The 56,738-nt window shown below is 55.4% G+C and carries 52 protein-coding genes, 2 tRNA genes, 1 rRNA gene and 1 riboswitch (1 of these 56 running past the window's edge); of the genes, 24 read left to right on the top strand and 31 right to left on the bottom strand.

What is annotated here, in order from left to right:
* Nucleotides 1-1,576, top strand: partial view of an ABC transporter ATP-binding protein gene (locus ACPUC7_RS19275; protein WP_494924098.1) — the 3' portion only. The gene continues 257 nt to the left of window position 1, outside the view; the window shows 1,576 of its 1,833 coding nt (coding positions 258-1,833); the start codon falls outside the window, past its left edge; the stop codon is at nt 1,574-1,576.
* On the opposite strand, the gene ACPUC7_RS19270 is transcribed toward ACPUC7_RS19275, so the two are convergent.
* The gene (locus tag ACPUC7_RS19270; RefSeq protein WP_494924097.1) at nt 1,573-2,697 is read right to left on the bottom strand and encodes a GNAT family N-acetyltransferase; all 1,125 of its coding nucleotides are present in this window, start codon (nt 2,695-2,697) and stop codon (nt 1,573-1,575) included. The genes ACPUC7_RS19275 and ACPUC7_RS19270 overlap by 4 nt on opposite strands.
* Before the next feature lie 234 nt (nt 2,698-2,931).
* Between ACPUC7_RS19270 and ACPUC7_RS19265 the strand changes: the two genes are divergently transcribed.
* From ACPUC7_RS19265 to ACPUC7_RS19255, 3 genes are all read left to right on the top strand, one after another.
* On the top strand, nt 2,932-3,831 hold the full coding sequence (locus tag ACPUC7_RS19265; RefSeq protein WP_494924096.1) for a LysR family transcriptional regulator: 900 nt from the start codon (nt 2,932-2,934) through the stop codon (nt 3,829-3,831).
* Nucleotides 3,832-3,929: 98 nt separating this feature from the next.
* The gene (locus ACPUC7_RS19260) at nt 3,930-4,871 is read left to right on the top strand and encodes a glutathione S-transferase family protein (protein ID WP_494924095.1); all 942 of its coding nucleotides are present in this window, start codon (nt 3,930-3,932) and stop codon (nt 4,869-4,871) included.
* An 11-nt stretch (nt 4,872-4,882) separates the two neighbouring features.
* Nucleotides 4,883-5,488, top strand: coding sequence for an alpha/beta hydrolase (locus ACPUC7_RS19255; protein ID WP_494924094.1), 606 nt, complete (start codon nt 4,883-4,885; stop codon nt 5,486-5,488).
* Between the two features lie 10 nt (nt 5,489-5,498).
* On the opposite strand, the gene ACPUC7_RS19250 is transcribed toward ACPUC7_RS19255, so the two are convergent.
* From ACPUC7_RS19250 to ACPUC7_RS19240, 3 genes are all read right to left on the bottom strand, one after another.
* Nucleotides 5,499-6,296: a sugar phosphate isomerase/epimerase family protein gene (locus tag ACPUC7_RS19250; protein WP_494924093.1), complete on the bottom strand. Its 798-nt coding sequence runs from the start codon at nt 6,294-6,296 to the stop codon at nt 5,499-5,501.
* Between the two features lie 107 nt (nt 6,297-6,403).
* The gene (gene crcB, locus ACPUC7_RS19245; RefSeq protein WP_039333080.1) at nt 6,404-6,781 is read right to left on the bottom strand and encodes a fluoride efflux transporter CrcB; all 378 of its coding nucleotides are present in this window, start codon (nt 6,779-6,781) and stop codon (nt 6,404-6,406) included.
* A 90-nt stretch (nt 6,782-6,871) separates the two neighbouring features.
* A riboswitch (Fluoride riboswitch) is annotated at nt 6,872-6,947 on the bottom strand.
* 145 nt (nt 6,948-7,092) lie between these two features.
* On the bottom strand, nt 7,093-8,121 hold the full coding sequence (locus ACPUC7_RS19240; RefSeq protein ID WP_494924092.1) for a zinc-binding alcohol dehydrogenase family protein: 1,029 nt from the start codon (nt 8,119-8,121) through the stop codon (nt 7,093-7,095).
* A 135-nt stretch (nt 8,122-8,256) separates the two neighbouring features.
* On the opposite strand from ACPUC7_RS19240, the gene ACPUC7_RS19235 reads away from it, so the two are divergent.
* Both ACPUC7_RS19235 and ACPUC7_RS19230 read left to right on the top strand, forming a co-directional pair.
* Nucleotides 8,257-9,159, top strand: coding sequence for a GntR family transcriptional regulator (locus ACPUC7_RS19235; RefSeq protein WP_494924091.1), 903 nt, complete (start codon nt 8,257-8,259; stop codon nt 9,157-9,159).
* Between the two features lie 174 nt (nt 9,160-9,333).
* Entirely contained in the window at nt 9,334-10,686 is a 1,353-nt protein-coding gene (locus ACPUC7_RS19230; RefSeq protein ID WP_494924090.1) for an MFS transporter, read from the top strand.
* A gap of 812 nt (nt 10,687-11,498) precedes the next feature.
* Here ACPUC7_RS19230 and ACPUC7_RS19225 read toward each other — a convergent pair.
* Nucleotides 11,499-12,413 carry a LysR family transcriptional regulator gene (locus ACPUC7_RS19225; protein ID WP_343551700.1) on the bottom strand — a complete coding sequence of 305 codons (915 nt, stop codon included), beginning with the start codon at nt 12,411-12,413 and terminating at the stop codon, nt 11,499-11,501.
* Nucleotides 12,414-12,415: 2 nt separating this feature from the next.
* On the bottom strand, nt 12,416-13,471 hold the full coding sequence (locus ACPUC7_RS19220) for a dipeptidase (protein WP_494924089.1): 1,056 nt from the start codon (nt 13,469-13,471) through the stop codon (nt 12,416-12,418).
* Between the two features lie 198 nt (nt 13,472-13,669).
* Here ACPUC7_RS19220 and ACPUC7_RS19215 point away from each other — a divergent pair, with 198 nt between their 5' ends.
* The 6 genes from ACPUC7_RS19215 (at nt 13,670) to ACPUC7_RS19190 (ending at nt 20,347) form a co-directional block, all read left to right on the top strand.
* Nucleotides 13,670-15,265: an ABC transporter substrate-binding protein gene (locus tag ACPUC7_RS19215; RefSeq protein WP_494924088.1), complete on the top strand. Its 1,596-nt coding sequence runs from the start codon at nt 13,670-13,672 to the stop codon at nt 15,263-15,265.
* Nucleotides 15,265-16,275 (top strand): ABC transporter permease, encoded by a 1,011-nt coding sequence (locus ACPUC7_RS19210; protein ID WP_343551744.1) that lies wholly within the window; start codon nt 15,265-15,267, stop codon nt 16,273-16,275. Before ACPUC7_RS19215 ends, ACPUC7_RS19210 begins: the two co-directional genes overlap by 1 nt.
* Nucleotides 16,272-17,171: an ABC transporter permease gene (locus tag ACPUC7_RS19205; RefSeq protein ID WP_494924087.1), complete on the top strand. Its 900-nt coding sequence runs from the start codon at nt 16,272-16,274 to the stop codon at nt 17,169-17,171. The genes ACPUC7_RS19210 and ACPUC7_RS19205 overlap by 4 nt, the downstream gene beginning before the upstream one ends.
* Entirely contained in the window at nt 17,172-17,999 is an 828-nt protein-coding gene (locus ACPUC7_RS19200) for an ABC transporter ATP-binding protein (RefSeq protein WP_494924086.1), read from the top strand.
* Between the two features lie 99 nt (nt 18,000-18,098).
* The gene (locus tag ACPUC7_RS19195) at nt 18,099-18,839 is read left to right on the top strand and encodes an ABC transporter ATP-binding protein (protein ID WP_494924085.1); all 741 of its coding nucleotides are present in this window, start codon (nt 18,099-18,101) and stop codon (nt 18,837-18,839) included.
* Entirely contained in the window at nt 18,836-20,347 is a 1,512-nt protein-coding gene (locus ACPUC7_RS19190) for a serine hydrolase domain-containing protein (RefSeq protein WP_494924084.1), read from the top strand. The genes ACPUC7_RS19195 and ACPUC7_RS19190 overlap by 4 nt, the downstream gene beginning before the upstream one ends.
* Nucleotides 20,348-20,416: 69 nt before the next feature.
* Here ACPUC7_RS19190 and ACPUC7_RS19185 read toward each other — a convergent pair whose 3' ends face one another.
* The 11 genes from ACPUC7_RS19185 to mntP form a co-directional block, all read right to left on the bottom strand.
* Entirely contained in the window at nt 20,417-21,253 is an 837-nt protein-coding gene (locus ACPUC7_RS19185) for a fumarylacetoacetate hydrolase family protein (RefSeq protein WP_494924083.1), read from the bottom strand.
* Between the two features lie 160 nt (nt 21,254-21,413).
* A complete protein-coding gene (locus tag ACPUC7_RS19180) occupies nt 21,414-22,235 on the bottom strand; it encodes a M55 family metallopeptidase (RefSeq protein WP_494924082.1) in 822 nt (273 codons plus the stop codon).
* A gap of 51 nt (nt 22,236-22,286) precedes the next feature.
* Nucleotides 22,287-23,333 carry a DmpA family aminopeptidase gene (locus ACPUC7_RS19175; RefSeq protein ID WP_494924081.1) on the bottom strand — a complete coding sequence of 349 codons (1,047 nt, stop codon included), beginning with the start codon at nt 23,331-23,333 and terminating at the stop codon, nt 22,287-22,289.
* 2 nt (nt 23,334-23,335) lie between these two features.
* Nucleotides 23,336-24,220, bottom strand: coding sequence for an ABC transporter permease subunit (locus ACPUC7_RS19170; RefSeq protein ID WP_494924080.1), 885 nt, complete (start codon nt 24,218-24,220; stop codon nt 23,336-23,338).
* Entirely contained in the window at nt 24,220-25,149 is a 930-nt protein-coding gene (locus tag ACPUC7_RS19165) for an ABC transporter permease (protein WP_343551712.1), read from the bottom strand. The genes ACPUC7_RS19170 and ACPUC7_RS19165 overlap by 1 nt, the downstream gene beginning before the upstream one ends.
* 92 nt (nt 25,150-25,241) lie before the next feature.
* Entirely contained in the window at nt 25,242-26,783 is a 1,542-nt protein-coding gene (locus ACPUC7_RS19160; protein ID WP_494924079.1) for a glutathione ABC transporter substrate-binding protein, read from the bottom strand.
* 21 nt (nt 26,784-26,804) lie between these two features.
* Nucleotides 26,805-28,667 (bottom strand): ABC transporter ATP-binding protein, encoded by a 1,863-nt coding sequence (locus tag ACPUC7_RS19155; RefSeq protein ID WP_494924078.1) that lies wholly within the window; start codon nt 28,665-28,667, stop codon nt 26,805-26,807.
* Between the two features lie 18 nt (nt 28,668-28,685).
* Nucleotides 28,686-29,651, bottom strand: coding sequence for an N-acetyl-D-Glu racemase DgcA (gene dgcA, locus ACPUC7_RS19150; RefSeq protein ID WP_494924077.1), 966 nt, complete (start codon nt 29,649-29,651; stop codon nt 28,686-28,688).
* Nucleotide 29,652: 1 nt separating this feature from the next.
* A complete protein-coding gene (gene dgcN / locus ACPUC7_RS19145; RefSeq protein WP_494924076.1) occupies nt 29,653-30,660 on the bottom strand; it encodes an N-acetyltransferase DgcN in 1,008 nt (335 codons plus the stop codon).
* A gap of 251 nt (nt 30,661-30,911) precedes the next feature.
* Entirely contained in the window at nt 30,912-30,989 is a 78-nt protein-coding gene (azuC, locus tag ACPUC7_RS19140) for a stress response protein AzuC (RefSeq protein WP_494924153.1), read from the bottom strand.
* Nucleotides 30,990-31,145: 156 nt separating this feature from the next.
* Nucleotides 31,146-31,715, bottom strand: coding sequence for a manganese efflux pump MntP (mntP, locus tag ACPUC7_RS19135; RefSeq protein WP_494924075.1), 570 nt, complete (start codon nt 31,713-31,715; stop codon nt 31,146-31,148).
* A 284-nt stretch (nt 31,716-31,999) separates the two neighbouring features.
* Here mntP and ACPUC7_RS19130 point away from each other — a divergent pair, with 284 nt between their 5' ends.
* From ACPUC7_RS19130 to ACPUC7_RS19115, 4 genes are all read left to right on the top strand, one after another.
* Nucleotides 32,000-32,239 carry a DUF1158 domain-containing protein gene (locus ACPUC7_RS19130; RefSeq protein ID WP_343551718.1) on the top strand — a complete coding sequence of 80 codons (240 nt, stop codon included), beginning with the start codon at nt 32,000-32,002 and terminating at the stop codon, nt 32,237-32,239.
* 533 nt (nt 32,240-32,772) lie between these two features.
* On the top strand, nt 32,773-34,383 hold the full coding sequence (gene mqo, locus ACPUC7_RS19125) for a malate dehydrogenase (quinone) (protein WP_494924074.1): 1,611 nt from the start codon (nt 32,773-32,775) through the stop codon (nt 34,381-34,383).
* Between the two features lie 234 nt (nt 34,384-34,617).
* Nucleotides 34,618-35,055 (top strand): DUF417 family protein, encoded by a 438-nt coding sequence (locus ACPUC7_RS19120; protein WP_494924073.1) that lies wholly within the window; start codon nt 34,618-34,620, stop codon nt 35,053-35,055.
* A gap of 31 nt (nt 35,056-35,086) precedes the next feature.
* Nucleotides 35,087-35,386, top strand: a complete 300-nt coding sequence (locus ACPUC7_RS19115) for a hypothetical protein (protein ID WP_494924072.1) — start codon at nt 35,087-35,089, stop codon at nt 35,384-35,386.
* A 63-nt stretch (nt 35,387-35,449) separates the two neighbouring features.
* Here ACPUC7_RS19115 and ACPUC7_RS19110 read toward each other — a convergent pair whose 3' ends face one another.
* Complete coding sequence (locus ACPUC7_RS19110) at nt 35,450-36,037, bottom strand: LysE family translocator (protein WP_343551722.1); 588 nt, start codon at nt 36,035-36,037, stop codon at nt 35,450-35,452.
* A 136-nt stretch (nt 36,038-36,173) separates the two neighbouring features.
* On the opposite strand from ACPUC7_RS19110, the gene ACPUC7_RS19105 reads away from it, so the two are divergent.
* Nucleotides 36,174-37,664 carry an aminotransferase-like domain-containing protein gene (locus ACPUC7_RS19105; protein ID WP_494924071.1) on the top strand — a complete coding sequence of 497 codons (1,491 nt, stop codon included), beginning with the start codon at nt 36,174-36,176 and terminating at the stop codon, nt 37,662-37,664.
* Here ACPUC7_RS19105 and ACPUC7_RS19100 read toward each other — a convergent pair.
* Entirely contained in the window at nt 37,631-38,254 is a 624-nt protein-coding gene (locus ACPUC7_RS19100; RefSeq protein WP_343551724.1) for a glutathione S-transferase family protein, read from the bottom strand. The two genes, ACPUC7_RS19105 and ACPUC7_RS19100, sit on opposite strands and share 34 nt — an antisense overlap.
* Nucleotides 38,255-38,367: 113 nt before the next feature.
* On the opposite strand from ACPUC7_RS19100, the gene ACPUC7_RS19095 reads away from it, so the two are divergent.
* A complete protein-coding gene (locus tag ACPUC7_RS19095) occupies nt 38,368-39,216 on the top strand; it encodes a PhzF family phenazine biosynthesis protein (RefSeq protein WP_494924070.1) in 849 nt (282 codons plus the stop codon).
* An 84-nt stretch (nt 39,217-39,300) separates the two neighbouring features.
* Here ACPUC7_RS19095 and ACPUC7_RS19090 read toward each other — a convergent pair whose 3' ends face one another.
* Nucleotides 39,301-40,059, bottom strand: a complete 759-nt coding sequence (locus ACPUC7_RS19090) for an SDR family NAD(P)-dependent oxidoreductase (protein WP_343551726.1) — start codon at nt 40,057-40,059, stop codon at nt 39,301-39,303.
* Nucleotides 40,060-40,174: 115 nt separating this feature from the next.
* Here ACPUC7_RS19090 and ACPUC7_RS19085 point away from each other — a divergent pair, with 115 nt between their 5' ends.
* From ACPUC7_RS19085 to ACPUC7_RS19075, 3 genes are all read left to right on the top strand, one after another.
* Nucleotides 40,175-41,074 carry a LysR family transcriptional regulator gene (locus ACPUC7_RS19085; protein ID WP_494924069.1) on the top strand — a complete coding sequence of 300 codons (900 nt, stop codon included), beginning with the start codon at nt 40,175-40,177 and terminating at the stop codon, nt 41,072-41,074.
* Nucleotides 41,075-41,119: 45 nt separating this feature from the next.
* Nucleotides 41,120-42,121 carry an inner membrane protein YhjD gene (gene yhjD / locus ACPUC7_RS19080; protein ID WP_494924068.1) on the top strand — a complete coding sequence of 334 codons (1,002 nt, stop codon included), beginning with the start codon at nt 41,120-41,122 and terminating at the stop codon, nt 42,119-42,121.
* Between the two features lie 289 nt (nt 42,122-42,410).
* The gene (locus ACPUC7_RS19075; protein ID WP_494924067.1) at nt 42,411-43,745 is read left to right on the top strand and encodes an MFS transporter; all 1,335 of its coding nucleotides are present in this window, start codon (nt 42,411-42,413) and stop codon (nt 43,743-43,745) included.
* A 271-nt stretch (nt 43,746-44,016) separates the two neighbouring features.
* Here the strand turns inward: ACPUC7_RS19075 and ilvC are convergent, their stop codons facing one another.
* On the bottom strand, nt 44,017-45,492 hold the full coding sequence (gene ilvC / locus ACPUC7_RS19070; protein WP_343551730.1) for a ketol-acid reductoisomerase: 1,476 nt from the start codon (nt 45,490-45,492) through the stop codon (nt 44,017-44,019).
* Between the two features lie 161 nt (nt 45,493-45,653).
* On the opposite strand from ilvC, the gene ilvY reads away from it, so the two are divergent.
* Complete coding sequence (gene ilvY, locus ACPUC7_RS19065; protein ID WP_343551732.1) at nt 45,654-46,535, top strand: HTH-type transcriptional activator IlvY; 882 nt, start codon at nt 45,654-45,656, stop codon at nt 46,533-46,535.
* On the opposite strand, the gene ilvA is transcribed toward ilvY, so the two are convergent.
* The 6 genes from ilvA to ilvL all read right to left on the bottom strand — a co-directional run bounded on the left by ilvA (nt 46,536) and on the right by ilvL (nt 53,096).
* Nucleotides 46,536-48,083, bottom strand: a complete 1,548-nt coding sequence (gene ilvA, locus ACPUC7_RS19060) for a threonine ammonia-lyase, biosynthetic (protein ID WP_343551733.1) — start codon at nt 48,081-48,083, stop codon at nt 46,536-46,538.
* 3 nt (nt 48,084-48,086) lie between these two features.
* Nucleotides 48,087-49,937 carry a dihydroxy-acid dehydratase gene (gene ilvD / locus ACPUC7_RS19055; RefSeq protein WP_343551735.1) on the bottom strand — a complete coding sequence of 617 codons (1,851 nt, stop codon included), beginning with the start codon at nt 49,935-49,937 and terminating at the stop codon, nt 48,087-48,089.
* A 61-nt stretch (nt 49,938-49,998) separates the two neighbouring features.
* Nucleotides 49,999-50,928, bottom strand: coding sequence for a branched-chain amino acid transaminase (locus ACPUC7_RS19050; RefSeq protein ID WP_343551736.1), 930 nt, complete (start codon nt 50,926-50,928; stop codon nt 49,999-50,001).
* Between the two features lie 19 nt (nt 50,929-50,947).
* Complete coding sequence (gene ilvM / locus ACPUC7_RS19045; RefSeq protein ID WP_008106624.1) at nt 50,948-51,205, bottom strand: acetolactate synthase 2 small subunit; 258 nt, start codon at nt 51,203-51,205, stop codon at nt 50,948-50,950.
* A complete protein-coding gene (gene ilvG / locus ACPUC7_RS19040) occupies nt 51,202-52,848 on the bottom strand; it encodes an acetolactate synthase 2 catalytic subunit (RefSeq protein WP_494924066.1) in 1,647 nt (548 codons plus the stop codon). The genes ilvM and ilvG overlap by 4 nt, the downstream gene beginning before the upstream one ends.
* A gap of 149 nt (nt 52,849-52,997) precedes the next feature.
* Nucleotides 52,998-53,096: an ilv operon leader peptide gene (ilvL, locus tag ACPUC7_RS19035; RefSeq protein WP_071531048.1), complete on the bottom strand. Its 99-nt coding sequence runs from the start codon at nt 53,094-53,096 to the stop codon at nt 52,998-53,000.
* A gap of 328 nt (nt 53,097-53,424) precedes the next feature.
* Here ilvL and ACPUC7_RS19030 point away from each other — a divergent pair, with 328 nt between their 5' ends.
* Entirely contained in the window at nt 53,425-54,945 is a 1,521-nt protein-coding gene (locus tag ACPUC7_RS19030; protein ID WP_494924065.1) for a YifB family Mg chelatase-like AAA ATPase, read from the top strand.
* Nucleotides 54,946-54,975: 30 nt separating this feature from the next.
* On the opposite strand, the gene ACPUC7_RS19025 is transcribed toward ACPUC7_RS19030, so the two are convergent.
* A complete protein-coding gene (locus tag ACPUC7_RS19025) occupies nt 54,976-55,314 on the bottom strand; it encodes a MaoP family protein (RefSeq protein ID WP_494924064.1) in 339 nt (112 codons plus the stop codon).
* A gap of 121 nt (nt 55,315-55,435) precedes the next feature.
* Between ACPUC7_RS19025 and hdfR the strand changes: the two genes are divergently transcribed.
* Nucleotides 55,436-56,257 (top strand): HTH-type transcriptional regulator HdfR, encoded by an 822-nt coding sequence (gene hdfR / locus ACPUC7_RS19020; protein ID WP_343551740.1) that lies wholly within the window; start codon nt 55,436-55,438, stop codon nt 56,255-56,257.
* A 105-nt stretch (nt 56,258-56,362) separates the two neighbouring features.
* Here hdfR and ACPUC7_RS19015 read toward each other — a convergent pair.
* The 3 genes from ACPUC7_RS19015 to rrf form a co-directional block, all read right to left on the bottom strand.
* A tRNA-Trp gene (locus ACPUC7_RS19015) sits at nt 56,363-56,438 on the bottom strand.
* A gap of 8 nt (nt 56,439-56,446) precedes the next feature.
* Nucleotides 56,447-56,523, bottom strand: a tRNA-Asp gene (locus ACPUC7_RS19010).
* A 101-nt stretch (nt 56,524-56,624) separates the two neighbouring features.
* A 5S ribosomal RNA gene (gene rrf, locus ACPUC7_RS19005) occupies nt 56,625-56,738 on the bottom strand; the annotation flags it as partial.

Here is a 56,738-nt window from a genome sequence, read left to right as displayed (position 1 = left end):
GATGGCGTTTGTCGCGCTGATTCTGCGGCCGGTGGTGATCGCACTACATGATATGCTGGTGCATCAAAGCATTAACCCGAGCATGACCAGCATGATCCGCTGGCAGCATCACAACTACGTGCTGCGCCAAAGCCTGAACTTCTTCCAGAACGATTTTGCCGGGCGCATCGCGCAACGCATCATGCAAACCGGTAACTCGCTGCGCGATTCGGCGGTGCAACTGGTCGATGCGATTTGGCACGTGGTGATTTACGCCGTGACCTCGCTGGTGTTGTTCGCTGAAGCCGACTGGCGTTTGATGATTCCGCTGGTGATTTGGATTGTGGCGTACAGCGTGTCATTGAGCTTCTTTGTGCCGCGCGTTAAACAGCGTTCGGTGGTGTCATCGGAAGCGCGCTCCAAATTGATGGGCACTATCGTCGATGGCTACACCAACATCGCCACCATCAAACTGTTTGCACACAACGATTTAGAACGCAAGTACGCGCGTGAAGCGCTGCAAGAGCAAACCGACAAAACCCAGCATGCCAGCCGCATGGTGACCACCATGGACGTCACGCTCTCAACGCTGAATGGCTTGCTGATTGTCAGCACTTCGGCGCTGGCACTGTGGTTGTGGAGCCAGTCGCTGATCAGCGTAGGTGCGATTGCGCTGGCCACCGGTTTGGTGATCCGCTTAGTGAACATGTCCGGCTGGATCATGTGGGTGGTGAACGGCATCTTCGAAAATATCGGCATGGTGCAGGATGGCCTGAACACCATCGCGCAGCCGCTCAGCGTGCAGGACGCGCCGGATGCCAAACAGATGAAGGTGAAGCATGGCCAAATTCGTTTTGAGGATGTGCGCTTTGATTACGGCGGCAGCCGCCAGGTGATCAATCGCCTCAATCTCAACATCAAACCGGGCGAGAAAATCGGCTTAATTGGGCCATCTGGCGCCGGTAAATCAACGCTAGTGAACCTGCTGCTGCGACTGTACGACATCAACGGCGGGCGCATCCTGATTGACGATGACAACATCGCTGAAGTGACGCAAGAGAGCCTGCGCGGGCAAATCGGCATGATTACCCAAGATACCTCACTGCTGCACCGCTCGATTCGCGACAACCTGTTGTACGGTCGGCCGGATGCCACTGAAGAGGAGTTGCAGACGGCGATTATCCGTGCACGCGCCGATGAATTCATTCCGCTGCTGTCCGATCCGCAAGGCCGCACCGGCCTGGATGCACACGTTGGCGAACGCGGCGTGAAGCTGTCGGGCGGCCAACGTCAGCGTATCGCCATTGCGCGCGTGTTGTTGAAAGATGCGCCGATTCTGATCATGGATGAAGCCACTTCAGCGCTGGATTCTGAAGTAGAAGCGGCGATTCAGGAGAGCCTGGAAACGCTGATGCAGGGCAAAACGGTGATCGCCATCGCGCACCGTCTTTCGACTATCGCCAAGATGGATCGCCTGGTGGTGCTGGAGAAAGGCGAGATTGTCGAGATGGGCAACCACCGCGAACTGCTGGCGCACAATGGACTGTATGCGCGCCTGTGGCAGCATCAAACCGGCGGTTTTGTCGGCGCGGATTAATCGCCGCGTCGATATGGCAGGGCATCGCGCGCTTCCAATGCCCATGCGCGCATCCCTGCCCGTTCTTCCACTAAATACGCCGCCACTGCTTCACGTAAGCCTGGATGACACAAATAGTGCCAGGAGTGGGTGATTTGCGGTTCGAAACCGCGCACCAGCTTGTGTTCGCCTTGCGCACCGGCGTCAAAACGCTGCAAACCTTCCGCAATAGCAAAATCCATGCCCTGATAGAAACAGGTTTCAAAATGCAGGCGATCAAACTCCGCCAGGCAACCCCAATAGCGGCCATACAGCGTGTTGCCATCGACTAAACAGAACGCCATTGCCGCCGGTTGTCCTTGCAGCGTGGAGATCACCACGCGTATCGCATGCGGCATGCGTTCGGCCAATTGGCTGAAGAACTGGCGCGTCAGATATGGACGCTGACCGCGCACTCGATAGGTGTTGGCGTAGCAGGTGTAGACGAAATCCCACTGATCTTCGCGCAGTTCATCGCCGCGATACCAGATGAATTCGAAACCGTTGCTCATCACCTGCTCACGCTCTTTGCGCAGCTGTTTGCGTTTGCGCGACATCAGCGTATCGAGGAAATCCTGGAAGTCGCGATAGCCTTTGTTGTGCCAGTGATACTGAATGCCGAGCCGTTCCAGCCAATCGGGTTGTTGCGCCATCAAGGTGTTGGCAAACGGCGTGGTGAAATTGATGTGCGCACCGCTCAGGCCGTGTTGCAGCAATTCATCCGGCAATGCGCTGAGCAGTTTGGTCAGCGCTTCGTCATCGCCCAGCAGCCGTGCGCCGGTGACCGGGCTGAACGGGATCGCGCCCAGCCATTTGGGATAATAAGGAATACCGGCGCGCTCGCAGGCATCGGCCCATGCGTGATCGAACACGTATTCGCCGCGCGAATGGCGCTTGCGATAACCCGGTAGCGCCGCGCGCAAGACACCGTTTTCCCGCCACAGCAGATAATCAGTTTGCCAGCCATTTTCTGGCCGCACGCAGCCGCTCTCTTCCAGGGTTAAGAGAAAGGCGTGGCGTAAAAACGGTTGATCGTCAGGTAACAGCGCATCCCATTCGACAGCGGAGATTTCCGCCAGCGACGACAGATGAAGCAAGGACATTCACGGCTCCCGGCCAGGTGAAAGCAGGCGCTTAGTTCAACAGGTTTTGCCGCGCGGGAAAAGGTGCAGCGCACTGAATGTGTATTTGCTCCGCCAGGCATAAATTCGCACCCTACAGTTGATTAACATTCGGTCACCATAAATGGCGACCCTACGGAGAGTTACGGGCTGTTGTAGGGTCGCCATTTATGGTGACCTGGTTTATGTTAACCCTTTGAACTCACGGGATTCGCCATGGATCGACTCGATTGTGACCGCATGTTTGTCGCCGTGCTGGAAGTCGGCAGCTTTGCCGGTGGCGCTGAACGCCTTGGCACCAGCAGTGGCCAGGCTTCCAAGCTGGTATCGCGGCTGGAGCAGGAACTCGGCGTGCAGTTGTTCAAACGCAGCACGCGCGCGTTGTCGCCAACCGAAGTCGGTCGCGCCTATTACGAGCGGGTGAAAACCTTGCTGGAAGCGTTTGATACATTGGATGCCACCGTTCGAGACAGCGCCACCACGCCGTCCGGCCGCCTGAAAATCAGCGCGCCCGGCACCTTCGGCACCGCAATCCTCGCCAGCGTGTTGGTGGAGTTCGCGCGCCACTATCCCAACATCGAACTTGATGTGAATTTCTCCGATCGTGCGGTCAACATCGTGGATGAAGGGTTTGATATGGCGATCCGCATCGGCAAACTTGACGACAGCAGTTTGATCGCGCGTCGGCTCGGCGATGTACCGATTCGCGTGGCGGCGGCGCCCGGCTATTTGCTGCAACACGGCACGCCGCAGCACTGGCGCGATTTGGCGTCACATCAATGCATCAGCGACACCAATTTCCGCGATCCGTGGCATTGGCCGTTCGTCACGCCGTGTGGCGACAGCGTCAGCATGCCGATTCGCGGTCGCCTGTGCTTCTCCAATACCGAAGCCTGTTTACAGGCGGCGATTGCCGGATTAGGCATCGCGCGGCTGCCCGGTTTTATCGCCGCGCCCGCCTTGCAGCGCGGCGATATCGTCTCGTTGCTGGAGGAGTTCGCCACGCCGCCGCTTGGCCTGTTTGCGCTTTATCCACCGGCGCGCCACCTGGCGCAGAAAACGCGTTTGCTGATCGATTTCCTCGCCGACCATTTCCTGCATCATCCGCCCGGCTGATTCCTTCCAATTTGGAAGCAATGAAAGCCATTTTGCCCGGATTATCACCGATTCAGCAGCGCTGTATGCTCTGTTCATCACCACAGAGGAGAATTGCGATGCTGGTAAACGGTAAGTGGAGTGCAGAGTGGCACCCAGTGCAAGCCACCGATAAACAAGGCGGATTTGTCCGTCAAACGTCCAGTTTCCGCCACTGGATCACCGCCGATGGCTCCAGCGAATTTGCCGCTGAAGCAGATCGCTATCACCTGTATGTGGCGCTGATTTGTCCGTGGGCATCGCGCACGCTGCTGGCACGTAGCTTAAAAGGGCTGGAGAAAGTGATCAGCGTGTCAGTGGTCGAGCCGCAATTGGGCGCACAAGGCTGGCGTTTCGGCGATTATCCGGGTGCCGACCGCGACTGGCTCAATAAAGCCGAATACATTCACGAACTCTACACCCGCGCCGATGCCAATTTCACCGGCCGCGCCACCGTACCGGTGCTGTGGGACAAGAAAACGCAAACCATCGTCAACAACGAATCGGCCGATATCCTGCGCATGTTGAATAGCGGATTTGGTGATTTAGCTGACGATCGCATTGATCTGTATCCCGAAGATCTGCGTGAAGAGATCGACGCACTCAACGAAGCGATCTATCCGCGCCTGAATAACGGCGTGTACCGCACCGGTTTCGCCACCACGCAAGTCAGCTATCAACAGGCGTTTAACGATGTGTTTGGTCAGTTGGATGAACTGGAGCAGCGCTTGCAGGATGGTCGCACTTTCCTGCTCGGCGAGCGCTTAACCGAAGCCGATATCCGCTTGTTCGTTACGCTGGTGCGTTTTGACGCCGCGTATCACGGCCTGTTTAAATGCAACCTGCGCCGCCTGCGCGACTATCCGCTGCTCGATCGTTATCTGAAGAGTATGCTGTCGGTTTCTGGCGTGCGTCAGACAGTGAATATCGACCATATCAAACAGGGCTATTATTCGATTAAAGCGCTGAATCCCAACGGCATTGTGCCGGTTGGCCCGGATATGGCGGCTTACGGTTTATAAGGAGCGGTGCAATGGCGAAAGCCCTGGTGATTTTTTTACATGGTGTTGGCAGCAATGGCGACGATTTGGCGGTGCTTGGTCAACATTGGGCCAGCCTGCTACCAGATGTGGCGTTTGCCTCGCCGAATGCGCCCTTTCCCTTTGAGCATGCGATGGGATATCAGTGGTTTAGCTTAACCGGCATCACCACGGAAAATCGTCCTGCGCGGGTGCGTGCCGCGCGCGCGGCGTTCGATGACACGCTGCAACAGCTAATGGCGCAACACGGCATGGCGGATGCGTGGGACAAAGTGATTCTGGTTGGCTTCTCGCAAGGTTCGATCATGGCGCTGGATGCATTAGCATCGGGCCGTTATCCGCTGGCGGGTGTAGTGGCGTTTTCCGGACGCTTGTCGTTCGATGATGCCTTAACGCCGCTGCCACACATTCCTGCGCTGCTGATTCATGGCAAAGCAGATGATGTGATTCCCTTCAGCGAGAGCGAATCGGCGGCGCAGCGTTTGCAACAGGCCGGCGTGACGGTTGAAGCGCGTTATGAAGCGGCAACCGGCCACACCATTTCATCGCAGGGCGCGATGCAAGCGGCCGGTTTTATTGCTCAGTGTTTACAGGACTAGGTTGACAAAATCACGGCCAGAAGCGGTTTAACGCTTGCCACGCCTTGTTTGCAGCCACTTCCGGTGGCTGCGCTTTTAAGCCATCGTTGAACACTTCAATGCCGACTGGCCCGCTGTAACCGGCACTTTTCAACTTATCGACGAAACGATCAACATCAATGATGCCGTCGCCTGGCAACAAACGCTGATGGCGCGCGTACTCACTTAGTGGCTGTTTGTCCTGCGGTGGCATCTCGGCCATATCGCACAATTGTACTTCATAAATACGATCGGCAGGAATGCCATCCAACTGCGAAGCATCGCCACCTAACGCGCTGATGTGAAACAGATCGACCACCAAACCGATGTTCGGCTGATCGAGACGTTGCAAGCGTTCCCACGCCAGCGGCAAGGTGTTATCGACGCTGCACCACGCCATCGGTTCATACATGATGCGCATGTTGTAGCGCGCGGCTTCCGACGCCATCCATTGCAGATCTTCATCAATGCGCGCCGCCACGCAATCTTCTCGCGTGCTGGCCGGTGCCTGAATGGTATCGCAGCCGATGGATTGGGCGATTTGAATGAACTGACGCAGTTCTGCGCGTTTTTGCTGGCGTTCGCGATCCGGCGCACCGGTGAAATCGCGCAGCACCTGCAGATTAGTGAAGCCGAGCTGCAATTGCTCGGCGATGTGCGGCGTACTGGCTTGCACATCGTCGCGCCAGATTTCAACCTGATCAAAACCGGCTGCGCGCGCGGCACGCAGCTTGTGTTCAGGTTCACCGTTTAACAACACCAGGTTAAGGAATTTGGGGTTACTTCGCATCAACAGGCTCCTTAATCGTCCGGATAAATCGGTGACAGCGTCTGCGCGTCACGCGCGCAAACCGCCGTTTAGTATCTACCTCTTAATAGTTATTTCAAGCCTGACGGTTATCCCAGCAGATTCACCACGGCAAAACCGGCAAACGTCATCAACAGTGAACCGATGACATGCACCATCACACTCGACATTGCCCACAGATATTTGCCGGTTTGCAGCAGCCCGACGATTTCCGCCGAAAAGGTCGAAAAGGTGGTTAACCCGCCGCACAAACCAGTGACAATCAATAACTTCCAGAAGGGATCGATATGCGGATTGCGCACAAAAAACGCCAGCGCCGCGCCAATAATAAAGCCGCCCACCAGATTCACCATTAAGGTGCCCGGCGGCAGATTGGGAAACAACGCGTTAAAACGTAATGAAATTAACCAACGCAGCGAACAGCCGACCGCACCGCCAAGCACCACCGCCAGTAACGACTTCAACATAGTTTGGAGCTCCTGAAATAGATTACGCGCAGGGCCGCGGCAGGACAGAAAAACGCCTGACACACCGCCGTCTCCCGCGCAGGGATACCAGTGTTGTCAGGCGTCATCAGCCGTCTGTGACCAGAACGGCGGTTGGGAAAGGTGGCACGCCATCACCTTAGGCGGGTGATAATACGCTGGGTTGGGAAGTGAGACAATATGGGAACTCTGGCATTCATTGTCAGGCGCGCAAGAATGCGCACCCTACGAAAGCCACTCCGCTCAAACGTAGGGTCGCCATTCATGGTGACCGAATTTCATCGAAAGCAATATCAACGCTCGAAGTGAATCACGCCCTTAATCAGCTCGCGATTATTAATCACCTCGGGTTCAAACGTTTCTGCCAGCGTTGAGAAATCATAATGTCGGTTCAGCATGATATCGGCACGAAGCTGACCATTCGCCATCAACTCGCGTACTTTGGCGAAATCTTCCAATGTAGCGTTGCGGCTGCCCATCAAGGTGGTTTCACGTTTGTGGAACTCGATATCCGGGATCACCAGATCGCCTTTGTGCAGGCCGACGAACACGATGGTGCCGCCATGACGAATCAATTTCACCGCGCCGTTCATCGCCGCTGGGCTGCCGGTGGCATCGATCACTTTAGCGGCTAAACGTCCGCCAAACTCCGCGCGCAGTTTTACTTCAAAATCGGCGTCTAACGGATTCACAGTGGCTAAAGCCAGTTGCTGCGCCACATGCGCGCGGCGCTGCTCGCTGGTGTCAGCCACCACCACTTTCGCCCCTGCGGCTGCGGCAATCGCCGCCACGCCCAGCCCAATCGGGCCTGCGCCGACCACTAAAACATGTTCATCGGCTGCAACGGCTGCGCGTCGAACCGCATGGGCACTAATGGCAAACGGTTCGATCAGCGCCGCCGCTTCTGGATCAACATCATCCACCGCCAATAAATTGCCGGCCGGCACACTGAGAAATTCACAGAAACCGCCGTCCTGATGCACGCCAATCACCGAAATCTTTTCGCAGCAGTTGGTTTTTCCGCTTAAGCATGCATCGCACTGCTGGCAGGCAACATAAGGAATCAACGCCACGCGCTGACCGACAGAAAAGCCGCTCGCCTGGTTGCCGAGTGCTACCACTTCGCCGCACAGCTCATGGCCCAACACGCGCGGATAGCTAAAGAACGGTTGGTTGCCGGCCCATGCATGAATGTCGGTACCGCAAATCCCGGCGGCAATCGGTTTGATTAACACTTCCTGCGCGGCAGGTGTTGGCTTGGCACGCTGTTGCCACACCATGTGGCGTGGCTCGGCGACCACCAGAGTTTTCATCGTTGTCATCGGTTTCTCCTGTGCTGATGCCGAAGTTATGGCGAAAATCGCCGATGGCGGGTTTTTAGCGTGAATGAAGTGTGAAGCCAGACGCTTTTTTTGGGCTTTGTATGGTTTTTAATAAATAAAAAACCGGAGACCGCGATGAGCCGCAGCCAGAACCTACGTCAGAACGTGATTAACCAGATGCTGGATGGCATCGCCAGACGGCATATTCGTTCGCCGTTGCCACCGCAGGCGGCGCTGGCTGAGATGTTCAACATCAGTCGCACCACGGTGCGCCATACCTTGCAGCATTTACATCAACGCGGCGTGCTGGATAAAGTCGATGAAACTTACGTGATCGTGCGCGATCCCAGTGAAGAAGATGGTTTTAATGCGTTAACGCCGCCGATTGAGCAGCAAGCGTTGCAGTTTGAGCAGACTTTTTTCAACCTGATAAACCAGCGACAATTAATGCCCGGCGATACCTTCAGCGAGCTGCAACTGGCGCAGCAGGTCAAAGTCAGCCCAATCGTAGTACGTGAATTTTTGCTGCGTTTTATGCGTTACGACTTACTCGAACCGGTAAAGCGCGGCCAATGGCGCATGAAAAAGTTTGACCAGACGTACGCCGAGAACCTGTTTGAATTGCGTGAAATGCTGGAAACTCACGCCCTCACCCGCTTTCTTAATCTGCCTTCACAGGATGAACGCTGGATGCAGGCGCGTGATTTGTTAGATCGCCATCGCGCGATGCGTGACACCATCGCCAGCAATTATCGCCACTTCGCCGCGCTGGATAAGGAGATGCACACGCTGATTCTTTCCGCCGCCAACAATCCGTTTTTTAATCAATCGCTGGAGATTATTTCGGTGATTTTTCACTCGCATTATCAATGGGATGAAACCGACCTTAAGCAGCGCAATATTGTGGCGCTCGAGGAACACATGGCGATTCTCACCGCGCTGATCAGTCGTCAGGATGTGGAAGCGCTATTTGCCCTGCACAATCATCTCGATACCGCCAAGACCTCGATGATCCGTTCCATCCGCCAATACAATTAAAAACCGATTAAAAACCACAAAGCATTAGCTCCCGCACGAATCTGAAACATCTGCGCAACATCCCGTTCCAATCCCTTCTAGTCTCGAAGTCAATCCGTTGGGGCAGCACCGATTGGCTGCCGCAGGATCCCACACTGACACATAACGATAAGTACCCAGATCCGGGAGGTCGCAATGGAAAATACTTCGGCTCGTGGCCGCGAAAACGCGCCGCAACCCATCAACGACGGGCAAGCATTTATCCCGGCGCGCGGTGATGTGGTGAGATCAAAGCGCATCAAAAAGATTCAGGTCACTGCCATGTTGCTGCTGCTGTTTGCCGCGATGATCAACTATCTCGACCGCAGTTCGCTGTCGGTGGCCAATATGACCATTCGCGGCGAGCTGGGCTTATCCGCTACCGAAATTGGCTTGCTGCTGTCGGCGTTTTCGCTGGCTTACGGTCTGGCGCAATTGCCGTGTGGTGCGCTGCTGGATCGCAAAGGGCCGCGCATCATGCTGGCGATTGGCATGTTTTTCTGGTCGCTGTTCCAGGCGGCTGCCGGGTTGGTGCATAACTTCACGCAGTTTATTTTGGTGCGCATCGGTTTGGGGATTGGTGAAGCGCCAATGAACCCGTGCGGCGTGAAGGTGATCAACGACTGGTTCAACATCAAAGATCGCGGCATGCCGATGGGCATGTTCAACGCTGCATCGATGATTGGTTTGTCGATTGCGCCACCGATTCTGGCGGCGATGATGATGGTGATGGGCTGGCGCGGCATGTTCGTCACCATCGGTATTCTCGGCATGTTCCTCGCGGTGGGCTGGTATTTGATGTACCGCGATCGCGATAACAACAAACTGAGCGGTGAAGAGATTCACTATTTGCAGGCGGGCAGCGTCGCGTCACGCAAAGAGCCGCTGAGCTTTGCCGAGTGGCGCGGCCTGTTCAAGCAGCGCACCATGTGGGGCATGATGATTGGCTTCAGCGGCATCAATTACACCGCGTGGCTGTACATCGCCTGGCTGCCGGGTTACCTGCAATCCACCTATAACCTCGATCTGAAAAGCACCGGTTTACTGGCGGCGATTCCATTCCTGTTCGGCGCGGCGGGCATGCTGCTGAACGGTTACGTGGTCGATGCGCTGGTGCGTCGCGGCCACAATGCGGTGAAAGTGCGTAAGGTTTCAATTGTCACCGGCATGCTGTTCTCAGCAGCGTTCACTGCTTTCGTGACGCGTGCCACCGACACCACCAGCGCGGTAACGCTGATTGGTATGGCGCTGTTTTGCATCCACTTTGCCGGTACATCATGCTGGGGTTTGATCCACGCCAACGTCACGGCACGCATGACTGCATCGGTTGGCAGCATCCAGAACTTTGCCAGTTTTGTATTCGCCTCGTTCGCGCCGGTGATTACCGGTTGGGTGCTGGATACCACCAAATCGTTTAGCCTGGCATTGATGATTTGCGCCGGAGTGACGGTGGTGGGTGCGCTGGCGTATTTGTTGCTGGTGCGTAAGCCAATCACAGATGGGGTGTAGCGCCAGGCGGCTAGGTAGCACGCTGGCACTGAGAAGGTTCCGCCCGCTGAGCAGCTAAGCAGCATGCTTACACCGAGAAGGTTCCGCCCGCCAAACATTGGGCAGTTTCAGCATCCACGATGCGGCGTACGGGCAAAGGGCCAAATAGCGTGGCCCTTTGCAATCCGCGCCTTGCGCCGTCCTCGCTGTTCACTCGCTCATCTCTCCGGCCTAACGGACCGCGCGGATTCGCCATCCCTGGCTCATGCCGCGCTTTCGCCGACATCGTGTCGGCTCATCCTGGCCGTCACTCTTCACTCGGCGCTGCGGATGGCGCCCAGCAAACCTCGCCTGCAAGAATCTTTTTCTAATTAAAAACAGCGTGGTCTGGAGAGGCTTTGTCTGGAGAGGGATTTCGTAGGGTGCGCATTTTTGCGCACCTGGTCACCATGAATGGCGACCCTACAAGCCACTGTGAGTTTCGTAGGGTCGCCATTCATGGTGACCAAAGGCTGAAGCGATGGTGAGTTAATAAAACGCAGAGTGTTGCAGCGAGGGTGTTGAGCGACATCCCATCCCGCTGAACGAAAGAGTGATGCCAGGGCGAGCCGCATGGATGCGGTGAGAGGTGGCGCTGAGCAGGAGCGAATCGCCGCCGGTCCGTCAGGCAGCGCGAATGAGCGAAGGCACCGCGTAAGCGGCGGGATGGGCTGGCGCAAGGCGCGGAGTGCAGAGGCCCGCGCCTTCGGGCCTCTGCTCGGTCGCCGCTCGGCACAGCTGAAACTACCCAATCAGTGGCGAACGAAAGAAGCACAAGGTTGAAGCAAGCATCACTACGCCGGCCGCGTAAAAAACTGTGATTCACATTGTCGCGCGATTTCCCACAACTTCTGTCGAATCACCTGTTTTAACTGCAAAGTCGATTGCGATTGCGGCTGATCGCGACGACTGATCAACATCACTTCAAACGGCAGCGGCTGCGCCACTGGCAACAGCTTGAGCTGGTCGGCGTAACGGCAAGCGGTAAACAGATCAACAATCCCCACGCCGCCGCCCGCCAGCACCATATCGGCAATCACCGAATAAGTTTTGATCGACAGCGACACCGCCGGATTCAGCGCTTTGTCGCGCAGCGCGCGGTGCAACACGCGGCCAAGCGGGTCCTGATTTTGCATCATCAGCAAATTGTTGGCGCACAGCCACTCCAGCGTCACCGGCTCGTTGTGGGTGTGATCGCGCGGCAGCAGCGCCACCATCGACGATTGGAACAGCGGTTCCGCCAGTAAGTCGGCATCAACCTGCTGTCCAAACACCAGCGCGAAATCGAGCTGATTGTCCATCAGCATGCGACACAAAGTGCTGAAGTGTTCGGTCACCAATTCCACGCTCACTGAACTGGCTTGCTGACGCCAATTCACTAACGCCGGTGCCAGCACCATTTGACCAAACGCATGTGCCGCACCCACGCGCACCGTTTGTCCTTCGCCGCGCCGCAGTTGTTCGGTGAGTTGGGTAATTGATTGCAAACGTTGATAAATATCTTCGACTTCCGGCAACAAACGCCGCCCTTCAGCGGTGACGATCATGCCCTGCGCGCGCCGTTCAAACAGCGCAAAACCCAACTGTTGCTCGGCGTGATGCAGCACGCGGCTGACGTTGGGCTGCGAGACATTGAGCAGGCGCGCTGCCGCACTGATGCTGCCGGTCTGCACAATCGCCTGAAACACCTCAATGTGACGCAGCCGCATAATTATTCGCCCCAGGTCGCTTCGAGCACGCGCAGCCAGTTGCCGTAGCAAATTTTCTCCAGCAGCTCACGCGAGTAACCGCGCGCCGCCAGCGCCTGCACCAACAGCGGGAAACCCGCCACATCGTTCAGATCGCCCGGCATGGTGGCGCCGTCGAGATCCGAGCCAAAGCCAACGCCATCTTCGCCAACTTTTTCCAGCAGATATTCAACGTGACGCACAATGGCATCAACGCCGGTTGGCGCATTACGGTCGCCATCTTCGCGCAAGAACGGCACAGCGAAATTGACGCCAACAAAGCCGTTGGTTTCGGCAATCGCCGCCAGTTGGCGATCGGTGAGATTGCGCGACTGCGCGCTGATCACATGCGCATTAGAGTGGCTCGCCACCAGCGGCGCATCACTGATGGCAGCGGTGTGCCAGAAACCCTTCTCATCCATGTGCGACAAATCGACCATGATGCGACGGCGATTGCAGTCGCGTACCAGCTGTTTGCCCGCTTCGGTCAAGCCGTTGCCGATATCCGGCGATGAGGGATAGAGAAACGGCACGCCGTCGCCAAACTGATTCGGTCGGCTCCACAGCGGGCCAAGCGTACGTAAACCGCTGGCGTACAGCAGATCGAGCAATTCACCGTTGGTATCCAGCGCTTCCGCGCCTTCTACATGCATCACTACCGCCAGCACGTCACGCGCCATGCACTCACGGATCTCGCGCACGCTGCGGCAAATCTTCACCTGGCCGTTGGAAGCCTGCTCAATACGCAGCAGCAGCGCCAGCATGGAAAAGGTGGCGTCACGCGCAGAGCTGATAATTTCCTGAGGAAAATCTGAGAGGTCTGGCGCACTTCTTGCAATCAGAGGATGAGACGGCACCCAGGTGGCAAAAATTCCACCTACCATTTTTCCCTGGCGGATACGCGGAAAGTCCATTTGGCCGCGTTCGGTGCCGTTGAAAAAGGCCTCAACCGCGTTGGGTTGGTGGTGCTGCCACAGCTTGTTGAGGACGTCGTTGTGGCCGTCAAACACCGGAATGTCGAGGTGAAGAGAGTCAGACATGTTGTATCGGTTCCATATTCAGGGGAAAGCACGGCACTGCCAGTTGGCGGAGCAAGTTGCACCAGAAAGAGGCATGCGCGGGCGAGTGAAACAAACGATGTAATGTCGGTATTAATCCTCTCGCCGGTAACGAAAGTCAAGATAAAAAACAGCCAAATAACAAATTTTAATTTTAATAATCAATAACTTGGAGTTGTCATGGTAACCAGAAGACGTTTTCTTGCAGGATGCACCGCCGTGCCCGTTGTTTCCTATCTCAGCCTCAATTCCGCCTTTGCTGCCACGCCACCTAGCATGTTGGTGATCGCCATGCAGCTCGACAACATCACCAGCCTCGATCCACATGAAAGCTTTGAAGCCACTGGCGGCCAGATCTGCGGCAACCTGTATCAACGTCTGGTCACGCCCGATCCGCAACAAGCCGATAAAGTGATTGGGCAACTGGCGCAAAGCTGGGATGTCAGCAGTGATAACGGCACTTACACTTTCCATCTCGATCCGGCGGCTAAATTTGCCGATGGTTCGCCGCTCACCGCTGAAGATGTCGCGTTCTCGATTGAGCGTATTGTGAAGCTGGATAAAAGCCCGGCGTTTATCATCAACCAGTTTGGTTTTACCAAAGACAACGTGACGCAGCTGGTGACGGCGAAAGATGCGCACACCGTGGAGATGAAACTCGGCGCGCCAGCGGCAGAAACCTTCCTGCTGTATTGCTTATCGGCGACGGTTGGCAGCATCGTGTCGAAAAAAGCCTGTCTGGCAAATCAGCAAAACAACGATTTTGGCAACGGCTGGCTGAAGCAGCACAGCGCCGGTTCCGGTGCTTTCACCCTGCGCACCTGGAATGCCAGCGAAACGGTGATTCTGGAGATCAGCCCGCAATATAAAGGCGCGAGCAAAACCAAGCGCGTGCTGCTCAAGCACATTGCCGACCCAGCCGCGCAGGCGCTGATGCTGAAAAAAGGCGATGTCGATGCGGCGTACGACCTCACCACCGAGCAGCTGTTGCAGGTGAAAAACGACAGCAGCGTGGCGCTGGTGAATCAGTCGCTCTCCGCCATTATGTTGATGTCGTGCAACACCAATAATCAGTACCTGAAAAAGCCGCAAGTGTGGCAGGCGCTAAAGTGGGCGCTGGATTACGACAGCATCCAGAAAAACATCCTGTCGATGAGTTTTGTCACCCATCAAAGCTTCCTGCCGAGCGGTTTCCCGGCAGCGCTGGATGACACGCCATTCCACAAAGATCTCGCCAAAGCCAAAGCGTTGCTGGCTGAAGCCGGTTATCCGGATGGCTTTGAAATCACCCTTGATCACTACTCAGCGCAGCCGTATCCGGATATCGCTCAGGCGATTCAAACGCAGTTGGCCGCGATTGGCATCAAAGTGTCGTTGATTGCCGCCGAAAACCGTCAGGTATTGACCAAAATGCGTGCGCGTCAGCATCAGTTAGCCTTGACCGTCTGGGGCGCGGATTATTTCGATCCTAACTCCAACACCGAAGCGTTCTGCGTCAACACCGACAACAGTGATAACGCACGTGCGCGTACCCTGGCGTGGCGTTGCAGCTGGTCTGACGATGCGTTCAACAAGCTGACCGAACAGGCGCTGCACGAGCCGGATCCCGCCAAGCGTATTGCGCTGTATCAGCAGATTCAGCAGATGGGCCGCGAGAAGAGTCCGTTCATTTTCATGATGCAGAAGACCAAAAACGTGGCGACAGGCAAAGGCCTTTCTGACGTCCACATGACCGTGCTGGAACAATGGCCGTATGCGCAGGTGAAAAAAGCCTGATGCCGTTACTGAAGAAAATCGTCAGCACCTTGGGAAGCCTGGTGCTGACGCTGTTTGGCTTGTCGGTTTTGACCTTTTTCATCGGCCGCGTGATGCCCACCGATCCGGTGCTGGCAGCGGTCGGTGATAACGCGCCGCAATCTGTCGTCGAACGCGTGCGCGCGGAAATGGGGCTGGATCAGCCCCTTTACGTGCAGTTTGGTCACTATCTCAATCAACTGCTGCATGGCGATCTCGGCAAATCGATTCTTACCTCGAATCCGGTCAGCACTGATATCGCGCGCTTCTTCCCGGCGACCATGGAACTGGCCACTGCGGCAATCATTATCGCTGCGCTGGTTGGCATTCCGCTCGGCGTGTGGGCGGCGGTGCGCCAACGTTCGTGGATCGACCAAACCATTCGCGTGATTTGTCTCGCCGGACATTCATTGCCGGTATTTGTGCTGGCGCTGTTGAGCCTGCTGGTGTTCTACGCGGTGCTCGGCATTGCGCCCGGTCCCGGACGGCAGGACATCATCTGGCAAGATATGGTGCCGCAAGTCACTGGCTTCCTGACCATCGATTCGCTGCTGGCCGGGGAAACCGACGCCTTTTGGGATGCGCTGGCACACATGGCGCAACCGGTGCTGATCCTCGCCTATTTCAGCATGGCCTACATCACGCGTATGACGCGCACCTTCATGCTCAATGCGTTAGGCGGCGAGTTCGTGATTACCGCGCGCGCCAAAGGGTTGTCCTCACGCCGGGTGATTTGGCGTCATGCCTTTCCTACCGTGGCGGTGCAATTGGTGACGGTGCTGGCGCTGACCTATGCCGGATTGCTGGAGGGGGCGGTGGTGACGGAAAACGTCTTCGCCTGGCCGGGCCTCGGGCAATATCTCACCACTTCGCTGATGAACGCCGACATGAATCCGGTGGTCGGCGCAACCTTGCTGGTCGGCACCGTGTATGTGCTGCTCAATCAGCTGGCTGACCTTCTCTATCGACTTTGGGACCCGCGCGTAAAATGATCTTCTTCTCTCGAGAGTGGCTGCTGGACAATACGCCCGCCAATCGCCGTCAAGCGGTGTGGGGCCGACGCTATCGTCTGTGGCTCAGCCTGCGCAGCAACCCATTGGCGATGATTGGCTTGCTGGTGATTGCCGTGATGCTGTTTCTTGCGCTGTTTGCGCCGTTATTGACGCCCTTCGATCCCGGCGTGCAGCATCTGGAAAATCGCCTCGCCGCACCTTCTTTTGCCCATTGGCTCGGCACCGATGAGTTGGGCCGCGATGTCTGGACACGCATTATCTATGGCGGTCGCACTACCCTCGGCATGGTGATCGCTGTGGTGCTGCTGACGGCGCCACTCGGTTTGCTGATTGGCTGCATCGCCGGTTATGCCGGTGGCTTTATCGATAAGGCGCTGATGCGTCTCACCGATATCTTCCTCGCTTTCCCGCGTTTGATTCTGGCATTGGCGTTTGTCGCCGCGCTGAAACCGGGCGTTGAGAGCGCGATTCTGGCGATTGCACTGACTTCGTGGCCGCCGTATGCACGTCTGGCGCGCGCCGAAACCCTGCAATTCCGCCACAGCGATTTCATTGCTGCCAGCCGGTTGAGCGGTGCTTCGCCGCTGCGCATTATTCTGCGCCACATCATGCCGCTGTGCGTGCCGAGCCTGATTGTGCGCGTCACGCTGGATATGAGTTCCATCATTATTACCGCCGCCAGCCTCGGTTTCCTCGGCATGGGCGCGCAGCCGCCGTCACCGGAATGGGGCACGATGATCGCCACTGCGCGTCGTTTCCTGTTCAGCGAATGGTGGGTGCCGTTAATGCCGTGTATCGCGATTTTCCTGACGTCGTTGGCGTTTAACTTTCTCGGCGACGGTCTGCGCGACGTGCTGGATCCCAAGGAGCGCTAAATGTTGGTGGAAATCGAGAACCTGCGCATTGCATTCCGCTCGCGCAGCGAAGCCTTTGAAGCGGTGCGCGGCGTGAGTTTCAGCGTGGGCCGCGAGAAATTTGCCATCGTTGGCGAAAGCGGTTCAGGTAAGTCGCTGACCGCGCGCTGCCTGATGCAGTTGCTGCCGGGCAATGCGGAAGTCAGCGCTGACGTACTGCGTTTTGATGGCATCGATCTGCGCGGTGCCAGCGAAAAAGTGCTGCGTAAAATTCGCGGCAAGCGCGTCGGTTTTATCCTGCAAGACCCGAAATATTCACTCAATCCGGTGATGACCATCGGCCAGCAAATTGCCGAAGCCTGGCGCGAGCACAAAGGCGGCAGCAAGAAAGCAGCAATGCAGGCAGCGGTTGAGTTGCTGGAACAGGTGAAGATTCGCGATCCCGAAGCGGTTGCTAAACGCTATCCGCATGAAGTGTCTGGCGGCATGGGGCAGCGCGTGATGATTGCCATGATGCTGGCACCGGATCCGGAATTGCTGATCGCCGATGAACCGACCAGCGCGCTGGATGCCACGGTGCAAGCCGAGATCCTCAAGCTGATTGACGAGCTGGTGTCGGCGCGCGGCATGGGGCTGATTCTCATCAGTCACGATTTGCCGCTGGTGTCGCACTTCTGCGATCGCGTGGCGGTGATGTACGCCGGGCGCATTGTTGAGTTGCTCGACGCCGGACAATTGCAGCAGGCGCAGCATCCGTATACGCGCGGATTGTTGGCGTGTCTGCCATCGTTACGCCATCCGCGCGAACGTTTACCGGTTTTACAACGCGATGCCGCGTGGCGTGATTAATTAACCAGGTCGCCATGAATGGCGACCTTACGACCGTTCAGCGCGATTTGTAGGGTCGCCATTTATGGTGACCATTGCATGGTCCGCACGGAGCATCTCATGATTCAAATTGAAAACCTGCGCATCGCCTTCGGTGCGCACACGGTGGTGAAGGACGTCAGCTTTGCGGTTGGCAACGGCGAAAGCTTCGGCCTGGTCGGCGAAAGCGGCTCCGGCAAATCCACCATTCTACGCGCGCTGGCCGGGCTGAATGCCGACTGGCACGGCAGCATGCTGTTTGGCGGCATGCAACTCGGCGCGAAACGCAGCCGCGCCTTCTTCCGTCAGGTGCAAATGGTATTTCAAGACCCGTTTGGCTCGCTGCATCCGCGCCAAACCATCGACCGCATTCTGCATGAACCGCTTTTGGTGCATCAGATGGATCGCGCCGAACAACGCATCAGCCAGGCGCTCAGCGAAGTCGGTTTGCCCGCATCGGTGCGCTTCCGCTATCCGCATCAGCTTTCCGGCGGTCAACGTCAGCGTGTGGCGATTGCGCGCGCCCTGATTGCCGAACCGGAAGTGCTGCTGCTCGACGAACCCACCTCGGCGCTGGATGTCTCGGTACAGGCAGAAATCCTGAATTTACTCAGCGATCTACGCAGCGAGCGCAAACTCACCTACATTATGGTGACGCATAACCTCGCGGTGGTAACGCATCTGTGTCAGCGCATTGGCGTGATGCAGCATGGCGAGATGGTGGAGCAACTCAGCGCCGACGATCTGCGCGCCAGACGCATTCAGCATCCGCATACCGCCCAACTTTTCGATCTCAGCATGACGCTGGAGGAACCGGCATGACCGCAAACTGGCAACGCGCCGCGGATGTCGCACAACAGATTACCGACAGCTGGCAGCAGCCCGGCGCGCCGGGTGGCGCGATGATTCTGTTTGATGCGCAGCAGATTCACTCAACCCATTGCGCTGGCCTGGCCGATCTGGCGCAGCAAACGCCATTCAGCGCCGACAGCGTGGTACGTTTCGCCTCGATTACTAAGCATCTGTTTGCCGCGCTGGTCACCGGGCCGGGCCGCCGCTATCTGCAACTCGACGATACGCTGGCGCAACATCTGCCGCAGCTCACTGGCGCTAATGGGCAGATTACTGTCGGCCAGGCGCTGGATATGAGCAGCGGTTTACCGGATTTGCGTGAATCGTTGTCGCTGCTGGGATTGTCGGTGTACAACGCCACCAGCGCCGAAGATTTGCTGGATTTTATGGCGCGTGAAGATGAACTCAATTACCCGCCAGGCAGCGAGATTTCTTACACCAATACCGGTTATCGCCTGGTGGAAGAAGCGCTGAAAGCCAAAGGTGTTGGCTTCAACGATCTGTTGCAGCAGTACATCTGCGATCCACTGGATATCAACCTAATTGCGCCGGATAGCTGGTTCGACATCGTGCCGGGTTTGGTACCGGGATATTGGCAAAACGGCGAAAACTGGCAGCTTTCCAGCGCCGGATTGCATCTTTCGGCCTCAGGTAGCGTCACTGGCAGCCTCAATCATCTGACGCGCTGGCTGCAAAGTTTGCTGGCCGATAGCGGACCGGGCGCAGGCGTGTTGCAGCGCCTGAGCGCGCCGCGCAATCTCAACGACGGGCGCACCAGCGGTTACGGTTTGGGCCTCGCCAGCTCGACGCTGGGCAGCCAGACGCTGTTCGGTCACGGCGGTTCACATGCCGGTTATAAAAGCTATTTCCTGCTGCATCCGGAGTTAAAACTCGGCGTGGCGTTGGTGGCGAATCGCGAGGACGTCACCACCTCAGAAAGCGCATTACGCGTGATGGCGGCGCTGCTCAATCGTGAATTGCCAGAGAAAGGCCATGATTTGACGCCGGGACTGTACGTGGCGGAACACGATGCCGATTGGCTGGAGATCAAAGGCGTTACCGCCACCTGGCTGGGCGCGGGCGAAACGTTGTGGCGCGACGATACCCATGGCGATGCGGTGTCGCTTTCCAGCACCTTCCCGATGCAGCTACGTCACGCTGGCGCGGCGATTGTCGGTGAGATTGGTCATGCGGCGCGGCGTTTTGTGCCGGTGCAGCCCGATCAAGCCAGCCTCGATCATCTACAAGGACGTTGGTTCGCCGCAGAATGGCGCAGCGAGTTGGAGATTGAGGGCGATCGTTTAGTGATGGGCATCGGCCCGGCAGCGATTCGCGCAACCTTGCAGTCGCTGGGCGGCGATCGCCTATTAGCCACCGCGCAGGATGGCCCGTGGGAGAAGCGGTTCGTGATCGCGCGTGAAGGCGAGTCGCTGCGGCTGCTGCTCAACCGCAGCCGCGTGGTGAGATTTACGCGTTAAAAACCGCGCGATGAATCGCGCCGCTACGGGTATGCGCACGTATTAGTAGCGGCGCAATTTATTGCGCATTTAGGCAATTCGGTGGCTTAAACGCCCAATCTTCTCAATCTCTACTTCAATCACATCGCCGGGGAACATAAACAGCGGTGGCGTGCGTTTTTTCCCGACGCCGCCCGGTGAACCGGTGATGATCACATCGCCTGGCGACAGCGGGCTAAACGCAGAAATGTACTCGATGATCTTCGCCACCGGATGCACCATGCTGGCGGTGGTATCGTTCTGTACTTCGCGCTGATTGAGCCAGGTTTTGATCGCCAACTGCTGCGGATCGGGGATTTCATCGGCGGTGGTCATCCACGGCCCGAAACCGCCGGTTTGCTGCCAGTTTTTACCGGCTGTGAACCAGGTAAACTGCATGTCGCGCACCGTAGCATCCATAAAGCAGCTGTAACCGGCAACGTGTTGCAGCGCATCAGCCGCTTTCACCTGATAGGCCTCTTTACCGATGATCACTGCTAACTCGCCTTCGTAATCAAACTCTTGTGTGGTCGCCGGTTTCAGCAGCGGCTGTTGGTGCGCCGCCAGAGAATCAGCAAATCGCACAAATAAGGTTGGCGCTTCAATGGTCTCGGCGAACTCTTTGCGTTTGTCGGCGTAGTTCATGCCAACACAGAACACTTTGCCAGGATTTTCCACCACCGGCAGGAAGCGAATCGCGCTGAAAGGGTGATCAATCGGCTGCAAAGTGAAGGCATCCAGATCGCGTAAACCGCCGCGTTGCAGCAACGTTTTGAGATCCGGGCACTCCGCGCCGAGACGAGCGCCGATATCAATCACGCCTTCTTCCAGCACGATACCGTAACTTTTTCTTTCCTGGTCAATAAGATAAAAACTGCAGAGCTGCATGACTGCCTCGTTGTTATAACTAAATTGCGCGCAGGTTACCAAATACCAGCAGGAAATGCGGACCGACCTGCTGAATTAGCGGTCACCATAAATGGCGACCCTACGGGGTGCTTATTGTAGGGTCGCCATTTATGGTGACCATGTGAATAGCCGCACAGCACTAAGACTGCGTGCTCGCCAGATAGGAAAAGGCGCTCAGCAGGCTGATCAGCGTGTTCATGTTTTCGGCGCGATAGCCGACCGTCACCGCATCAATGCGCGTGACGCCGGGAATCAGGCTGAATAAATCAGCCAGCACCGGTTTGCTGGCTTGTAGCGCCATCTCGTACGGCGCGCTCAAACGCGTGGTGCTGACTTGTCGCGCACGTTTTACCGCAGCGATAGCGGCCGCGCGGATGGCGTTTTGCGCCGCTTGCGGACTGATCGATTCGGCACAGGTATGAGAAATCGCGTGCTTCACGCAGACGTAATCCACCGACGGATAATGCTCGGCAATCCAGCCTTGCAGCTGATCGTCACCGCTCACCAACCACAGCGGCGTGCCCTGTTCAGCTGCCGCCGCCGCGTAAATATCGCTTTCGCCCATCACTTTGCCGTTGATGTGGATTCGCCAGAAGGCGCGGCCATTAATGGTGTGCGCCAGCACGCCCGGTTCACCCGCTGCGCTGTGATAGCCGATAAAAAACAGGCCATCAAACGGCTGTTGTTCAATGCCTTCGACCATCGATAAACCGCGCGGTTTGCCTTGCACCATGCGCGCACGTGGATCGATATTTTCCGCGCGAAGATTGGTCATTTGCGCGTGGCTGTCGGCGACCACCACTTCAGTTGCGCCACCGGCAAACGCGCCATCGATGGCAGCATTGACTTCCTGTTCCATTAATCCGCGCGCTAACTGATACTCGGCGTGACCGGGAGAACACTGTTCAGGGCGCATCACGCCCGCGATACCTTCGATGTCGGCGGAGATGAAGATTTTCATGAGGTTGGGGTTCCGTGAGGTTATTGGCAGAGGTCGCCATGAATGGCGACCCTACGACGCGGTCAATCGATCTAATACTTCGGTCAGCGACGGGCGATGATGACCACGGAAACCGCTAACGGCTTCAGCGCTCAGCAAGGCATCCAGCACCGCGTGTTCGGTGGCATCGGCGGCGGCGGCGAGTAGCGGCTCCAGCGCTGATTCTTCTGGCGGTTGCGGCTGAGGCTGGGTGGAAAACGCCACTGCGATGTCGCCGGAACCGTGGCCCCAATAGCTGCCTAAACGCCCCAAGCCGGCACCGGCGCGTTTGGCGATGCGCTTGAGTTGACGGGCGTCGAGCGCTGCATCGGTGGCCATGATGATGATGATGGAACCGGCATCGCGCTGCGGCGTCAGTTCCGGTAGCAGCGGCGCGATCATTTCGCCAAGGCGCACGCCATCCAGCGTCAGCGCGGTTAACGCACCAAAGTTCGCCAGCACCAACACCCCGAGCGTAGCGTTCAGCGCGGGAATCACACGTGATGCGCTGCCAATGCCGCCTTTCAGGCTGAAACAACTCATGCCGCGCCCCGCACCGACGCTGCCGCGATCAAAATCTGGCGCGGCATTATCCAGCGCCTGTTGCGCCATCGCCTCGGTGATCGCCAGCGCCTGAATGTCGTTGAGCCAGCCGTCGTTGCACTCTAGCGCCAGCGGATTAACGGTGGGCAAGCTGCGACCCAATTCGCTGTTGCGGCTGATGGCGTCGCGCACCAGCGTGGTAAACAGCGTGCCGACCGCCAGCGTATTACTGAGTAAAATCGGCGTTTGCAGCACGCCCAACTCTTCGACCTGCACCAATCCGACCGGCTTGGCAAAACCGTTGAATACCGCAGCCGCACACGGCAACGGTTGGGTGAACAGGTTGTCGCCCGGCGGCACAATCGCGGTGACGCCGGTCTGGATGTCGCCCTGATCCAGCGTGTGATGGCCGACGCGCACGCCCGGCACATCGCTAATGCGATTAGTGGCACCGCAGGCGCTGCGCGGTTGTCCTAGCTGGCGCTCGCTGCGCCAGCGTTGCAGCAACAGATCGCGCTGCATTTGTTGAAAGTCCATGCTTAGCTCTTTAGTTTGGGATCGAGCGTGTCGCGCAGCGCATCACCCAGCAGGTTAAACGCCAGCACGGTAATAAAGATCGCCAGACCCGGGAACACGCTGACGTGCCATAAACCCGCCATCATCATGCTACGGCTCATCGCCAGAATATTGCCCCACTCCGGCACATCGGGTTCCGGGCCAAGGCCGATAAAACTCAGTCCAGCAGCGGTGAGAATACTGGTGCCGATACGCATAGTGAAATAGACAATCACGTTCGACAACGTGCCCGGAAGAATATGGCGCAGTAGAATCACGCGATCTGGAGCACCGGCACAGCGCACCGCTTCAACGTAAGCCGCTTGCTTCAACGATAAAGTGGAAGCGCGCACGATGCGGGCAAATACCGGCACGCTGAAGATCGCCACCGCAATGATGACGTTGTTCAAACCTGGGCCGAGAATCGCCACCACCGCAATCGCCAGCAGCATGCCAGGAAACGCGAACAGCACGTCGGAGCCGCGCATGATCAGCATATCCACCCAGCGGCCGTAATAACCCGCCAGCAGGCCGAGCAGCACGCCAACCACCATACCGAGCGTCACCGACAATACGCCGACATACAGTGAGATACGCGCGCCAAAGATGATACGGCTGAACAGGTCGCGACCGAGTTCGTCGGTGCCCATCCAGTGCGTGCTGGACGGCGGCGATGACAGCGCCATCCAGTCCGGCGCCATCGGATCCCACGGCGCCAGCCACGGGGCGAAAATCGCCACCAGCACCAGCAACAACACAAAGCCGCCGGAGATCAACGCCAGCGGATTGCGCACCAGCGCGTGCAGGAAATCGCGCCACGGCGAACGAATCGCCTCCTGCGTTTGGGCAGGCAAAGATTGCAGACTCATCACGGCTCCTGTCGCAAGCGGATCGCGGGATTAACCACCGCGTACAGCAGATCAACCAGCAAGTTGATCACGATAAATTCAAACACGAACAGCATCACCAGCGCCTGGATCACCGGCTGATCCTGCGCTTTGATCGACTCGATCAGCAGCCAACCCAATCCCGGCCAGTTGAAAACGCTTTCCACGACGATCGATCCGCCGAGCAGGAAACCAAACTGTAAACCGAGCATGGTGATCACCGGGATCAACGCGTTACGCATGACGTGTTTCCACGTCACCAACCGATTGCGCAGCCCCTTGGCTTTGGCGGTGCGCACGTAATCTTCCTGCGCCACTTCAAGAAACGCCGAGCGAGTGAAGCGCGCCATCACCGCCGCCACGGAAGAACCGAGCGTGATGGCGGGCAACACGATGTCGCTGGGTTGATTGAAACCACTGACTGAGAACAGGCCAAACGGCATGGCGACGAACTGGATCAGCAGCAGGCCGAGCCAGAAAGTTGGCATCGAGATGCCGCCGACGGCGACGCTCATCAATGTCCAATCCTGCCATTTGCCGCGTTTCAAGGCGGCAAATACGCCGAGGAATAAACCGAGCAGCACCGACCAGGCAAAACCGGCCAGCGCCAGCCACATCGTCGGCATAAAGCCTTGTTTGATCACCTCAAGCACCGGTTGCTGGGTGCGATAAGTGATGCCGAGATCGCCGCGCAGTAAGCCACCGATCCAGTTGATGTATTGCTGCGGCAGCGGATCGTTGAGACCAAGATGTTGACGCGCCGCTTCGACTGCGGCCAAAGGCGCATCCGGTCCGGCGTAGATGCGTGCCGGATCGCCGGGTAGCAATTTGATGAAGCCGAAGACCAGCAGCGAGACCACCAGCAGTACTGGGATCATCTCCAGCAATCGGCGAATGATGTATGCGAACATGCGGTTCCTTTGGATTGGGTGCGGATTGTGATAGGTGCGCATTAATGCGCACCCTACAACGTAGGGTCGCCATTCATGGCGACCGCCAACCCTTACTTAAACGACGCCTGATTAAACAAGAAGTTGCCATCTGGCAGCATCGACACGCCGCTTAAGGTGCTGCGTTTGCCGACCAGATTGTCTGGCGTGCCGAGGAACGCTACTGGCGCCTCTTGCCACAACACTTTCTGCGCGTCGGCATAAGCTGCACCGCGCTTGGCCGGATCGGCGGTGGCTAAACCTCCGGCGATGGCTTTGTCGGCATCGGCATTGCTGAAGTACGACACGTTATACGACGTCGGCACCCAGGATTCGGTGGCGTACAGCGGGCGCAGCGCCCAATCGGCATCACCGGTTGAGGTTGACCAGCCACCGTAATAGAGATCGAATTCCGCCTCTTTCGGGTCTTTTACGCCCCACAATTTGGCATTACGCGTGCCGGAATCCATTGGCGTAACGGTGGCGCGAATGCCGACGGTCGCCAATTGTGCTTTCAGCACCTGCGCCGCACGGACGCTGGCGGTGGCATTAGTCACCCACAATTTCAGGTCGAGGCCGTTCGGGTAACCAGCTTCTTTCAGCAACGCTTTGGCTTGATCCGGCGCGTAGTGATAGTTCGGCGCACTTTGCTTCTGGTAGAACTGCACGCCTTCTGGCATCGCCGAAGACGCCGGTTTGCCCATGCCGGCAAACGCCACTTTCAGCCACAGATCGCGATCGATGGCGTAGTTGATCGCCTGACGCACGCGCACATCATTCAGCGGTTTGTGCTGGGTGTTGATCGCCATGTAATAGAGATAAATACTCGGATCGCGCTGGATCGCTAATTTGCTGTCGCTCTGCACCGTGGCGATCAGATCCGACGGCAACGGCCAGATCGCATCCACCTGACCCGATTTCAGCGCGGCAACGCGCGTGGCATCTTCCGGGCTTGGCGAGAAGGTGACGTTATCCACCTTCGGCCACCCTTGCTGCCAGTAGCCGTCATATTTGGTCAAGCTGACCGCTTTGCCTGGCTGCCAGGATACAAACTTGAACGGGCCGGTGCCGACCGGATGCAGGCGCAACTGCGCTTCATCAGGATATTGCGCCAGAATTGCCGGGCTCCACATCACCGCCGACGGATGCGCCAGCGTGTTGATAAAAGCACCAAACGATTGGTTCAACTCGATTTTCACCTGATCCGGTGCCAGCACCGTCACCTTCTCAATCATCTTGTAAAGGCTGTTGCGCTTGAGGCCTTTTTTCTGATCGGCGAGGCGATCAAGGTTGGCTTTCACCGCGTTGGCATCGAATGGCGTGCCGTCCTGGAACGTCACACCTTTGCGCAGCGTTAAGGTGAATTCAGTGGCGCTGTCGTTGCTGGTGTAGCTGGTTGCTAGCCACGGCTGCAACTTCATCTGCGCATCGAACTGGAACAGACGCTCAAAGATGCCGCTCTGCACCGAATAGCTGACGTTATCTGAAGTATCGTGCGGATCGAGGCCGGTGATATCGGCATACATCGAAATGCGCAGATCCTGCGCCTGAGCGGCGGCGGCCAACGAAAGGGTCAATCCCAGCGCAAGCGCAGTACGGCGAAAAATCGGGTTCATGAAATCTCCTGGTATTGAGGGTTAGCGCGAAACAAAATCAGCGACCCAGTGTTGCGGAGCAACCTGGCGATAACGCGGTTTAACGACCGTTTCTCCCACCTTGCGCAGCGGCGAAGGAATCTCGCCCTCTTCGAAGATGCGGGGTTGACGGTTCTGAGGATCGGCTACCGGCACCGAGGCCAGCAGACGTTGGGTATACGGATGTTGCGGCTGGTTGAACACCGACTGGCGCGGCCCCAGCTCGACGATTTGGCCGAGATACATCACCGCTACGCGATTGGCGATGCGCTCAACCACTGCCATGTCATGGGAGATGAAAATCCATGCAACGCCAGTTTGCTGTTGCAGATCCATCATCAGGTTGACCACCTGCGCCTGAATCGACACATCGAGCGCAGAAACCGCTTCATCGGCGATAATCACTTTGGGTTTCAGCGCCATGGCGCGCGCAATGGCGATGCGCTGACGCTGGCCGCCAGAGAATTCGTGCGGATAGCGCTGCGCATGCTCTGGCAGTAATCCAACGCTTTTCAGCAATGCGTCAACCTGCGGCGAAGCTTCTTCCAGCGACTTGACCATGCCGTGCAGCAGCAGCGGCTCGGCAATGGTGAAACCAACGGTGAGACGCGGATTGAGCGAGGCGTACGGATCCTGAAACACCATCTGGATTTCACGACGCAGCGGCTGGAACTCGGCCTCTTTTAAATTGGCGATTTCGCTGCCCTGGAAATGAATGCTGTCGGCCTGGCTTTTGATCAGCCGCATCAACGCACGGCCAGTGGTGGATTTTCCGCAGCCGCTTTCGCCAACAATCGCCAGCGTTTCGCCCGGCCACAGGCTGAAATCGATCTGCTCCACCGCGTGGACTTGATGCGTCAGCGCCGAGAAGATGCCGCTGCGCACCGGGTAATAGACTTTCAGGCCGCGCACATCCAGCAGCGGCGTTTCGTCGTAACGCGCGGTGCGCTGTTCGCTGTCGTGGCTGGTTTGGCTGCCCAGCAGCGGAAAACGCTGCGGCCATGCGCGTTCACGCATGTCGCCAAGTTTCGGCACCGCCGCCAGTAATGCTTTGGTATAGGCATGCTGCGGCGCGTTGAAAATCTCGTTTACCGTGCCCTGCTCAACCACTTCGCCGCGCAGCATCACCACCACGCGATCGGCAATTTCCGCCACCACGCCCATGTCGTGGGTGATGAACAGCACCGCCATCTGCTTCTCACGTTGCAGGTCACGCAGGATATGTAGAATGCGCGCCTGCACCGTGACATCCAGCGCGGTGGTCGGTTCGTCGGCGATTAATAACTGTGGATCGCAGGCCAGCGCCTGAGCAATCATGACGCGCTGGCGCATGCCGCCGGAAAGAGAATGCGGGTAGCTTTTCATCACCCGATCAACATCGGCGATACGTACCTGACGCAACAACTCGCGCGCCCGCGCCTCGGCCTGATTTTTGTCGCAAATTTGGTGATCACGTAGCGCTTCAGTGAGCTGATCGCCGACGCGCAATACCGGATTGAGCGAGGTCATCGGCTCCTGGAAAATCATCGCCATTTCACGTCCACGCAGGGCACGGCGCTGATTTTCATTCAGGTTCGCCAATTGATGCGTGCTGCCCTGACGATCGCGGAACTGCATAGTGCCGCGATCGATGCGGCCAGATGCGGCCAGCAAGCCCATCACCGCCAATGAAGTAACCGATTTTCCTGAGCCACTTTCACCGACCACCGCGACGATTTCGCCCTGATTAATCGAGAAACTGATGCCTTTTAACGCCTGATTTTCGCCGCTGCGGCCACGAAAACTGACGCTAAGATCCTGAATCGCGAGCACCGGCGCTGAACCGGCAACGCTGGCGGCGTTGGGTGTAAGTAAAGTGTCCGTCATCGTTGCTCCGCGTGCGGGTTACAGCCAGATTCGGCCTTGAGCGTAAGAAAGGAAGGGCGAGCTATCGGCGGCCAACCAAATCGGGCCATCGAGATCGACATGTTCGGCGGCAATCGCCACGGGCAGCGCGGCTTCCATCGCCAGCGAAGAACCGAGCATGCAGCCCACCATCAAACGCATATCGAGCTTTTGCGCATCGATCACCATCGCCAGCGCCTCGGTTAAACCGCCGCATTTATCCAGCTTGATGTTGATCATCTCGTAGCGATTACGCAGCTGCGCGATATCCTCACGCGTGTGGCAGCTTTCATCGGCGCACACCGGAATCGGATGGGCAAAACGCTGCAACTCCTGATCCTGTCCGGCAGGCAATGGCTGCTCGACCATGGCGATGTTGTAACTGACCAGCGCGTTAAGCAGGCTCGGCAAATCCACGCCCGACCAGGCTTCATTGGCATCAATGATCAAGGTGGCGCGCGGTGCGGCGGCGCGGATCGCGGCGACTTTCTCCAGAATCTCGTCGCGATTGAGCTTGATTTTCAGCAGGATGGCACCGCGTGATACTGCGTCGGCAGCGGCGGCGGCCATGTTTTCGATGGAATCAAGGCTGAGCGTTTCGGCAGTGATCACCGATTCCGGCGCCACACGCTGGCTTTGCTGCCAAATGGTTTGCTTAGCCAGCGCGGCATCAAGACGCCACAGCGCGCAGTCCAGCGCATTACGCGCTGAACCGGCAGACAAACGGCTTTGCAGATCGAGACGGCTCAAACCCGCTTCGATGTCGGCGCGCAGCGCTTCCAGTTCGGCGTTGACGCTTTCCGGCGTTTCATCGTAACGCGGCGTGGGTGTGCATTCGCCGCGACCAATAAAACCGTTTTGCTCCAGCGTGACACGAATCACCGTCACCGCGGTGCGCGTGCCACGCGAAATGGCAAACGGACGCGCCAGCGGCAGCTCCAGCACTTCAATCTGCATGCGCCGCATATTAGCCGCGCTCCTGCAACAAAGCGGCGATATCAGCAATGCCGAAACGCACTGGATCGGTGGCAGGCACACCGAATTCAGCGCTGATTTCGGCGCAGTAAGCGCGTGCTTCGTCTTCGCTGTAATTCGAGGTGTTGATGGCGAAACCGGCCAGCTGCACGTTATCGCTGGTGACATGTGCGGCGCGCAGGTTGGCTTCGACGCAATCTTTCAGGCTGACCATTGGTTGATGCGGCAAGTGGCGCATATGTGGACGGCCCATTTCGTGGCACACCACCAGCCAATGTGGTTGCGCACCGTGAATCAGGCCCATGCTGACGCCGGCATAGGAAGGATGGAACAGCGAACCCTGGCCCTCAACGATATCCCAATGATCGGCATCGTTAGCTGGCGACAACGCTTCAGCAGCACCGGCAATGAAGTCGGCAATCACCGCATCAATCGCAATACCTTCGCCTGCCACCAAAATGCCGGTTTGGCCGGTGGCACGGAAATCGGCTTTCATGCCGCGTTCACGCATCGCTGCTTCCAGCGCCAGCGAGGTGTACATCTTGCCCACTGAGCAGTCGGTACCGACAGTAAGTACACGCTTACCTTCGCGCTTTTTACCGCTGCCGACGTTGAGTTTTGGACGCATGTGGCGCAGGTCGAACAGCTCAACGCCAAACTCTTTGGCTAATGCCACCAGCTCTGGCTCATCGACCAAGCGATGGTGCAAACCGCTGGCAACGTTCATACCCGCCGCAATGGCGCTTTTTACCGTATCGAGCCAATGGGTTGGTAGATAGCCACCGGCATTGGCGGTGCCGAGTACCAAGGTTTTGGCACCGCGCGCTTTGGCGGCGGCAATGTCGAGTTCATCTAAACCCAGGCTCACGGTGCAGCCCGGCAATTTGATTTCGCCGACGCACTGCTCTGGTCGCCAGACCTGAATACCGCGCGCGGTTTTCGCTGCCAGTGGATCGGTTACGTCGCCAAGAAAGAGTAAATAGGGTTGTGGGATCAGCATGATGTTTCTCGTTTCAGACAAGTTATAGGGCCTGAATCGACTATTTCACGCAGCAGAAAGGGTGACGAATGCTTGTTTGGTTATAGGGTATAACCGCAGGCTATAGTCAGATCGAAAAGTGATGGCTGGAGAGATAAATCAAGCGGTTAGGGGGATTTTTGTCACATTTGAGGCGGGAGGGATAAGAAAATGGTTGATAACCACCGGTCGATCCTTGACCGCGATTATCGAGGGTATTCTGTGGCGTTGAATTAATTCATCGCGCCTGGCGGTACGTGTTTGAAGGTTTCAACATAAGAACGGAACACGTAGCGGAAAAAGCGTTTCATAAGGCACCTGGTTCAAAAATTGTTGAAGAAATACGCAAAAAGTATAACGAATGTGCGTTTTTACCGCAATTATTTTTGAAGTAGATCACAAAATGGGGAGGTTTGGGGATGGGTGCACGAGTTAAATGTGGTCACCATAAATGGCGACCCTACAAATTAAAACCAGCCTAAATGCTCGCTGAGAATGGTGCAGCCGATGCTGATTAACACCACGCCGCCCAGCACTTCGGCCCATTTGCCCATTACCGGGCCGATGAAACGTCCAACCAATACGCCGGTGGTCGCCATAATGGTGGTGGCGGCACCGATGGTCACCGCGGTGAGAATGATATTGACCTGCAAGAAAGCCAGGCCGACACCGACGGCCAGCGCATCAAGGCTGGTCGCCACAGCGGTTAATGCCAGCACCATAAAACCGTGACGCTGCGGCGCTTCACACGGCTCATCTGCGGTTTGACGGAAACCTTCCATCACCATACGCACGCCCAGCACGGTTAACAGACCGAAAGCCACCCAATGATCCCACGCCATAATGTAGCGGCTGGCGGCGAGGCCAATCGCCCAACCAATCAATGGCGTCAGCATTTCGATGACACCAAAAATCAGGCCAGTACGCAGCGCTTCTTTTATGCCTGGGCGATGCAGTGACGCGCCTTTGCCCAGTGCGGCGGCGAAAGCGTCCATCGACATACCAAAGGCCAGAATCAGGGTTGCAATAAAAGTCATGGGTTTTCAATCAATGCTGCGGAACAGGCGGTTAAGCTGCTACTTCTCCGCATTTATTGTTCAGTAATGAAAAAGTGCGCGCAGTCTAACACGCAAAATCGCCAAAAAAAAGACAGTAAAATCAGGGATTTAAGTATAGCAAAGGCTATAACTCTTAACTTCCGCTATTTTCGACGCTAAGTGAATGGAATAGAAGAATTTTCTGAGACTGGTCTGGTACGGGGATTGCACCGCAGCGGCGTTTTATGCGCTAATGCCCGCGCTTACTGATAGGAAATTTGATAATGAATAATCCGTTTGAAACGCTGATCATTCCAGGCGGCATCCTGCTGCTGGGCTTTCTTTCTGCCCTGCTGCTGCCTGCGCCCTCATTTGGTATCGAGCTGGCCAAAAAACTGCAAGAAAGTCTGCATCTGATGGATGTTAATCAGCTGTATACCATTGTCTTCAGTTTGTGGTTTTTGCTGCTGGGCGCGATTGAATTCTTCGTTATTCGCTTTCTCTGGCGTCGCCGCTCGCGCTAATCCTCTTCCATGCGGTGATGCATTTTTCCTCTGAAGGGCACGCCGCGTCTCGGCCAAATTCTTAACCACAAAAATGTAACATTAGTTTTACACAAACGGGTGAAATATCAGGCAACATAAAATCCGCATCAATTATCAATTTTGATAAAAACCTTTAATATCATTATATTATTTTGTGACACAGCTCACTAGCTCAATTATTAACCAGCCATATCACTCACAATCTCGCAACAACTGCATTACCATAAGCGTCTGATTAAGAGATAAAAATCCCTTATGGCAGCAAGGTTGAGCTGATTAATTCTTATGCTGAATCATTTCCGCCTTTAAAAAATAAACAAACGTTTAATTCCGATACGAGAATGTTATATTCGGATGCATATGCATAACGTGCAGTTAACCGTTATCGTCCCCATGACTTATACCTGAGTCTTAACCTTTGAGAGATAGCGCCACGCGCTCGAAAGAAGCGCGGCTATTTCGCCTGCGAACCTGTTGAGCTTCAGGTCAACAGAGAGAGGAGATGTCGCCTCATGAGTACTACTGCGGTAAATCTGGCGCTGGCCGCCGCTGGCAAGGAAAGCGCAAACCTTCAGGAACGAAAAGACGTCGACGTACTGCTGATTGGCGCAGGCGTGATGAGTGCGACCCTGGGCGCATGGCTGCAAGATCTTGAGCCGGACTGGTCAATTGAGATGGTTGAACGCCTCGATGAAGTGGCGGTGGAATCCTCTAATGGCTGGAACAATGCCGGAACCGGTCACGCCGCGCTGGCTGAGCTCAACTACACGCCGCAAAAAGCGGACGGCAGCATCGATATCGCCAAAGCGGTAGCGATTAACGAATCGTTCCAGATTTCTCGCCAGTTCTGGGCTTATCACGTTCAGAAAGGCAACCTGCGCAATCCTAAAAGCTTTATCCACAGTACGCCGCACATGAGTTTCGTCTGGGGCGACGATAACGTTGAATTCCTGCGCAAGCGTTTCCAGGCATTGCAGAAAAGTACGCTGTTCCGCGGCATGAACTATTCCGAAGATCGCCAGCAAATCACCCAGTGGATTCCGCTGGTGATGAATGGTCGTGACAGCAAACAGAAAGTCGCCGCCACCTGGACCGAAATGGGCACCGACGTGAACTTCGGTGAAGTGACGCGTCAGCTGATCGCCTCATTAGAGAAGAAAGCCAATTTCCGCCTGCGTCTGCGTCAGGAAGTGCGTGATATCAAACGCCTGAACGATGGTCGTTGGCAGGTCACGTTACACAATCTGGCCAGCGGTGAAAATCGCCAGCTGACCACACGCCAGCTGTTTATTGGTGCCGGCGGCGCGGCGTTGCCATTGCTGCAAAAATCCGGCATTCCAGAAGTGAAAGGCTACGCCGGTTTCCCGGTTGGCGGTTCATTCCTGGTGACGGAAAATCCAGAAATCGTACAGCAGCACATGGCGAAGGTGTATGGCAAAGCCAGCGTGGGCGCGCCGCCGATGTCGGTGCCACACGTTGATACCCGCGTGCTGGATGGTAAACAAGTGCTGCTGTTTGGCCCGTTCGCCACCTTCTCCACCAAATTCCTCAAGCAAGGTTCGCTGCTGGATATGTTCGGCGCGATGAATGGCAGCAACCTGAAGCCAATGGTGCAAGTTGGCCTGAAGAGTTTTGACCTGGTGAAATATCTGGTTGATCAGGTGCTGCAAAGTGATGACGACCGTATGGAAGCGTTGCGCGCCTATGTTCCGCAGGCGCAGCAAGAAGATTGGCGTTTAGTCACCGCGGGCCAGCGTGTGCAGATCATCAAAAACGACGCTAAAGAAGGCGGCGTACTGCGTCTGGGCACCGAAGTGGTGACCTCGGAAGATGGCACCATTTCCGCGCTGCTGGGCGCATCACCGGGCGCATCGACTGCCGCACCGATTATGCTCGAACTGATGGCTAAAGCCTTCCCAGAGCAGATGCGTTCACCAGAATGGCAAACCAAAATCCGCATGGTGATCCCATCGTGGGGCCGTAAGCTGAATGGCGACGTCGCACTGACCGAAAAAGTGTTGGCCGATACCAGTCGCGTGTTGCAGCTCGACTATGAGCCAGTGATTACGCCAGATGCCGCCAACGATGAAGCGCGCGAAACGGCGCACGTGGTGGGAAAGTAAAAACGTAATTCCAATCCGGGTCGCCATTATTGGCGACCCAACTCATCACTTAGTTCCCTTCTTTATCAGCCGATTATTAATCACATCATTGATTATATTTTGTGATTTTGTTAATTGAATGCTAATTCCGTATAAAAATGATTTAACTGGCTTCGCGTACTCTTGGTTAGGCGAATTGATGCCATCGTATTTATCAGCATCAAATATTTCCTAATAAATAATGAGGTCATTGCGATGACAGCTAAATACAGTTATTTATCTTGCGCCATTAAGTTCCTCAATAAAAAAGACATTATTGCCCTGCGTTTATCTCTGATTGTTATTTTTCTGTTTTTTGGTATTGCGAAATGGTTTGAATTTGAAGTGCAAGCCTTGACGCCAATTATCACCGCCACCTGGCTCAATATCTTTAATCAGGTGCTGGGACTGCATGGCACCAGCTATTTTCTCGGCGTAGTCGAATTAACCACCGTGGTGCTTCTGCTACTGGGATTCAAAAACCCGATGGCGGGCACTGCGGGTGCTGCGATGATCATCCTAACAGGCTTGGTGACGTTAAGTTTGTTGCCACAGTTAGGCACGATCGACAGTTTTATCCTTAAAGATATTATGGTGGTGGCGATCGGCTTAACCTTGCTTAAACAAGATTTGATTCGCTGGCATCAAGAATAAAACCTTCATCATTAAAACAGTGAGCATGACGATGGAACCAAAACTTTCCGAAATCGACCAAGCTTATATTAAGAAAAAAATCCCGCGCTATATTAATGCATTAGTCGAGAGAGTTGATGAAGTCATTGTGGAGACAGAAACGACTGCCAGTTGGGACTTTGTTTCACGCGGAATGGTATTTAACGGACAATTCCCAGCCAATGCTGATTTTTTGACAATTAGCGTGGTTGAGAAACTGTTCCATAAAATCCATGCTGGAGATAAAGAATTAGCCGCGTTAATGCTGACAATGATGGGTAAACAAGCTGGGATTGTTTTGCAACGGCTTTAATCATTCTATTTAAGCTGCGCCCCACGTTGCCACTTAATATAGAGCAACGTGGGTTATTCCCTATTAGCTTAATAACACCGCGTCATACAACATCCAGCCGGTGGTCGCCACCAGCGACAGCGCCATCAAGCTATTAAACGCCTGGCGTTTCCACGCGATTTGCAGATGGTTGCGCAAGCGATCGCCGAGCGCGGCCCAAATCAAAATGCACGGCAGGTTCAAGGCGGCAAAGCCGAGCAACACGGTGATAACGCCATTGCTGTTGGCGTACATCAGCGCCACGTTGGTGACCATCAACCACGCTTTTGGGTTGACCGCCTGGAACAGAATGCCCCCCACCAGCGTCATTGGGCGCGGGCGTTCACGCAGTTGCGGCGCACCGGCGCGGAAAATCTTCCACGACAGCCACAGCAAATAGCTGCACCCGACGATGGTCAGCGGCAAGCGAATCGCCCCCATCCAATGCAGTAACGCATCCAGCGCCACGCTCGCCAGCAACATCTGCACCGCACAACCCACTAAGATGCCAAACAGCATCGGCAGTGTGCGTTTAAAACCAAAGTTCACGCCGGATGTCGCCAGCAGCAGGTTGTTCGGGCCAGGCGTGATCGACATAACGGTGACGTAGCTGAAGAATGAGGGATCGAGCATGATGCGTTTCCTGATGAACCAATAATGACTCTATGCTAATGCGCACATCGCAATGGAAACAGAGACACAAAACTACTATTGTAATGGTTACAGTTGTCTTAATTTCTGATTGTACCCATCGCGCGCGGAGGCTTTTGTGTCCCTTCCACTTTCATCCGGTCAAACGCTGTATCAGCAGTTGGTCGATAGCTTTGCCGAGTCGATCCATCAAGGCACATTAAAGCCCGGTAAGCGGCTGCCGGCGATTCGTCGCGTGGCGCAATCGCATCAGGTCAGCATTAATACGGTGCTGAATGCCTGGCAAGTGCTGGAAGATCGCGGCCTGATTGAGTCGCGCCCGCAATCCGGTTACTACGTGCGTGGCGTGCTGCCGGCGGTCACGCGCCAGGTGAAACCGCTTGCGGCCAAAATCAACGATCCCAGCACGCAAAAGCGCGAGCTGATCGAGCAAGTATTTGCCGCGCAGAATAATCCCGATTACACCAATATCTCGCTGGCTTGCCCGCAAGATGCCACATTTTATCCGGCGGCGCGTTTGGCGCGTATTACTGCGTCAATTCTGCGGCAGAATCCTGACATCATCGGTCGCTACGCGCTTCCGCCCGGTAGTGAGCGCTTACGGGAGGAGATTGCGCGCCGTAGCTTGCACAACGGCATTAGCCTACCGCCGAATGAGATCACCCTGACGCACGGTTGCCTCGAAGCGTTACAACTGGCGCTGCGCGCGGTGACCAAACCCGGCGATTGCGTGGGTTTAGAATCGCCAACTTACTTCTTCCTGTTCCCAATGCTGGCATCATTGGGGCTAAAAGCGCTGGAAATTCCGACCGATCCGCAACACGGCTTGTCGCTGGATGCGCTGGAAATGCTGTTGCAGGAAAAACGCATTCAGGCGCTGATCGCCATGCCTAGCGCGCAAAATCCGCTGGGTTATGTGATGCCGTTAGAGAGTAAGAAGCGGCTGGCGAAGTTAGTGAATACTTACCACATTCCATTAATTGAAGATGGTTTGTACGACGAATTGCAGTTCGACTGGCCGCTTTCGCCGCCGGTAAAAGCCTTTGATAGCGATGGTTGGGTGATTTACTGCACCAGCTTTACCAAAACTGTGGCACCCGATTTTCGTGTTGGCTGGACCGCCGCCGGGCGTTTCCATGAAGACGTGGCGCGGCTTAAAGCGGTGTCATCGATGGCGGAATCGCGCTTGCTGAGCGAAACGCTGGCCGAATTTCTGGCGAGTGGCGGCTACGATCACCACTTGCGCTCACTGCGCCGCCGCTATGCCAGCAATCTGGATGCGGCACGCGGTTTGCTGGCACGTCATTTCCCACAAGGTACGCGCGCTACCCTGCCGCGTGGCGGCTTTGTGTTTTGGGTCGAACTGCCGGGGAAAGTGGATACCGTGGAGATGTTTCATCGACTGTTGCAGGAGCAGATTTGCGTCACGCCGGGCGCGCTCTACTCGATGAGTGAGCGCTATAACCACGCGCTGCGCCTCTCCTGCTGCTATCCATTCGATGAACGTTATACGTGGGCATTGAAACGCACCGGCGCATTAGCCTGCGAAATAGCGGGCCTCGCGCCGGGACAGGATCAAGGTTTACCGTTGCGGCCCCAGGTGGTGTAAGGCTCGCGTTCGGTCAGGCGTTCGTAATATGTTTGTACTGCCGGGAAGTTTGGATGCTCAAGCGGGGTTTCAAACCAGCGATTCACCGCCAATCCCACCGGAATATCCGCCAGTGAGAAATTACGGCCTGCGACGTAGCGCCCGGTTTTTTCCAGATGCTGGTTAAGAATGTTCATGGTGTGCGTCCAGCCTTTCACCGCCGCAGCCAGCAAACGCGGATCCTGATGCGCCGGCGAATTGCGCACCAGCGACATAAACGCATAGCGCCATGAGGTATTGAGTTCGGTGGCTTGCCAATCCATCCATTGATCGACCGGCGCACGGGCGCGCGGATTTTCGGGATAAAGCCATTCGCCGCCATTGCTGTTCGCCAGATAACGCAGAATGGTGTTGGATTCCCACAGCACAAAATCGTCCTCGATAATCACCGGGACCAGCGCATTGGGATTGAGCGCCATAAATTCTTTCGAGTGCAGCGATTGGGGATCTTCGCCCCACGGCTCTAATTCGTAGGCGATATCCAGTTCAGCGCACAGCCACAGAACTTTGCGCACGTTGATTGAAGAAGTACGGCCAAGCACTTTTAACATTGCGGACTCCGATTCCAGAATTCTTAATCTATTCATAGCCCTGTTGCTGGCCTTTCGCAATCAGCAGGATGTAAATCCGGATTTCAGACAATCCTAATTAGCAAGGAGTGACAATGAAGGTCGCATTTAAACAAGTGGATGTGTTTACCTCAGCAGCGTTCAAAGGTAATCCGCTGGCGGTGATCATGGATGCGCAAGGCTTGAGTGATGCGCAGTTGGCGGCGATTGCGCGCTGGACCAATCTGTCGGAAACCACCTTCGTGCTGCCGCCGCAAGATAGCGCCGCCGATTATCGCGTGCGCATTTTCACCGTGGAAGGCGAGCTGCCATTTGCCGGACATCCAACGCTCGGCACCGCGCACGCGCTGCTTGAAGCCGGCTGGCCGCTGAAAACGCCGGGCAAAATCGTGCAGGAGTGCGGCGTCGGCTTGGTTGATGTGAAGATCAGCGACGACGGTGCGCTGGCGTTTGCAGCACCGGCGGCGACGTTGACGCCGTTCAGTGATGCGCTGATGAGTAGCGCATTGAACAGCGAAGCCTTCGATCTCAGCCAATCGCCCACCATCGTTGATATGGGGATTCGCTGGCTGTTGATTCCAATGAGTAGCGCGCAGGCGGTGCTGGATGTGCAGGCTTCAGCAGCCGATTTACAGCGCTTACAGAAACATGCCGACGTAAACGGCACGATGATTTTTGGCGCATTGCCTGCGGGTGAACACGAACAGTACGAAGTGCGCGCATTGCTGGTTGAGAACGGCAGTTTGACCGAAGATCCAGTGACCGGCAGCGCCAATGCTTGTCTGGCACGTTACTTCGCCGCGCAGGGACAAACACAAAATTATCGTGCCCGTCAGGGCAGCGCTATTCAGCGTGAAGGACGTATTCAAGTGAGTTTTAGCGATGACGCGATTTGGATTGGCGGCCAAACCGTAACGGTGATTGACGGGACAATTCAGCTGTAAATGAAATGTAGGGTTGCCATTTATGGCAACCTGGAGACATGCATCGTTAGCCAGGTCGCCATAAATGGCGACCCTACAAAAACATTATAGTGCCTGACCGCCAGACGCTTCGATGCGTTGGGCGTTGATCCAACCACTTTCATCGCTGAGAATCGCGCTGATCGCATCGCCAATATCATCCGGCAAACCAACGCGGCCCAGGGCGGTGACAGCGGCGATATGATCGTTGAGATCTTTGGTATCGCGCACGCGCCCACCGCCGAAGTCAGTTTCAATCGCGCCCGGCGCCAGAATGTTGACGCGAATACGACGCTCACCCAACTCTTTGGCCTGATAGCGCGTTAACACTTCCATCGCACCTTTGATTGAGGCGTAAGTGCCTGAACCCGGCAGCGTCATGCGCGTTAAGCCGCTGGAGATATTCAGAATGCGTCCACCATCAATGATCAGCGGCAGCAGTTTTTGCGTCAGGAAGAACGGCCCTTTGAAGTGCACATTCACCAGTGCGTCGAACTCTTCTTCGGTGGTTTCGGCAAACGGTTTGTAGTGACCGTGACCAGCGTTGTTCACTAAATAATCAAAATTGTCACGCTGCCAGGTTTTTTGCAGCGCTTCTTTCACCTGCGCCACAAAACTTTCGAAGCTGCTGGAATCGCCGACATCCAGCTGAAGCGCCACCGCACGTGCGCCCAGCGCTTCGATCTCTTTAATCACTGCTTGCGCCTCTTCCGCATGACCGCGATAGGTAAACAGGATATCGGTGCCTTTAGCGGCCAGTTTCAGCGCGCCATTCTTGCCTAAACCGCGGTTTCCGCCGGTAATCAATGCAATTTTATGACTCATGTTTCGCTCCAGTTGGAAAATTGAACACGAGTTAAGGATATTCGCGAATAATTGATCTATAAACGCAGAGGAATACGCAGCACTGTTTCACTAACAACAACAATCGGTGAACAACATGGATAAAATTCACGCAATGCAGGTTTTTGTGCGGGTGGCAGAAATGGGCAGTTTTACCCGTGCGGCAGAAAGTTTGGGTTTACCGAAAGGCAGCGTATCGCGTCAGTTGCAGGCGCTGGAAAATCAAATGGGTACGCGTTTGCTGCATCGCACTACGCGGCGCGTGCATCTGACGCAAGATGGCTTGGTTTATTACGATCGTTGCCTCGATTTGCTCTCAATGCTGGATGATATGGACAGCCTGTTCCAACACGATCCCGGCACCTTAAGCGGCAAGCTGCGCGTCGATATGTCGGTGGCGATGGCAACCGGTTTTGTCTTGCCGCGCCTGCCGGAGTTTTTGCAGCATTATCCCGGTTTGGAGATTGAGCTCAGCAGCAGCGATCGCCAGGTTGATGTGATTCGTGAAGGCTTTGACTGCGTGGTGCGCGTGGGTGAGCTGAAAGATTCCGGCCTGATCGCGCGAAAAATCGGATCACATGCCTTGATCAACTGCGCCAGCGCCGATTACCTTGCCCGCTTCGGCATGCCGGTGCGGCTGGAAGATCTGTCGCAACATGCAATGGTGCATTACAGCCAGCAACTGGGGCAGCCTTCGTTGGGCTTCGAGTATTTCGATGGCAATCAGTGCCATTACATCCAAACCGGTGGCGTGGTGACGGTGAACAGCACCGAAACTTATCGCGCGGCCTGTATGGCCGGATTGGGGATTATTCAGGTGCCGGCGATTGGCGTCCAGCCGCTGCTGGAATCGGGCAAGTTGGTGGAAGTGCTGCATCATTTCCCGGCTAAACCGATGCCAATCTCGCTGCTGTATCCGCATCGCCGTAACGTGGCACGGCGCGTGCGGGTGTTTATGGAGTGGCTCAGCCAGGTCCTACAGGAATATGTAACCTAGCAGACTATAATTGTAATTTCGCAGTGAACAGGATGACTATCGTCTATGACGGACAAAAACATTAAAGAGACGGCGGCTGAACCTAAGCCGCTGATTGATATTAAAACCGGCAATAAAACCGTGGATGGCTCGATCCAGCATGTGTCGCGCTTCGCGGCCTGGTTTCAGGCGATTCCAGCGGTGGCGCACTTTATGCGCGCGCTGGAACGCTTTAACGATCGCCTCGGTAGCCAGTTTGGTGCCGCCATCACCTATTTCTCGTTTCTTTCGCTGATACCGATTTTGATGGTCTCCTTTGCGGCGGTCGGCTTTGTGCTGGCGTCGAATCAGGATCTGTTGAGTGAGTTGATCAACAAAATCGTGAGCAGTATCAGCGATCCGACGCTGGCAACCACCTTAAAAAACACGGTGAATACTGCGATTCAACAGCGTGCCACGGTGGGGTTGACCGGTTTGCTGTTGGCGCTCTATTCCGGCATCAACTGGATGGGCAACCTGCGTGAAGCGGTGCGCGCCCAGTCACGCGATGTGTGGGAACGCACGCCGGATGACAAGGAAAAATTCTGGAAGAAATACGCGCGCGATTTGTTGTCGCTGCTGGGATTGATGCTGGCGCTGGTGATTACGCTGTCGCTAACGTCAATTGCCGGTGCCGCGCAGGCGGCGATCGTCAACGCCTTGGGCTTGGGCGATATTGAATGGCTGCGTCCGGCGATGACGGTGATTGCGCTGTCGATCTCCATCCTCGCCAACTATCTGTTGTTCCTGTGGATTTTCTGGATTCTCCCGCGTCATAAACCGCGCAAAAAAGCGCTGTTCCGCGGCACGCTGCTGGCGGCGATAGGCTTTGAGGTGATCAAGTTTGTGATGACGCTGACGCTGCCGAAACTGGCGACCTCGCCTTCTGGCGCGGCGTTTGGTTCGGTGCTGGGATTGATGGCTTTCTTCTATTTCTTTGCGCGCTTGACGCTGTTCTGCGCGGCGTGGATTGCCACCGCCAAATACAAAGACGATAAAGAGATGCCGCAGCCGCATCAGGCAAAATAATCCAACCAGATTGTTACAATTGCCAAACTAGCTAAAAATGTTTCCTGCTGGCTATTTTTTCCGCAAAAACCAGCAGGAAACGCTGGAGGGTCACTTTTATTTGGCCCTTTTGCAGAGATTCCCGCCAAAAAAAGCACGCTTCGCGTTCCCATCCGCCGCCGATTGCAGCAACTCACAAATTATCCACTTTTTCGCCGAAAAAGCCCGGTGCGACGCGGTTTTTCGCCATTGAATGCCGCAATACAGGTGCGTAAGATTCTCTGTCTACATTTACAATTAAGAAACACTTATGCAAGCCTCCATCACAGAAACACTCGACAAAAAACACGACGACGCGCCGGTGAATTCACGCGGCAAAGTGGTTGTGGCATCGCTTGTCGGCACCGCTATTGAATTCTTTGATTTCTATATCTATGCCACCGCCGCGGTGATTATCTTCCCGCACATTTTCTTCCCGCAGGGCGATCCGACTGTCGCAACGCTGCAATCGCTGGCCACCTTCGCCATCGCTTTCGTCGCGCGTCCAATCGGTTCTGCGGTATTCGGCCACTTTGGTGACCGCGTCGGCCGTAAAGCCACTCTGGTGGCATCGCTGCTAACCATGGGCGTATCCACCGTGCTGATCGGCCTGCTGCCGAGCTATCAAACCATTGGCGTTGCCGCTCCGCTGCTGCTGGCGTTGGCTCGTTTTGGTCAAGGTTTGGGCCTGGGTGGCGAATGGGGCGGCGCGGCGCTGCTGGCAACCGAAAATGCGCCAGCCAAAAAACGCGCGCTGTACGGTTCGTTCCCACAATTGGGCGCGCCGATTGGCTTCTTCTTCGCTAACGGCACCTTCCTGTTGCTGTCTTGGCTGCTGACTGATGAGCAGTTTATGAATTGGGGCTGGCGCGTACCGTTTATCCTTTCTGCGGTGCTGGTGCTGATCGGCCTGTATGTGCGCGTGTCGCTGCATGAAAGCCCGGTGTTTGCCAAAGTGCAGAAAGAGAACAAGCAAGTGCGCATGCCGATTGGCACACTGCTGAGCAAGCATTTGACTGCGACCATTCTTGGCACCTTCATCATGCTCGCCACCTATACGCTGTTCTACATTATGACCGTTTATTCCATGAGCTACGGCACCGCGCCTGCACCGGTTGGACTCGGTTATTCACGTAACAGCTTCCTGTGGATGCTGATGGTGGCGGTGATTGGTTTTGGTGTGATGGTGCCGATTGCTGGCCTGCTGGCGGACCGCTTTGGTCGCCGCAGAACCATGATCACCATTACGTTGATGATTATTGCTTTTGCGCTGATGTTCCCACTGCTGCTGGGTTCCGGTTCACAGGTGCTGGTGATGGGCTTCCTAATCCTCGGCTTGAGCATTATGGGCCTGACCTTCGGCCCGATGGGCGCGCTGCTGCCGGAACTGTTCCCGACTGAAGTGCGTTATACCGGCGCATCGTTCTCGTACAATCTGTCGTCGATTCTCGGTGCTTCGGTTGCGCCGTATATCGCTACCTGGTTGAACGCGAATTACGGTTTGCAGGCAGTGGGCTTCTATCTGGCTTCGATGGCGGTGCTGACGCTGATTGCACTGATTGCCTGTAAAGAGACACGCCATCAGACGTTGTATGAAGCGGTGTGATGTTGATTATGCGCTAAAGGAAACCCGGCTTAGGCCGGGTTTTTTATTGGGTGGTGGTTAAGATGGTGCGCGTTGTCCCTCACCCTAGCCCTCTCCCGCAAGCGGGCGAGGGGACAATTAGGTGGTGTTCAATGCCACATCTCCGCTCGATCTGCCCCTTCTCCCGCTTGCGGGAGAAGGTTGGGATGAGGGACAGCAAGCACCCTTCAAGCAATAAAAAACCCCGGCAAGCCGGGGTTTTTTGTGTGCTGAAAACTGTGTTGCGCGAGGCTTAGCCTGCTACTGCGATACGCTTCATATCGGTCATGTAGCCACGCAGTTTGCGGCCAACAGATTCGATTGGGTGCTGGCGAACCGCTTCGTTCACATCACGCAGCTGCGCGTTATCAACCTGAGTACCTTCAATCGCTTTGCCCAGATCGCCCGGTTGCAGCGTGGTCATGAACTCTTTCAGCAGCGGAACCGCCGCGAAGGAGAACAGATAGTTACCGTATTCTGCGGTATCAGAGATAACCACGTTCATTTCATACAGACGCTTACGTGCGATGGTGTTAGCAATCAGCGGCAGCTCGTGCAGTGATTCGTAGTAAGCAGACTCTTCGATGATGCCGGCATCAACCATGGTTTCGAACGCCAGCTCAACGCCTGCTTTCACCATCGCGACCATCACGACACCTTTGTCGTAGTATTCTTGCTCTTCGATTTTGCCTTCAAACTGCGGCGCGTTTTCGAATGCGGTTGCGCCGGTCTCTTCACGCCAGGTCAGCAGGTTTTTGTCGTCGTTGGCCCAGTCAGCCATCATGCCTGAAGAGAATTCGCCAGAGATGATGTCATCCATGTGCTTCTGGAACAGTGGAGCCATGATGGTTTTCAGCTGCTCAGACAGCGCGTAAGCACGGATTTTCGCTGGGTTAGACAAGCGATCCATCATCAGCGTGATGCCGCCGAATTTCAGTGATTCGGTGATGGTTTCCCAGCCGAACTGAATCAGTTTTTCGGTGTAAGCCGCGTCGTGACCTTCAGCCACCAGCTTGTCGAAGCACAGCAGTGAACCGGCTTGCAGCATACCGCACAGAATGGTCTGTTCGCCCATCAGGTCAGATTTCACTTCCGCAACGAAGGAAGATTCCAGCACGCCCGCACGGTCACCGCCGGTGGCTGCAGCCCAGGCTTTAGCAATCGCCATGCCTTCGCCTTTTGGATCGTTTTCTGGGTGAACAGCGATCAGCGTCGGCACACCGAAACCACGCTTGTACTCTTCACGCACTTCGGTGCCTGGGCACTTCGGTGCAACCATTACTACGGTCAGATCTTTACGGATGGTTTCGCCAGATTCGACGATGTTGAAACCGTGTGAGTAGCCCAGAGCAGCGCCATCTTTCATCAGCGGCTGAACAGCCTGAACTACCGCTGAGTGCTGCTTGTCTGGCGTCAGGTTAACCACCAGATCAGCCTGCGGGATCAGCTCTTCGTAAGTACCCACTTTGAAGCCGTTTTCGGTTGCTTTGCGGAAAGAGGCACGCTTCTCAGCAATCGCTTCGGCACGCAGGGCGTAAGCGATATCCAGGCCGGAATCGCGCATGTTCAGGCCCTGGTTCAGACCCTGAGCGCCACAGCCAACGATGACCACTTTTTTGCCTTTCAGGAAGCTGGCGCCATCCGCGAATTCATCGCGTGACATGAAACGACATTTGCCTAACTGCGCTAACTGGTTGCGCAGATTCAAAGTGTTAAAGTAATTAGCCATGGGTACTCCGGTTAGATGTTGTGTTTGTTTTTGTTCAGTAACGACGCTGAAATTAGCGCCGCGAATGACCCCATCATATGACAGGAAATCCGTTGCTTAAATTGATATATTAGCAAGGTTACATTGCATAATTTGCAACATCACGTTGAGGCGACAAACGCATGGATTTACGAGACCTGAAACTCTTCCTTCATCTGGCTGAAAGCTGCCACTTTGGTCGTACCGCGCGCGCCATGCATGTCAGTCCTTCGACCTTATCGCGCCAGATTCAGCGCCTTGAAGAGGATGTCGGCCACGCGCTGTTCCTGCGTGATAACCGCACCGTGACGCTGACCGAAGCCGGTGAACGCCTGCGCCAGTTTGCTCAACAAACCTTGCTGCAATATCAGCAACTGCGTCATGTGATGGATCTGAACGGACCTTCACTGAGCGGCGAGTTGCGCCTGTTCTGTTCGGTAACCGCGGCTTACAGCCATCTGCCGCCGATTCTTGACCGCTTCCGCGCCGAGCATCCGCAAGTGGAAATCAAACTCACCACCGGCGATGCCGCCGACGCCATCGAAATGGTGCAATCGGGTGATGCCGATTTAGCCATTGCCGGTCGTCCCGAGTCGCTGCCCGCGAGTATAGATTTTACGCCACTTGGCCTGATCCCGCTGGTGCTGATCGCGCCAGCGTTGCCTTGCCCGGTGCGCAGCCAGGCGACGCAAGAGCAACCGGATTGGTCGCAGATTCCGTTTATCCTGCCGGAACAAGGGCCTGCGCGACGCGGCATCGATTTGTGGTTCCGTCGCCAGCGCATTCCCAATCCGCAAATTTATGCCACGGTTTCAGGTCATGAAGCGATTGTGTCGATGGTGGCGCTGGGATGCGGCATTGCGCTGCTGCCGGATGTGGTGCTGGAAAACAGCCCGGAACCGGTGCGCAATCGCGTGTTAACGCTAGAGAGTGTGGAATCGGTCGCGCCGCTGGAACTCGGCGTGTGCGTACAAAAAAAGCGGCTCGGTGAGCCGCTTATCAATGCATTTTGGAGTCAGCTGTAATTACTGCCCGGCGAGGAAGAAGCGGAACGCCGGATTGTTCGCTTCATCATGCCATTCGTAGCCTAACGCGTTGAGATGGCTTTCAAATTCCGGCTCATGATCGTTGGCTTCGAACGCCGCCAGCACGCGACCGTAATCGGTGCCGTGGCTGCGATAGTGGAACAGCGAGATATTCCAGTGCGCGCCAAGCGTTTGCAGGAACTTCAGCAACGCGCCCGGTGCTTCCGGGAATTCAAAGCTGAACAGACGTTCACGCAGCGGCTTCGATGGACGTCCGCCAACCATGTAACGCACATGCAGCTTGGCCATCTCGTCATCCGACAGATCCACCACATGATAGCCACCTTCGCTGAGCTGGCTGATGATTTCACTGCGCTCCTCCAGCCCGCGCGTTAAACGTACGCCAACGAAGATGCAGGCGTTATCCGCATCCGCATAGCGATAGTTGAACTCAGTGATCGAGCGACCGCCGATGGTCTGACAAAACTTCAGGAAGCTGCCCTGCTGTTCTGGAATCGTCACCGCCAGCAGCGCTTCACGTTGTTCACCCAGTTCACAACGCTCGGAAACGTAGCGCAAGCCGTGGAAGTTGACGTTAGCCCCCGACAACACGTGCGCCAGACGCTCGCCTTTGATGTCGTGCAGCTGGATGTATTTCTTCATGCCCGCCAGCGCTAACGCGCCAGAAGGTTCCGCCACCGCACGCACATCTTCGAACAAATCTTTAACCGCCGCGCAAATTGCATCGCTATCCACCGTGATGATGTCGTCGAGATACTCTTTGCACAGACGGAAAGTTTCGCTGCCGATGCGCTTCACCGCCACACCTTCGGCAAACAAGCCGACACGCGCCAAATCCACCGGTTCGCCCGCATCCAGCGCCGCTTTCAGGCAGGCTGAATCTTCCGATTCCACCGCAATCACTTTGATTTGCGGCATCAACTGTTTGATCAGCACCGCAACTCCAGCGGCTAAACCACCGCCACCAACCGGCACAAAGACGCGATCGAGATGTGCATCCTGCTGCAACAGCTCCATCGCCAACGTGCCTTGCCCGGCAATCACCGCCGGATGATCAAACGGCGGGACGAAGGTGTAACCTTGCTGCTCCGCCAACTCAATCGCCTTGGCTTTCGCCTCATCGAAGTTGGCACCAAACAGATAAGCCTCACCGCCAAATGCGCGTACTGCATCAACCTTGATGTCTGCCGTGGCCAACGGCATCACAATCAGTGATTTGATGCCCAGCGTGCTGGCCGAGAGCGCCACGCCCTGCGCATGGTTTCCGGCCGAAGCCGTCACCACGCCGCGCGCTTTTTGCTCTTCATTCAGCCCGGCAATCATCGCGTAGGCCCCGCGCAGCTTGAAGCTGTGCACCGGCTGACGATCTTCTCGCTTCACCAGAATGGTGTTGCCAAGACGCGATGAAATTTTTTCCATTTTTTGCAGCGGCGTCACCTGAGCAATTTCATACACCGGTGAACGCAGCACTGCGCGCAAATATTCCGCACCGTTTGGCGTTGCGGATAGCGGTTGAGACTCAGCCATCGGTTAGCCTCCCAGCTTAGACTTATCGCGCACCGCGCCTTTGTCAGCGCTGGTCGCGAGTGAAGCATAAGCACGCAGGGCGAAGGAGACTTCACGCTCACGACCATGCGGAGTGTAAGCCGCATCGCCACGCGCTTGTTCTTCTTCACGACGCGCGTGCAGTTCGTTATCCGGCACCGCCAGCTTGATGCCACGGTTCGGGATATCGATTTCAATCATGTCGCCATCTTTCACCAGCGCGATGGTGCCGCCGCTCGCCGCTTCCGGAGAGGCGTGACCGATTGACAGTCCAGAAGTACCGCCAGAGAAACGACCGTCGGTGATCAAGGCACAGCTTTTGCCAAGGCCCATCGATTTCAGGTAAGTGGTTGGATAGAGCATTTCCTGCATGCCCGGTCCGCCTTTCGGCCCTTCGTAGCGAATAACAACCACATCGCCAGCCACCACTTTGCCGCCCAGAATCGCGGTAACCGCATCATCCTGGCTTTCGTAGACTTTGGCCGGACCTTTGAAGGTCAGGATTTCTTTGTCGACGCCGGCGGTTTTAACGATACAACCGTCTTCCGCGATGTTGCCGTACAGCACCGCTAAACCGCCATCTTGCGAATAAGCGTGTTCACGCGTGCGGATACAGCCTTCAGCACGATCGTCATCCAGCGTATCCCAACGGCAATTTTGCGAGAATGCCTTGGTGGTGCGAATACCGGCTGGGCCCGCGCGGAACATGTCTTTCACCGCCTGGTCTTTGGTCAGCATGATGTCGTACTGATCGATGGTTTCACGCATGCTCTGCTGCAAGATGTTGCGCGCGCTGGTGTCGATCAGTCCGGCGCGATCCAGCTCGCCGAGAATGCCGATCACACCGCCAGCACGGTGCACGTCTTCCATGTGATATTTCGGCGTACTTGGCGCCACTTTGCACAATTGCGGGACTTTGCGTGACAGGCGGTCGATATCAGAAATGTTGAAGTCGATTTCGCCTTCCTGCGCCGCTGCCAGCAAGTGCAGAACGGTGTTGGTGGAACCGCCCATGGCGATATCCAGTGTCATGGCGTTTTCAAATGCCGCTTTGCTGGCAATGTTGCGCGGCAGCATGTTGACGTCATCCTGCTCGTAATAACGCTTGGTCAAGCTGACGATGCGCTTACCGGCATTGATAAACAGCTCTTCGCGATCGGCATGCGTTGCCAGCAGCGAACCATTACCCGGCTGCGACAGGCCCAGCGCTTCGGTCAAACAGTTCATTGAGTTGGCGGTGAACATACCGGAGCACGAACCGCAAGTTGGGCAGGCAGAACGTTCGATCTGATCGCTGTCGGCATCGCTAACATTTGGGTTGGCGCCCTGAATCATTGCATCGACCAAGTCCAGCTTGATGATTTGATCGGACAGTTTGGTTTTACCGGCTTCCATCGGGCCGCCGGAAACGAAGATTACTGGAATGTTGAGGCGCAGAGAGGCCATCAGCATTCCCGGGGTGATTTTGTCGCAGTTGGAGATACAGACCATGGCATCGGCGCAGTGCGCGTTGACCATGTATTCCACCGAGTCGGCAATCAACTCGCGTGAAGGCAGTGAATACAGCATGCCGCCATGGCCCATGGCGATACCATCATCCACCGCAATGGTGTTGAACTCTTTAGCGACACCACCTGCTGCTTCGATTTGTTCGGCAACCAGTTTACCGAGATCGCGCAGGTGCACGTGGCCCGGTACGAATTGGGTGAATGAGTTGACTACGGCGATGATCGGCTTGCCGAAATCGTCGTCGGTCATTCCAGTTGCGCGCCACAAGGCACGGGCACCGGCCATGTTACGACCATGGGTGGTGGTGGCGGAACGGTACTTAGGCATGCTCTATTTACTCCAGTAATAATAAGGTTGCGGGCGCCATCTGACGCCCGCAAAATTCTAGTTATGCGTTAACCGGATCCAACCAGCCCCACTTGTCTTCCGTCTCGCCAGTGAACAGGCCAAAGAATGCCTTCTGGATACGACCGGTGACCGGACCACGTTTACCTTCGCCGACCTGAATACCATCGACGCTGCGCACCGGGGTGATTTCCGCTGCGGTACCTGACATGAATACTTCGTCAGCCAGGTAGAGAGATTCACGAGACAGTACTTGCTCACGCACTTCGATACCCATGTCTTGCGCCAGCTTGATGATGGCGTCACGGGTGATGCCCGGCAGCGCTGAAGAGGTGAATGGTGGCGTGAACAGAATGCCATCTTTCACTTCGAACAAGTTTTCGCCAGCACCTTCTGAAATATAGCCGTTGGTGTCGAGAGCGATACCTTCCTGATAACCGTGACGGCGCGCTTCGCTACCGACCAGCAGAGAAGAAAGGTAGTTACCGCCAGCTTTGGCTGCGGTTGGCAAGGTGTTTGGTGCTACACGGTTCCAGGAAGAAACCATTGCATCGATACCGTTTTCCAGCGCTTCAGCGCCGAGGTACGCGCCCCAAGGGAATGCGGCGATGATCACATCAGTGGTGTAACCATCTGGCGGGTTTACACCCAGACCCACGTCACCCACGAAAGCCAGCGGACGGATATAAGCGCTCTTCAGGTTGTTCACGCGGATCACTTCGCGGCATGCTTCCATCAGCTCATCAACGCTGGCTTTGATTGGGAAACGGTAGATTTTGGCAGATTCATGCAGACGCTTCATGTGCTCGCGGTGACGGAACACCACTGGGCCTTTGTGTGAGTCGTAGCAGCGCACGCCTTCAAACACAGAAGTACCGTAGTGCAGGGCGTGAGACATCACGCTGACCTTAGCGTCTTCCCACTTAACCATCTCCCCATTGAACCAAATAAAGTCTGCTTTCTTCGTACTCATTGCTATTTTCCTTTGGCGACTAAGCGCGGATTTGTTGTGTTGTCTGTTGTTGGATCTCGACACAAGCGACATCCATAAGTTTGCTTAACTGCGAAGACAGTAAATCGACTGAGCGTTGGCTGGCAACGGTCATTTCGATATTAATGTTCTCGGCATTGACCGCAGAGGCCATGTTCATGGCGCACACCTGGAAACCACGGTGACGCACGACACGTAAAATGCGCTCCAATATTTCAGGACGAAAGCGGGCTTCGATAGACAATTGATGCTGATTCATGCGGTTTTCTCCATCATGTTTGCGTTGCTGGCACCCGGTGGTACCAATGGCCAGACGTTTTCATGCTCATCTATCGAAACATGCAGGAAGTAAGGACCTTCACTGTTCAGCAGAGCATCGAGGGCGGCGTCGACCTGATCTTTACGGCTAATGCGTTGGCCAGGAATATCAAACGCGCTGGCCAGCGTGAGGAAATCGGGGTTATCGGTCAGGATGGTTTCGCTGTAGCGACCATCAAAGAACAGCTGCTGCCACTGACGCACCATGCCAAGACGTTGGTTATCCAGCAGCAGGATTTTCACCGGCAGTTTGCCGCGCTTGATGGTGCCCAGCTCCTGAATATTCATCATGATGGAGCCATCGCCGGAAACGCAAATCACCGTATCTTCTGGACGCGCAACCTGTGCACCAATCGCCGCTGGCAGGCCAAAGCCCATCGTGCCAAGGCCACTGGAAGTGATGAAGTTTTCTGGCTGGGTGAAGCTCATATGCTGAGCCGCCCACATCTGATGCTGGCCGACGTCGGTGGTGACCACTGCACTCTCCGCTTTGCGATCGGACAATTGCTTGAGCAGCAACGGCGCGTAAATCGCTTCGCCTGGATGATCGTAACGCCAATCGAACTCGGCTTTCATCGCACTGACTTCGGTGCGCCAACCTTCAATGTTCATCGGCATGCTGAGCGCTGGCAACACCTGATTCAAATCACCCTGCAAAGAGACGTGCGCGCGGCGCAGTTTGTTCAGCTCGGCGGGATCGATATCAATGTGAATAACATTGGCGTGTGGAGCGAAGGTATCCAACTTACCGGTTACGCGGTCGTCAAAACGCGCGCCAACCGCAATCAGCAAATCACAGGATTGAACGGCGAGATTGGCGGCCTTGGTGCCGTGCATACCCAACATGCCAAGATAGAGATCGCTGCTGGCATCGGCGCTGCCCAGACCTTTCAAGGTGGAAACCATCGGGATACCGGTTTCTTGTGCCATCGCACGCAGCGCGGGGACCGCTTGCGCCATGCCCACGCCACCGCCGATATACAGCATCGGTTTGTGCGATTGCGCCATCAAGGCTCGCGCTTCAGCAATGTGCTGCGGCGAATGACTGATCGCCTCTTCAACCGGCAGCAGGTGCGGCGTCAGCTCACCGCTGGCAATTTGGATGTCTTTCGGGATATCGACCAGAACCGGGCCAGGTCGACCGGACTGCGCAATGGCAAAGGCTTCGGCCATTACTGAAGGTAAATCATCAAGAGATTCAACCAGGAAACTGTGCTTGGTGCAGGCTAAGGATAAACCTAAGACGTCGATTTCCTGGAAGGCATCGGTGCCAATGAAAGCGGAAGAAACCTGGCCGGTGATCGCGACAACCGGAATGGAATCCATCATCGCATCGGCCAATCCAGTTATCAGGTTGGTAGCACCCGGCCCCGAAGTGGCGATACACACGCCGGTTTTACCCGTTGCGCGGGCATATCCGATTGCCGCCATCACCGCACCCTGCTCATGACGGCACAGTAGGTGTTCCACGCCGCCATCGTAGAGCGCATCGTACACTGGCATGATTGCGCCGCCAGGATAGCCAAACACTGTATCGACACCCTGCGCGCGTAAAGCCTGAACTACCCACTGTGCACCTGTCATAGTTATTCTCCTGTATTCCTTGGGGAACAACAGAATTTTATGCTACTGCTCATAATCTGTTCCTCGCTGATTCGCTGATTTTTACTCTGGTTAAAAAAAAACCCCCGCACCTTTCGGTGCGGGGGTTTTTGGAATTCCAGACTTGATTTTTAAGCCTTTCTTTCTCCAAGCGATGCCCCGCACGGTGGGATAATAATCACCACCACGCTAATCACGACTAGGCTAATCACTTGTAGAAGGGCTTTCATGTGTTGTTTGTTTTTTCGATTGTTCGAAGTAATGCCTACAGAGTTATCATAGTTATCCGCTCGTTGACAATAATTTTCATTGGTTTTTTTTATGACGCATTTCAGCGCTGTGAGTTATCACTCTGTAACTAAAAGGTTATTTTCGAACTTGATAAATATTCATTACGCACGTTGAGAAAGCGACTTTTGCACTTTGCGAGCATGTTCTGATTAGTTGTGAATCCACTGCAATCGTTGGTGAAAATGCGGAATCTGCATCCGAAAGAATATGGTTGGCATTTGATTCGCCTGTTTTGGAGCTTAATGATAAGGACAACAAGGAGCGGTTATGTCTTTATCCAAAGTATTAACGCGTGCAGCGTTGGGCGTTCAGGCTCCGCTGGTCACAGTGGAAGTGCACATCAGTAATGGTCTTCCCGCACTCACGTTAGTTGGCCTACCTGAAACCACCGTCAAAGAAGCACGAGAACGCGTGCGCAGTGCGATTATCAACAGTGGATTCACCTTCCCGGCTAAACGCGTGACGATCAACCTGGCCCCTGCTGATCTGCCTAAAGAAGGTGGCCGCTATGACCTTCCCATCGCTATCGCGATTCTGGCGGCCTCTGAACAGCTTCCTGACGCAAAACTAGGGCAATATGAATTCCTGGGGGAGCTGGCCCTTAACGGCGCTCTGTGTGGCGTTCAGGCCGCTATTCCGGCGGCCATGGCAGCACTGCAAGCCGGCAGACAAATGGTGTTAGCTGAACAGAATCAACAAGATGTGGGGCTAATCCAGCAAGGAGAAACGTTGGTAGGCAAACATCTCATTGAGATCTGCGCTTTTCTGCACAACCAAAATACGCTCACCGTTGCTCATTATCATCCCGAGACGCATGCACCGGAAAGGCATGATTTGAGCGATATCATTGGTCAGGATCAGGGCCGACGCGCGCTGGAGATCACGGCGGCAGGCGGACACAATTTGCTGCTGATTGGTCCGCCCGGCACCGGCAAGACAATGTTGGCAACGCGATTGCCGGGAATCATGCCGCCATTAGACGACCAGGAAGCGCTTGAGTGCGCCGCGATTGCCAGCTTAGTCAGTAGCGGCAATCTGCATCATCAGTGGCGCAGACGGCCGTTCAGAGCGCCTCATCATAGCGCTTCGCTGTATGCCTTGGTTGGCGGCGGTTCACTGCCGCGCCCGGGAGAAATATCTTTGGCGCACAATGGCGTGTTATTTCTTGATGAACTGCCAGAGTTTGAACGCAAAACACTCGATGCACTGCGCGAGCCGATTGAGTCCGGCGAGATCGCTATTTCACGTACGCGCGCGAAAGTGACTTATCCAGCGCGCTTTCAATTAGTTGGTGCAATGAATCCGAGCCCGACTGGGCATTATCAAGGCACACATAACCGCTCATCGCCACAGCAAGTTTTACGCTATCTCAACCGCCTTTCTGGCCCCTTTCTCGACCGCTTTGACTTATCTTTAGAAGTACCGCTTCTACCCAGCGGATCGCTCAGCAAGAAACAGCAGGTTAGCGAAAGCAGTGCCGAGGTTCTGAGCCGCGTACTCGCTGCGCGAAAAATTCAAAAAGAGCGCAGCGCCAAAGTTAACGCCCATCTCTCGAACCCTGAGATTTTACGCTGGTGTCAATTGCAGCAAGAGGATGCGGAATGGCTGGAGACGGTACTCAATTCATTGGGGCTTTCAGTACGTGCGTGGCAAAGAATTCTGAAAGTGGCGAGAACCATTGCTGACCTAGCGGGTGAAGAGCGGATTGCGCGGTGTCATTTGCAGGAAGCGGTGGGATATCGCAGCATCGACCGTTTAATGATCTATCTGCACAAAAGTATGGAATAAAAAACGGGGCTTATTTAAGCCCCGTTTTTCTTAATCATCGCTATCGCTGAAATCTTCAACGGTGTCCATCTGCGGTTTACCGCCAGACAACGTGTGGAAACGCTTTGGACGCTTAATACGTGCGGTATATTTCGACCAGACACGTTCCGCTTCCGTTTGCGGCTCACGAAGACCACGACATACTTCTAAAAATGCGCGCTCTTCTTCAGTAGTTGGCTCACGCTTAGCAAGATCCAATTCATTAAAGGCGAAACCGTGGCGCTCCAGAAGCTGAGCTTCTTTAATGGTGAAATCACCATGACGCGAAAAACCACGTGGGTAATGTTTGTTATCGAAGAAACGATTTGTTGTTGCGAAGCTATCCGCCATTTTACACGCTCCTGACTCTCATATGGCCGTGCTATTTATGGCGCGGAGTATTAGATAGGCTTGACAGAGTGTAAAACAAAACATTTAAATCAGTACGACAAACAATTTTTGGGAGAATGCTGTGGATACGGAATTACTGAAAACTTTCCTCGAAGTGAGCAGAACACGCCATTTCGGGCGTGCTGCTGAAGCGCTTTACCTCACGCAATCTGCCGTTAGTTTTCGCATTCGCCAACTGGAAAACCAGTTGGGTGTTAACCTTTTCACTCGTCACCGCAATAACATTCGACTGACTTCTGCGGGTGAGCGTTTATTACCCTACGCTGAGAGCTTGATGAGCACTTGGTTGATGGCTAAAAAGGAAGTTTCGCATACACAACAGCACCATGAGCTTTCAATAGGAGGGAGTGCATCGCTTTGGGAAGCCTATCTAACCCCTTGGTTGCAAACACTTTATGAAAATCGTGAAAGCCTCCATCTTGAAGCACGTATTGCACAGCGACATTTGCTGGTGAAGCAATTACATGAGCGTCAATTGGATCTGTTGATTACTACCGAAGCGCCAAAAATGGATGAGTTAACCAGCCAGCAGATCGGTCATATATCGCTCGCTTTATTCCGCGCGCGCAAAACAGAAAAACGTGAGAAATATGATTACATCAAGCTGGAATGGGGTGCAGATTTTCATCAACATGAAAGTTATCTTTCCAGTGATGATGTTCCCGTATTAACCACAACGTCAGCTCACGTTACACGCGAATTACTGCATACCACCGGCGCATGCGCATTTTTACCAGATTTCTGGCACGGTATTTATAGTGATTTGATGGTTATTCCAGATACACCTGTCGCAGTAAGACCTTTATATGCGGTGTGGCTGCAGAATAGCGATCAGCAAACTCACATTCGCCAGCTGCTTAAATTTCCAGTGATGACACAATAAGGTAATAATTGAGTGGAGTTTGAGTGGGCACAGTGAAACTCAAACTCTTTTCACTGCTAAATTTTGGACAAAAAAAATCCTTTGCCGAAGCAAAGGATTATTTTCTGGCAGGGGCGGAGGGACTCGAACCCCCAACACCCGGTTTTGGAGACCGGTGCTCTACCAATTGAACTACGCCCCTAATTAGGGTGGCGGAACGGACGGGGCTCGAACCCGCGACCCCCTGCGTGACAGGCAGGTATTCTAACCAACTGAACTACCGCTCCACCGATTCTGTACTGAATTCAGAAACTGTTCTGACTTCAGGTGTTTCGCCCTTCCCATGTCACCGGGATGGTCACAACACGATAACGTGTCTTAATTTGATGCCTGGCAGTTCCCTACTCTCGCATGGGGAGGCCCCACACTACCATCGGCGCTACGGCGTTTCACTTCTGAGTTCGGCATGGGGTCAGGTGGGACCACCGCGCTAAAGCCGCCA

The organism is Pantoea sp. CFCC18179 (assembly GCF_059412405.1).
This window is presented reverse-complemented; position numbering and strand designations above follow the sequence as displayed.

Excerpts from the sequence above, each read along its gene's own strand:
- ACPUC7_RS19270 (WP_494924097.1), bottom strand. The coding sequence starts at position 2,697 with ATGTCCTTGCTTCATCTGTCGTCGCTGGCGGAAATCTCCGCTGTCGAA.
- ACPUC7_RS19265 (WP_494924096.1), top strand. The coding sequence starts at position 2,932 with ATGGATCGACTCGATTGTGACCGCATGTTTGTCGCCGTGCTGGAAGTC.
- ACPUC7_RS19260 (WP_494924095.1), top strand. The coding sequence starts at position 3,930 with ATGCTGGTAAACGGTAAGTGGAGTGCAGAGTGGCACCCAGTGCAAGCC.
- ACPUC7_RS19255 (WP_494924094.1), top strand. The coding sequence starts at position 4,883 with ATGGCGAAAGCCCTGGTGATTTTTTTACATGGTGTTGGCAGCAATGGC.
- ACPUC7_RS19250 (WP_494924093.1), bottom strand. The coding sequence starts at position 6,296 with ATGCGAAGTAACCCCAAATTCCTTAACCTGGTGTTGTTAAACGGTGAA.
- crcB (WP_039333080.1), bottom strand. The coding sequence starts at position 6,781 with ATGTTGAAGTCGTTACTGGCGGTGGTGCTTGGCGGTGCGGTCGGCTGT.
- ACPUC7_RS19240 (WP_494924092.1), bottom strand. The coding sequence starts at position 8,121 with ATGACAACGATGAAAACTCTGGTGGTCGCCGAGCCACGCCACATGGTG.
- ACPUC7_RS19235 (WP_494924091.1), top strand. The coding sequence starts at position 8,257 with ATGAGCCGCAGCCAGAACCTACGTCAGAACGTGATTAACCAGATGCTG.
- ACPUC7_RS19230 (WP_494924090.1), top strand. The coding sequence starts at position 9,334 with ATGGAAAATACTTCGGCTCGTGGCCGCGAAAACGCGCCGCAACCCATC.
- ACPUC7_RS19225 (WP_343551700.1), bottom strand. The coding sequence starts at position 12,413 with ATGCGGCTGCGTCACATTGAGGTGTTTCAGGCGATTGTGCAGACCGGC.
- ACPUC7_RS19220 (WP_494924089.1), bottom strand. The coding sequence starts at position 13,471 with ATGTCTGACTCTCTTCACCTCGACATTCCGGTGTTTGACGGCCACAAC.
- ACPUC7_RS19215 (WP_494924088.1), top strand. The coding sequence starts at position 13,670 with ATGGTAACCAGAAGACGTTTTCTTGCAGGATGCACCGCCGTGCCCGTT.
- ACPUC7_RS19210 (WP_343551744.1), top strand. The coding sequence starts at position 15,265 with ATGCCGTTACTGAAGAAAATCGTCAGCACCTTGGGAAGCCTGGTGCTG.
- ACPUC7_RS19205 (WP_494924087.1), top strand. The coding sequence starts at position 16,272 with ATGATCTTCTTCTCTCGAGAGTGGCTGCTGGACAATACGCCCGCCAAT.
- ACPUC7_RS19200 (WP_494924086.1), top strand. The coding sequence starts at position 17,172 with ATGTTGGTGGAAATCGAGAACCTGCGCATTGCATTCCGCTCGCGCAGC.
- ACPUC7_RS19195 (WP_494924085.1), top strand. The coding sequence starts at position 18,099 with ATGATTCAAATTGAAAACCTGCGCATCGCCTTCGGTGCGCACACGGTG.
- ACPUC7_RS19190 (WP_494924084.1), top strand. The coding sequence starts at position 18,836 with ATGACCGCAAACTGGCAACGCGCCGCGGATGTCGCACAACAGATTACC.
- ACPUC7_RS19185 (WP_494924083.1), bottom strand. The coding sequence starts at position 21,253 with ATGCAGCTCTGCAGTTTTTATCTTATTGACCAGGAAAGAAAAAGTTAC.
- ACPUC7_RS19180 (WP_494924082.1), bottom strand. The coding sequence starts at position 22,235 with ATGAAAATCTTCATCTCCGCCGACATCGAAGGTATCGCGGGCGTGATG.
- ACPUC7_RS19175 (WP_494924081.1), bottom strand. The coding sequence starts at position 23,333 with ATGGACTTTCAACAAATGCAGCGCGATCTGTTGCTGCAACGCTGGCGC.
- ACPUC7_RS19170 (WP_494924080.1), bottom strand. The coding sequence starts at position 24,220 with ATGAGTCTGCAATCTTTGCCTGCCCAAACGCAGGAGGCGATTCGTTCG.
- ACPUC7_RS19165 (WP_343551712.1), bottom strand. The coding sequence starts at position 25,149 with ATGTTCGCATACATCATTCGCCGATTGCTGGAGATGATCCCAGTACTG.
- ACPUC7_RS19160 (WP_494924079.1), bottom strand. The coding sequence starts at position 26,783 with ATGAACCCGATTTTTCGCCGTACTGCGCTTGCGCTGGGATTGACCCTT.
- ACPUC7_RS19155 (WP_494924078.1), bottom strand. The coding sequence starts at position 28,667 with ATGACGGACACTTTACTTACACCCAACGCCGCCAGCGTTGCCGGTTCA.
- dgcA (WP_494924077.1), bottom strand. The coding sequence starts at position 29,651 with ATGCGGCGCATGCAGATTGAAGTGCTGGAGCTGCCGCTGGCGCGTCCG.
- dgcN (WP_494924076.1), bottom strand. The coding sequence starts at position 30,660 with ATGCTGATCCCACAACCCTATTTACTCTTTCTTGGCGACGTAACCGAT.
- azuC (WP_494924153.1), bottom strand. The coding sequence starts at position 30,989 with ATGAAACGCTTTTTCCGCTACGTGTTCCGTTCTTATGTTGAAACCTTC.
- mntP (WP_494924075.1), bottom strand. The coding sequence starts at position 31,715 with ATGACTTTTATTGCAACCCTGATTCTGGCCTTTGGTATGTCGATGGAC.
- ACPUC7_RS19130 (WP_343551718.1), top strand. The coding sequence starts at position 32,000 with ATGAATAATCCGTTTGAAACGCTGATCATTCCAGGCGGCATCCTGCTG.
- mqo (WP_494924074.1), top strand. The coding sequence starts at position 32,773 with ATGAGTACTACTGCGGTAAATCTGGCGCTGGCCGCCGCTGGCAAGGAA.
- ACPUC7_RS19120 (WP_494924073.1), top strand. The coding sequence starts at position 34,618 with ATGACAGCTAAATACAGTTATTTATCTTGCGCCATTAAGTTCCTCAAT.
- ACPUC7_RS19115 (WP_494924072.1), top strand. The coding sequence starts at position 35,087 with ATGGAACCAAAACTTTCCGAAATCGACCAAGCTTATATTAAGAAAAAA.
- ACPUC7_RS19110 (WP_343551722.1), bottom strand. The coding sequence starts at position 36,037 with ATGCTCGATCCCTCATTCTTCAGCTACGTCACCGTTATGTCGATCACG.
- ACPUC7_RS19100 (WP_343551724.1), bottom strand. The coding sequence starts at position 38,254 with ATGTTAAAAGTGCTTGGCCGTACTTCTTCAATCAACGTGCGCAAAGTT.
- ACPUC7_RS19095 (WP_494924070.1), top strand. The coding sequence starts at position 38,368 with ATGAAGGTCGCATTTAAACAAGTGGATGTGTTTACCTCAGCAGCGTTC.
- ACPUC7_RS19090 (WP_343551726.1), bottom strand. The coding sequence starts at position 40,059 with ATGAGTCATAAAATTGCATTGATTACCGGCGGAAACCGCGGTTTAGGC.
- ACPUC7_RS19085 (WP_494924069.1), top strand. The coding sequence starts at position 40,175 with ATGGATAAAATTCACGCAATGCAGGTTTTTGTGCGGGTGGCAGAAATG.
- yhjD (WP_494924068.1), top strand. The coding sequence starts at position 41,120 with ATGACGGACAAAAACATTAAAGAGACGGCGGCTGAACCTAAGCCGCTG.
- ACPUC7_RS19075 (WP_494924067.1), top strand. The coding sequence starts at position 42,411 with ATGCAAGCCTCCATCACAGAAACACTCGACAAAAAACACGACGACGCG.
- ilvC (WP_343551730.1), bottom strand. The coding sequence starts at position 45,492 with ATGGCTAATTACTTTAACACTTTGAATCTGCGCAACCAGTTAGCGCAG.
- ilvY (WP_343551732.1), top strand. The coding sequence starts at position 45,654 with ATGGATTTACGAGACCTGAAACTCTTCCTTCATCTGGCTGAAAGCTGC.
- ilvA (WP_343551733.1), bottom strand. The coding sequence starts at position 48,083 with ATGGCTGAGTCTCAACCGCTATCCGCAACGCCAAACGGTGCGGAATAT.
- ilvD (WP_343551735.1), bottom strand. The coding sequence starts at position 49,937 with ATGCCTAAGTACCGTTCCGCCACCACCACCCATGGTCGTAACATGGCC.
- ACPUC7_RS19050 (WP_343551736.1), bottom strand. The coding sequence starts at position 50,928 with ATGAGTACGAAGAAAGCAGACTTTATTTGGTTCAATGGGGAGATGGTT.
- ilvM (WP_008106624.1), bottom strand. The coding sequence starts at position 51,205 with ATGAATCAGCATCAATTGTCTATCGAAGCCCGCTTTCGTCCTGAAATA.
- ilvG (WP_494924066.1), bottom strand. The coding sequence starts at position 52,848 with ATGACAGGTGCACAGTGGGTAGTTCAGGCTTTACGCGCGCAGGGTGTC.
- ilvL (WP_071531048.1), bottom strand. The coding sequence starts at position 53,096 with ATGAAAGCCCTTCTACAAGTGATTAGCCTAGTCGTGATTAGCGTGGTG.
- ACPUC7_RS19030 (WP_494924065.1), top strand. The coding sequence starts at position 53,425 with ATGTCTTTATCCAAAGTATTAACGCGTGCAGCGTTGGGCGTTCAGGCT.
- ACPUC7_RS19025 (WP_494924064.1), bottom strand. The coding sequence starts at position 55,314 with ATGGCGGATAGCTTCGCAACAACAAATCGTTTCTTCGATAACAAACAT.